Source organism: Allobosea sp. CS1GBMeth4, assembly GCF_900185715.1.
Classification (GTDB): domain Bacteria; phylum Pseudomonadota; class Alphaproteobacteria; order Rhizobiales; family Beijerinckiaceae; genus Allobosea.
Window position 1 is genome coordinate 1 of the sequence record NZ_FYAS01000016.1, and the last position, 57032, is coordinate 57032.

A 57032-nucleotide genomic window follows, 5' to 3' on the forward strand; every position below is an offset into this window, starting at 1 on the left:
CGGGGCGACCGCCGCGACGGTCCCTGCCGCACCCGCGAGATCGACCCCGGCGACGGGCGGAGCGCCCTGCGCCAGCGCCGCCTCGACCGCCGCCGCGAGGGCCTGCGGCCCCGCCGACGGGTGGACGACGCGCGCCAGCCCGGCCCGTTCCAGCGCCGCGGCCCGCAAGCCCTGCTCGGTCTCGTTGCCGGCGTCGAAGGGAGCGAGCAGCGCCGGCCGCCCGGCCTGCAGCAGGTCGAGCACCGTGTTGTAGCCGGCCTGGCTGATCGACAGCGCGCAGCCGGCGAGGAGCGTCGGGAAATCCGGTCGAGCCGGCTCGACCACGGCGTTGCCGGGCGCCGCTCGCCGCAGCCGGGCGAGATCGGCATCCGGGACGCCGCGGCCGACCAGGAGACGGAAGGAGCGCCGCGGCAGCAGCCGCGCCGCCGCGAGCGCCGTCTCGAACAGCGGCAGCGCTGCCGCCGAGCCGCCGCCGGAGACGAGGATGGCGGCAGCCCCGTCATTGCTTCGCTGCGCTCGCGATGACGATTGCGCCAGATAGCCCGTATAGACCAGCTTGCCCGCGATCTCCGGCGTCACCGGCCAGGAGGCTTCGAGCGGCAGCACGTCCGGATCGCCATGGACGAGCACGGCGTCGAACAGGGTCGCGACTCGCTCGGCCGCCTCGGCGAGCCGCTCCGGCCGCTGCGGCGCGACCAGCACATCGCGAATCGAGGCGAGGACGAGGAGGCGGGGATTCGCGGCTCGCGCCGCCGCGATCAAGGCGAGGAACTCGTCGGCGAGCTGGCGCCGGCCGAAGGGGAAGTGCTCGGTGACGACGATGTCCGGAGAAAGCTCGTCCGCCAGCGCTTCCAGCTGCCTGCGGCGCGCGGCGAGCCGCTCCGGCGCCGCCGCCGCGCCGCCCTCGTCGAGCAGGTTGCGGAAATCGGTCCCTTCGGTGCGCACCGGCGGCAGCTGCACGAAGCGATATCCCGACGCTTCCCCGCCATCCGGCATGCCGCCGCTGGCGAGCGTGACCTGATGCCCCGCCCCGGCCAGCGCCCGCGCCAGCTGCCGCGCCCGCACCAGATGGCCGATGCCGAGCAGATGCGTGACCGCGATCAGGATGCGCGCGCTCACGGTGCGCCGCCATCCCCGCCGGCGACCGCCGCCAGCAGTGCCCGGTGGATCCGCTCCAGCCCGGCCTGCGCCGAGAACTCGGCGCGCAGCCGGGCGAAAGCGGCCGCCCCCAGCCTCGCGCGCCATTGCGGATCGCGGCTCAGCCCGTCCAGCGCCTTGGCCAGGGCCGAGACATCGCCCGGGCGCAGCAGCAGCCCCTCGCGCCCGTGCCGCACGAACTCGGGAATACCGGCGAAATCGGTCGCGACGACCGGCAGAGCCTGACTCGCCGCCTCCATCACCACATTGGGCAGGCCGTCCCGGTCGCCATTCTCCGCCTGCTTCGACGGCAGGACGAAGAGATCGGCCTCGCGCAGCGCCGCGACCACCGCGTCCTGCGCCTGGGGGCCGAGCCATGCGATCCGCCCGGCGAGGCCCAGCCTGTCCGCCTGCGCCTTCAGCGGCGCCAGCATCTCGCCGCCGCCGATATGGGTGAGCCGCCAGCTCAGTCCCGGGGAGAGGATCGCGAGCGCCGCCAGCAGGTCGTCGAAGCCCTTCTTCGCCACCGCCCGCCCGATCGTGACGAACCGCACCGGATCGGCCGGATCGGAGCCGTCGCGCGCCGGCCGGGCCGAAGGCGGGGCCGGGAAACGTGCCAGGTCGAGCCCGTGATAAAGCAGCGCCACCTTGTCCGGCCGATCCGCCAGGCGCTGAAGCTCGGCATGGCCGTCGCGGGTACAGGTCACGCCCCAGACGGCGTCCGCGATCTTCTCGCGCTTCTCCCAGTGCGGCGTCGTCCAGATGTCCTTGGCATGGGCGGAGAACGACCAGGAGAGGCCGCGGCTCAACGCCGCATAGCGGATCACCGAGGCGGGGGTGTGCAGGTAATGGACATGGAGATGGCGGGTCCCCGCCGGCAATTCGTCCGCCATCACGCAGGCCTGGCCGAAGCGGCGCAGGCGGTTGCGCGTGCGGTCGCGGGCGAGGTCGCGCAGGAAGATGGCGAGGAGCCCGGCGATGCTCGGCCGGGTGAAGGCGCGCGCCACGGCGCGCAGCACCCGCCGCCAGTCGTCGTGCAGATATTCCGGCAGGTAATGCAGCGGCGCCGTGATCTCGTTGTGCATCATGTGCCGTGCGCCGTCCGTGGGGTGGCGCAGCGACCAGATCGCGAAGGGCAGGCCGAGCCGCTGCAGGCCGAGCAACTCCTGGGCGATGAAGGTCTCCGACAGGCGCGGATAGCCTTTCATCGCGATCGCGACCGGCGGCCCGGTGGGTGCCCCCTTGCTCATCGGCGGCCGATCAGCATGAAGCGGGTGTAGTTCCTCGCCGGCAGCGCCCCCGCGAACCACAGCTCCGACAGCCCCGCCTGAGTCTCGAAGGCCGCGAGCGTCGGCACGCAGCTGCGATGGTCCGGCTCGCGGACGTAATCGTTCGACTGCAGCAGCAGCGGCAGCCCGGCGGGCAGGCCGGCCAGCCAGGCCGGCACGTCGGCCAGATGCTCGCAGCTGGTGTTGATCACCAGCCCGGGCCGTACCCCGTCCGGACCGGCGAAGTCGAGCGCCATCATGTCGGCCGTCACCGCGCGGAAGCGTCCCGAAGCGACATGGCGATGATTGAGCGTCTCGGCCACCGGCGCACAGTCCGGATCGATATCGAGGCTCACCACCTGCGGGATCGAGAGCCGCGTGTCGGCGAGGAGCATGGCCCCGAGCACGCCGTGCCAGGCGCCGAGCACCCAGACCGGCCCGTCCGGCCTCGGCAGGATCTCGGCGAGCGTGTCGACCAGCCAGCGCTTCGAGGCGATCTGCTTGGGATTGAAGGCGACCGAGATGTCGGCGCGGACACCCTTGCCGACCAGCCGGGCGAGATCGGCGACGATCGCGTCGCCCGTCAGCGCCGCGACGCCGCGCAGGATGTCGTGCAGCGCTTCGCGGGAAATCTCGTCTGTCATCGAAGCTCTGGGCGGTGGGGCGGACGCGGCGGGACCATAGGCGGGCAGGCTCACGCTTGTCACCCGGTCCCGGCGATGTTCGCGAGTGCATTCTGTCCGATCGATCCCGCTCGGGCGGACGGCATGCTAGCCGTCACCGTTCCGGTCAGCGGCGGATGGCGCCGCGCCCTGCGATTGAGACGCCTGTCCGGCCTTGACCGCCCTCGCCTTGGCCGCCTGACCGTCGTCCGGACGGGCTTCGCCCTGCGGCGTGCTGCCGAAGCCATAGGCCAGGATCGGCTTGTCGCGCCCCTTGACCGCGATCTTCAGCGGAACCGTGTCGCGATAGCTGCGCCCCGTCGCGCTCACCGTCTCGGCCGAGACCACGATGTCGGACAGGACCCGCCGCGTCGCCGCCTCGAGCTGGCTCGCGATCATCACCGTCTCGCCGACCGTGATCTCGCGCCGCCCCATGCTCTCGTTCTCGACGGCTCCGACGATCGCCTGGCCGCCATGGATGCCGATGCCGATGCGCAGGGGCAAGGGCAGGGCATTGGCGTATTCGCGATTGAGCGCCTCGACGGCGCGCACCATGTCGCCGGCCGCCGCGATCGCCGCCGCGCTCGCCCGCGCCGATGTGGTTTCCAGCCCGAACACCGCCATCAGCCCGTCGCCATAGATCGCCTCGATCCGCCCGTTATGCGCCGCGATCGCCTGGGACATCTCGTCATAGAAGCGGTTGAGCAGGTTCATCAGCTCGTGCGGCAGCTGCCGCTCGGACAGCGCGGTGAAGGCGCGCAGATCCGCGACCATCACCGTCAGCCCCTTCTTGCCGATGCGGTCGTCGGGGTCGAGGCCGGCCGGGCCGGCGCCGCGCTGCTTGGCGGCGAGCAGGATCTGGACCTGGAGATCGCGCTTCGGCCTGATCTGGCAGGCCAGCCGGACATGATCGCCGGCGGAGATCCGGCGCAGGAGCCTGGCCTCGTTCGGCCCCGGCGGCGGCAGATCGTCGCCCCCGTCGAGCACCAGCACCCGGCAGGTGGCGCAGCGCGCGCGCCCGCCGCACAGCGCGGCATGGGGAATGCCGAAGCGGCGGAAGATCTCGAGCAGGGTCGGGCCGGGGACGACGCGGCGCACCCCGTGTCCGACGAAGCGCACCGCGATGGCGCCGAGCGCGCGCGCCCTCAGCTCGCGCAGCACGACGAAGCCGGCGAAGCCGCCGATCAGGCCGAAGAAGGCGCGCTTGGCCCAGGTCACGTGAAGATTGAAGCTGTCGATCTGCAGCGCCGTGTAGAGCTCGGGCGGCAGCGTCATCATCTGCGTCTCCCGCCCGGCCACCGAGAAGCCGATCAGGGCGAGCAGCGGCACGAGGATCGCCGCGAGCAGGAACGGATCGCGCCAGCGTGCATAGGCATCGCGCGCCCGGAAGGTGAAATGCAGGCCGATCACGCCATGGGTCCAGACCAGCAGGAGCAGCAGGCTCTGCGACAATGCGAGATTGGGCCAGAGCCGGCGCAGCACCGCATGGTAGCTCTCGTCCTGCCCGAACAGCACGCCCTGGACCCGGGTGCTGACGATGTGGTCGATCAGCAGGAGCGGGATCGCCACCCCGAGCACGATCTGGATCACCTCGCGGCTCGGCATGCGGAAGGTGCGCCGCTGCGCCACGCGCAGCAGGGCGAAGACGGGATGGACGATGAGCGAGCCGTAGAGCGCGACCGTTCCGATCCAGCTGTGCCAGAACCAGTAGCGCCAGTGCTGCACCGCCTCCATCACCCCGACGCCGAAGATGCCGAGTGCGTGGTTGAGGAAATGCGTGGTGGCGAACAGCATCAGGATGCAGCCCGACGCGAAGCGCACGTCGCGGCTCCAGGACGACATCTGGTCGAAGCCGGAAACGGTGGCCCTGCCGCCGGCCGGGCTGCCCGGAACTGCCGTCATCGGCGCACCTGGCGCTTCAATGGATCTTCTCGCCATGCAGGACGGAATCCGCCAGCCGGTAGAGCCGCCCGGCGAGATCGCGCGACAGCGCGACCGAGAATTCCGGGATGTTGTCGAGCAGCTCGAAGAACAGCGCCCGCGGCAGCCTGAGCGCCACCACGTCGGTCTTCGCGGTAGACCTTGCCGCATAGGTCTGGTTGCACAGCAGCGGCACGTCTCCGATGATGCTGCCGGTGGCGAGCCGGAAGCTCTTCTGCCGCCCGTCGGAGAGATCGTGCGAGAGCTCGACCTCCCCCTCCAGCACGCAATAGACCTCCTCCGGCTTCTCGCCCTCTTCGGTGATCACCGTCCCGGCCGGGAAATAGAGCCGTTCGCCCATCAGGGCGAGCAGCTTCAGCCGCGGGCCCGGCAATCCTCGGAACAGCGGGATCGACTTCAGGCAGGTGATATCGCTTTCGAGCGTCATGTCCTCGCCTCGATCGGGACCGTCCTGTCGGGCCGCGGCGCCTCGTCCTGCAGCTCATCCGCCTCGTCGCCCGGCGCCCCGGCGCCGTTGATCCTGGCCACGGGCCCGTTGAAAACGATCTTCTGTGGGATATCGGCAGCCAGCCCCTGATCGGTCAAGAGCAGGAACAGCGTTCTGTCCCGGCAATAGCCGGCGATGCGGCGGATCAGGCCGCCCGGATCCGGGCAGGTGACGAGGAAGGCGTCGAGATCGAGCACCAGGATGTCCGGCCGCTTGATCAGCGCCTGTGCCAGCGGCACCATCAGGCGCAGGCGCAGCGGCAGGTAGCGGCCGCGCAGCCCGACATCGGTGTTGAGCCCGAGGCGATAGGCGGTCGAGTCGAGCCCGGCCCGCGACAGCGCGACCCGCGCGATCTCGGCCACCTTGCGCCCGGCATCGGCCACGCCGAAACCGATGCGCCCGAACAGCAGGTTGTCGCGCACGCTCGCGCCGTGGATCACGTCGTCGGGATCGTAGAATTCGATCTCGTCCGCCTTCTCGCCCGGCAGATAGGTCCTGAAGCTGTGGCGGGCGCGCAGCACCCGCCGCCGCAGCGCGATGTCGAGCAGGTTGAGCCGGTGCTTGGGCTCGACATAGCCGAGCGCGAGCGCGATCAGCTCGCGCTGCACCAGCGGGTCGAGCGGCCCGCGCCGGTCATGCCGGCGCAGCGTCTCGCTCAGCTCGCCAAGCTTCTCCAGGTCGACCTCGCCGCCGAAGGCGTAGCGCTCGAACAGCGTATGGCCCTGCGGCAGGCCGGCGAAGATCTCGACCAGCGTCGCCGCGATGCGCCCGCCGATCTCGGCCAGCGGTTCCTCCAGCGCCTCCGCCTGCAGCACCGAGCGGGCATAGGGGTCGTTCAGCAGGAAGTCGGCGGGCTGGCGGCCATTGCGCATCGCGCCGAAGACGAGGTTCTCGGCGATCGTCGCATTGGCGTTGTAGCGCTCCAGGTCGAAGGTCTCGATCAGCCCGCCGAGCTTGGTCTTGGCGAGCTCCGCCGCCACCACCCGGCGCGCGGCGATGATGCGGTCGGCCGCCCCTTCCGGGAGCGGCGCGATCACCTTCGCGTCGAGGCCGAGCTCGTAGACCTCGTCGGCACAGCCGAGGGTGTCGAGCACGGCGAGCACGCGCTCTTCGAGCGCCGCCGCGCCGTCGAGCCCGGCGCCCTCGTAGTCGTGCCAGTCGGCCGTGAAGGGCAAGGGCGTGTTGCCGGCCCGCAGCGCCTCGATGAACCGGCGGTGCTCGGCCTGGTCGATGACCTCGTCCGGCTTGACGACCGGGCGCTTGCGCTTCAGCGGCAGCAGGATGTTGTCACGCAGCGATCCGTTGATGATCTCGATCTCCGGCCCGGCATAGCCGATGAGATGGCTCGCCCGCTCGACGCTGATCGCGTCCAGCGGCTCGCCGTCGATCAGGATGCGGCCGGTATGGCTCATCGTCTGTCGGCCGAGGATGCGCCCGAGCGTGTCGCGCCCGCCGCCGGCGGGGCCGATCAGCGCGATCCGGCCCGGCCGCCGCAGGGTCAGCGTCAGCGGCGCCAGCAGCGGCTGGCCGCGATTGTCGACCATCTCCACCTTGTCGAGCCGGATCTCGCCCTCCGGCGGCAAAGCGGCGATCTCGCGCTCCTCCTCCAGCCGCAGCGTCTCGCCGGGATTGAACTGGGCGATCACCTGCTCGTACTTGATGGTCACGTCGTTGCGCTGCTGGTCCCAGTCGATCAGCTCCTTGATCGGCGGCGGCAGGTCGCGATAGGCCGCGATCACCGCGACGAGCTGGCCGATGTCGAGCCGGCCCTGCAGCGCGAAATAGCCGCCGATCGCGTAGAAGAAGAAGGGCGTGATCTGCGCCAGCAGGTTGTTCAGGAACTTGACCGCGAATTTGCGCTTGTAGAGCGCGTAGCGGATGTCGAACAGCGTCCCCAGCCGTCCGGCGATGTCGGACTGGATGTAGGAGGTCGCGCCATGGCCCTGGATGGTGGGCCCGGCGTCGACGATCTCGCCGATGCGGCCGGCGAGCTGGCGCGAGGCGAGCTGGCGCTCGCGGCCGAGCCGAAGCTGCTCCTTGCGCAGGATCGGGATGATCACCGCCTGCATCAGCACGATGATCAGCGCGACCGATCCGAGCCAGACGCTCTGCATCATGATGAAGACGAGCGCCGTCAGCGCCTGGCTGAGCAGGAAGGCCGGCTGGATGAAGGCGTCGCCGACGAAGCCGCCGATCGGCTCGACCTCGTCCTTGATCATGCTCGCGACCTCGGCCGGCTTGACCGAGCGGATCTCCTCCGGCCGGAAGCGCATCAGCTGGGCGAACAGGTCGTAGCGCATGCGCCTGAGCATGCGCTCGCCGAGCACGCCCTTCTGCAGGTTCACGACGTATTTGAAGCCGCCATTGATCAGGACGAGCGCGAGGAAATAGAAGCTCAGCGTCAGTAGCAGGCCGAGCTGGTTGACCCTGAAGCCCTCGAACAGCTGAAAGCTGCCGCCGCCGAGGAATTCCGGCAGGTCCAGCGTCCACGCGAACACCGTCACGCTCGTCTGGCCGTGCTTGAAGGCGCCGCCCTGGATCGCATCGTTGACGATGCGCTTGGGCACCTCCAGCGAGGCCCAGTTGAACGGGATCGAGACGAGGATCACGAGCAGAACGATGATCTGCTCCCGGCGGCTCTTCTGCCAGACGTAACGGAAGAGGCTTCTCTCCAAGGGGCTTTCCCATCCCGCGCCCGGAAAGGCGGAAGCCCCGCCGGCTAGCCCTCATATGTGGGCAGTTCACGACGCGGCGCAACATGCCGCAGGGACTCGACAAGCCCGGCGAATTCAAGTTCGGTCGCGACGGCGGCCGTAGTCGGGAGCGCGGCCGCGTCGCGGGATCGTCATCGGAACGGGGCAAGGGCTGCGGAGAGGAAAGCGGGACGGCGCCGCCGCGGCGGACACGGAAGCTTGGGCGTTATATTGATCCGGATCATGGCGCAGGGCGTGCATCCGGCACCATGGACATGAGGGGACAACGGCGACAGCCGCAGATGAACATTCTCGAGATCAACGACCTGCGGATCGGCTTCACCGTTCACGGCTTCGCTCGCGATGTCGTGAAGGGCGTCGACTTCCGGATTCCGGCGGGCAGGACCGTGGCGCTCGTCGGCGAATCCGGCTCGGGGAAATCCGTGATCTCGCAGGCGATCATGGGCCTGCTGCCGCGCGCCGGCGCGATCACCGGCGGCCGCATCCAGTTCCGCGATCCGCAGAATCCCGCCAGCCCGATCGACATCGCCGCGCTGCCGGCCGAGGGCAAGCAGATCCGCGAGCTGCGCGGCGGGCGGATCGGCATGATCTTCCAGGAGCCGATGTCGTCGCTCTCGCCAGTCCATACGATCGGCAACCAGATCGAGGAGGCGTTGCAGCTGCACCGGCCGATGCCGGGGCCCGAAGCCCGCGCGCTGATCGAGGCGATGCTGAAGCGCGTCGGCTTCAAGGACCCCGTCCGCGCCTACGGTTTCTACCCTTTCGAGCTCTCCGGCGGCCTGCGCCAGCGGGCCATGCTCGCCATGGCGCTGATCTGCCAGCCCGCGCTCCTGATCGCCGACGAGCCGACCACGGCGCTCGACGTCACCATCCAGGCCCAGGTGCTCGACCTGATGCGCGATCTCCAGGCCGAGATGGGCATGGCGATCCTGCTCATCACGCACGATCTCGGCGTCGTCGCCAACATGGCCGACGAGGTCGTGGTGATCTACCATGGCGAGATCATGGAGAGCGGCACGGCCGAGGACATCTTCCGCCGCCCGCAGCACCCCTATCTCAAGGCGCTGCTCAAGGCCTCGCCGCATTTCGACATGCAGCAGGGCGAGCGGCTGGTCGCCCTGCGCGAGGCGAGGCCGCGCCCGCCGGCCGCGCCGAAGCCGGCCGCCCCACGGCAGACCGCCGGGCAGCAGGCGCCGCTGCTGGCGGTGCGCCATGTCAACAAGACCTATACGACCCATTCGGGCCGCTTCTTCGGCAAGGGCACGAGCTCGACCGTCGTCGCGGTCAACGATGTCAGCTTCGACATCGAGCGCGGCGAGTGCCTCGGGCTGGTCGGCGAGAGCGGCTGCGGCAAGACCACGCTCAGCAAGATCATCATGCGGGCGGTGACGCCGGATTCCGGCGAGGTCCGCTTCGACGACGGCAAGGACTGCCTCGACATCCTCGCGCTGCAGGGAGAGGCGCTGCGCCGCTTCCGCCCGAAGCTGCAGATGATCTTCCAGGATCCGGTCTCGTCGCTGTCGCCGCGCATGACGGTGATGAACATCCTGCGCGAGCCGCTGGTGATCCACGAGCGCGGCGACGGCGCCGAGCAGCGGGCGCGGATCAGGGCGCTGATGGACGATGTCGGGCTCGACCCACGCTTCCTCTCGCGCTACCCGCACTCCTTCTCGGGCGGCCAGCGCCAGCGCATCGGCATCGCGCGGGCGCTCGCCCTCGATCCGGAGCTGATCATCTGCGACGAGCCGGTCTCGGCGCTCGACGTCTCGGTCCAGGCGCAGATCCTCAATTTGCTCAAGGACCTCCAGGCCGAGCGCGGGCTGACCTTCCTGTTCATCTCGCACAATCTCGCGGTGGTGAACTACATGGCGGACCGCATCGCGGTGATGGCGAACGGGCGCATCGTCGAGCTCGCGCCGCGTCATGCGCTCTTCACCGCGCCGGTCCATCCCTACACCCGGGCGCTGCTGAAATCGGTGCCCTTCGCCGATATCGACCGCAAGCTCGACTTCAAGCTGGCCGCGCCGGGCGGCGCCTCGGACACGCGCCATTGGCCGGCGAGCTTCAAGCCCGACCCGGCGGGCGAGCCGCTCGCGCATCTCGATCTCGGCGCCGGCCATCTCGTCCTCGCCAGGCCCGGCGCCAATGTCAGGGAGCTCGCCTGATGCGGATCGCGCGCAGGAGCTTCCTCGTCGGGACCGGCGCCGCGCTCATGGCGCCGCGGCTCTGCCTCGCCGGCGTCGGGGCGCCGATCGACAGCCCCATGCTCGCCGCGAAGGTGGCGGCGGGCGAATTGCCGCCGCTCTCCGAGCGCCTGCCGAGATCGCCGCGCCTGATCGAGGTGGCGGCGATGGGCCGCGAGCCCGGACGGCATGGCGGCACCATGCGCATGCTGATGGGTGACCAGCGCGACATCCGGATGATGACGATCTACGGCTACACCCGCCTCGTTGTCTACGACGAGAAGCTCGAGCTCGCGCCCGACCTTCTGGAGAGCTACGAGGTCGAGAAAGGCCGGGTCTTCACCCTGCGCCTGCGCCCCGGGCATCGCTGGTCGGACGGACATCCCTTCACCGCCGAGGACTTCCGCTACTGGTGGGAGGACGTCGCCAACAACAAGCGGCTCTCGCCCGGCGGGCCGCCGCAGGCGATGGTGATCTCCGGCCGGCCCTGCCGCTTCGAGATCCTCGACGAACTGACGCTGCGCTACAGCTGGGACGAGCCGAACCCCGTCTTCCTGCCGGCGCTCGCGGGGACGCAGCCGCTCTATATCGCGATGCCGGCGCATTACCTGAAGCAGTTCCATGAGCGCTATGCCGACAAGGCGGTCCTGGCCGAGAAGGTCCGCACGGTGCGCGTCAGGGACTGGGGCTCGCTGCACGAGCGCTTCTCGCGCCAGTACCGGCCCGAGAATCCGGACCTGCCGACGCTCGACCCCTGGCGCAACACCACGCCGATCCCGGCCGAGCGGTTCAGCTTCGTCCGCAACCCCTACTTCCACCGGGTCGACGAGAACGGCCGGCAGCTGCCCTATGTCGACGAGGTCACGCTGACCATCGGCGGCTCGGCCCTGATCCCGGCCAAGACCGCCGCCGGCGACAGCGACCTGCAGGCGCGCTATCTCGCCTTCGCCGACTACACCTTCCTCAAGGACGCCGCCAAGCGGATGAACTTCCAGGTCCATCTCTGGAAGCGGGCGGAGGGAGCCTCCTTCGCGCTGATGCCCAATCTCAACGCGATCGACCCGGTCTGGCGCGATCTCAACCGCGACGTGCGCTATCGCCGCGCGCTCTCGCTCGCGATCAACCGCCGCGACATCAACCGCGTCATCTTCTTCGGCCTCGCCAAGGAAAGCGGCAACACCGCCCTGCCCGAGAGCCCCCTGCATGACGCGGCGCTTGCGCAGCTCTACATGACGCCGGACCTCGCCGAGGCCAACCGCCTGCTCGACGAGATCGGCCTCGCCAGGCGCGACCGCGAGGGCATCCGCTTGTTTCCGGAGGGGCGGCGTCTCGAATTCACCATCGAGACCGCCGGCGCCTCGACCGACGAGACCGACATCCTCGATCTGATCAAGCAGGACTTCATCGCGATCGGCATCAAGATCCACCCGCGCTCGAGCCAGCTCGACGTCTTCCGCCGCCGCATCCTCTCGGGCCAGACGATCATGTCCGGCTGGACCGGCATGGATAACGCGCTGGTCGCCGCCGAGATGGAGCCCGACGCGCTGGCGCCGACCTCGCCGGCCCAGTTCAACTGGCCGCGCTGGGGGCAGTATTTCGAGAGCGGCGGCCGCGAGGGCGAGGCGCCCGACCTGCCCGAGGTGAAGGAGCTCGTCGCGCTCTACAAGGCCTGGCGGCATTCAGCGACGCATCAGGAGCGCCGCGAGATCTGGCGGAAGATGCTGAAGATCAACGCCGAGCAGCTGTTCACCATCGGCGTGGTCAACGCCACGCTTCAGCCGGTCGTGGTCGCGAAGGCGCTGCGCAACGTGCCCGATCATGGCCTCTACAGCTTCGAGCCGGGCGCCTTCTTCGGCCGCTACATGCCCGATACCTTCTGGTTCGAGGGGGCGTAGCCGTGCTGCTGAGCTACATCTTCAAGCGCATCCTGGTGATGATCCCGACGCTGCTCGTCACCAGTATCCTGATCTTCACGGTGATCAACCTGCCGGAAGGCGACTATTTCGAGACCATGGTCGCCGAGATGCAGGCGCAGGGCGAGAAGGCGGACATGAGCCGCGTCGAGTTCCTGAAGAAGGAGTACGGTTTCGACAAGCCCCCGGTCGAGCGTTATTTCTGGTGGGTCGCCGGCCTCCTGCAGGGCGACATGGGCTATTCCTTCGAATACCAGCTGCCGGTGCGCGACATCGTCGGCGACCGCCTGCTGCTGACCATGGTGGTCTCCTTCTTCACCATCATCTTCACCTGGATCGTCGCCTTTCCGATCGGAATCTATTCGGCGACGCACCAGTACAGCTGGGGCGATTACGGGCTCACCTTCGTCGGCCTGCTCGGCCTGGCCGTACCGCACTTCCTGCTGGCGCTGATCTTCCTCTACTTCGCCAACATCTGGTTCGGCATCTCGATCGGCGGCCTGGTCGATCCGCAATACCTCAACCAGCCGATGAGCTGGGCCAAGTTCAAGTCGGTGCTGGAGCACCTGTGGATCCCGGTGATCATCATCGGCGCCGGCGGCACCGCCGGCATGATCCGCAAGCTGCGCGCCAACCTGCTCGACGAGCTCCAGAAGCAGTACTACGTCACGGCCCGCGCCAAGGGCCTGCCGCCGGGCAGGGCGCTCCGCAAATATCCGCTGCGCATGGCGCTCAACTTCTTCATCTCCGATATCGGCGACATCCTGCCCTCGATCGTCTCCGGCGCCGAGATCGTCGCGATCGTGCTGTCGCTGCAGACCACCGGCCCGCTGCTGATCCGGGCGCTGCAGAGCCAGGACATGTATCTCGCCGGCTCGTTCCTGATGTTCCTCTCCTTCCTGACCGTGATCGGCGTGCTGATCTCCGATATCGCGCTCGCCATCCTCGATCCGCGCATCCGGCTGCAGGGGACGGCGACCAAGTGACGACGCCCCCCGCCCCCCCGGCCCCGGAGCCGCTGCCGCATCGCTGGTCGACCGCGCCGTTCGAGCCCTATGCGGTCGAGGCCATGTCGCCTGAGCAGGAGCGCGTCTACCTCGCGCCGCAATGGAAGCTGATGTGGTGGAAGTTCCGCAAGCACAGGCTCGCGGTGATCTCCGGCATCGTCATCCTGCTGATGTACGCCTCGGCCGCCTTCTGCGAGTTCCTGGCGCCGTACCACTACACCACCCGCAACACCGACTTCATCCGGGCCCCGCGCCAGGAGGTCCACCTCTTCCACGAAGGCAGCTTCGTCGGCCCCTTCGTCTACCCCTACACCCAGCGCCTCAACATGGAGAACCTGAAGCGCGAATACGATGTCGACACCGGCAGGCCGCAGAGGATCCGCTTCTTCTGCCGCGGCGACGGCTACCAATTCTGGGGCCTCATTCCCGGCAATCTCCACCTGGTCTGCCCGCCCGAAGGCGGCACGCTCTACCTGCTCGGCACCGACCGGCTCGGCCGCGACATGCTCTCGCGCATCCTCTATGGCGGGCGGGTCTCGCTGACCATCGGCCTGCTCGGCGTCGGCGTCTCCTTCGTGCTCGGCATCATCATCGGCGGCATCGCCGGCTATTACGGCGGCCGGATCGATCTCGTCGTGCAGCGCGTCATCGAGATCGTGCAGTCGCTGCCGCATATCCCGCTCTGGCTGGCGCTGGGCGCGATCATGCCGCCGTCCTGGAGCCCGCTGCTGGTCTATTTCGGCATCACGGTGATCCTCGGGCTGATGGACTGGACCGGGCTCGCCCGCGCCGTGCGCTCGAAGCTGCTGGCGCTGCGCGAGGAGGACTATGTCGTCGCCGCGCAGTTGATGGGCGCCAGGCCCGCCCGCATCATCGGCCTGCATCTCGTGCCGGGCTTCATGAGCCATCTCATCGCCGCCGCGACGATCACCATCCCCAAGACCATCCTCGGCGAGACCGCGCTCTCCTTCCTCGGCCTCGGCCTGCGCCCGCCCATCACCAGCTGGGGCGTGATGCTGAACGAGGCGCAGAACATCAACGTCGTCGTGCTCTATCCCTGGCTGCTCTATCCCTGCATTCCGGTGATCGTCATCATCCTCGCCTTCAACTTCCTCGGCGACGGCCTGCGCGACGCGGCCGACCCCTATCGCTGACGACCGTCGTGAAGATCGCCTTCCACACGCCGCTGAACCGCTATGGCGACGGCGGCTTTTCCGGCGACCGACTGATGGCGCGCCAGCTGGTGAGCCTGCTGGAGGAGCTCGGCCACGCCGTCGAGATCGTCCCGGCCGAGCGCAGCTTCATGCGCACGCCCGATCCGGCGCAGCTCGCCGCGCACCGGCATGCGGCGCAGGGCGTCGCGGCCCTGCTGACGGAGCGATGGCGGGTGCCGGAGGCACGGCCCGCCCTCGTCTTCACCTATCATTGCCATTACCGCGCGCCCGACCTGATCGGCCCCGTGCTGGCGGAGCGCTTCGACCTGCCCTACCTCGTCGCCGAGGCCAGCGACGCACAGAAGCGCTTCGACGGCCCCTGGGCGGAGGCGGCGGCGCTCGCGCGCGCGGCGATCCTGCGCGCCGACCTGCATCTGTGCATGACGCAGCGCGACCGTACCGGCCTGAGCCGGTTCGTTTCCGAGCCGGAGCGAGTGCTCGACCTGCCGCCCTTCCTGCTCGGCGTCGACGACGTGCCCGCCCGAAAATCCTCTCCGGCAGCCTTATCGCGGGAGCTGCCCGTCCGCCTGATAGCGGTCGCGATGATGCGCTCGGGCACCAAGGCCATCAGCTATCTCGCCCTCGCCCGCACGCTCGCCCGCATCGCCGACCTGCCCTGGACGCTGACGCTGATCGGCGACGGCCCGGAGCGCCCCGCCGTCGAAGCCGCCTTCGCGGATCTTCCGCCCGGCCGCGTCCGTTTCCTCGGGCGCTGCGAGCGTCCGGACATCCTCGCCGAGCTCGCGGCCCACGACCTCTTCGTCTGGCCCGGCCTCAACGAGGCCTATGGCGTGGTCTATCTCGAGGCGCAGGCTGCGGGGCTTCCCGTCGCGGCCTTCGACAGCGGCGGCGTGCCGGCCGTCGTCGCCCGCGGCCGCACCGGCCTGCTCGCACCTCACGGCGACGAGGCCGGCCTCGCCGCCACCATCGCGCGGCTGATCGGCGATCCGGCCCTGCGGGCCCGCCTGGGCGCCGCCGCGAGCCGCTTCGCGCGGCAGGAGCGCAATGGCGGGCAGGCCCGTGCGATCCTCGCCGCCGCCCTTGAGGGCGCGATCGCCCGGCACGGCCGCAAGATCCTGGAGGCGGCGTCATGACGGAGGCGGCCGCCTGGGCCGCCCTGCTCGCCGAGCTCGACCGCTGGGAGGCGGCCGGCAGGCGCCTCGATCTCTGGCTGCGCGACGACGACGCGACGGTGCCCGGCGAGCAGCTCGACCGGCTCGCCGCCCTCTCCGAGCGTTTCGCGCTGCCGGTGCTGCTGGCCGCGATCCCGCTGCTGGCGCAGGAGGCGCTGGCGATGCGGCTCGAAGCCGCGCCGCTGCTGCGCCCCTGCCAGCACGGTGCCTGGCACTGCAATCACGCCCCCGCCGGCGAGAAGAAGAGCGAGTTCGGGCTGCATCGACCGCTGCCGGCGATCCTCGCCGAGATCGCCGCCGGACGGCAGCGGCTGCGGGAGCTTTTCGGCGGCGCCGTCCTCCCGGTCTTCGTGCCGCCCTGGAACCGCATCGACCCGGCGGTCGCGGCCGCGCTGCCGGAGCTCGGTTTCGCCGGCCTGTCCTGCTTCCGCAAATTCGTGCTCGGCCCGGGCGGCGGCCCGCGCCTCGTCAACACCGATCTCGACCTGATCGACTGGCATCGCGGCCGTACCGGCCGGCAACCCGCCGACCTCCTGGCCGAGATGGTCCGATTGCTGACCATTCGCCGCGGGCAGCCCGAACCGCACCAGGCCTTCGGCCTGCTGCTGCACCATCGCGACCATGACGACACCGCCTGGGGCTTTCTCGCGACGCTGCTCGCCCGGCTGTCCGGCCATGCCGCCGTCGCATTCACCGGGCCCGATGCGCTCTTCGGCGCGACAATGGGGCCTGCGGCAGATTTGGCGGCAGACTTGGATTGACGCGCCGCCGGCGCTATGGTTTTGGCCAGTCGGGTGCGTGCTTGCGTCCCCCGGAGGCCATCTGAGCTTCAAGCAGAGGACGCGACGCGCGCATGGGCCTCAGTCTGATCGACGAAAGCGGGGTACGCCGCCCGCCATGCAGCCCGCATGCACCGCGCGTCCTGATCTACAGCCACGACACCTTCGGCCTCGGCCATATCCGCCGCTGCCGGGCGATCGCCAACTCGCTGGTGGCGAGCTATCCTCATATATCAGTCGTCATCGTCTCCGGCTCGTCGATGATCTCGAGCTTCCAGTTCGGCGACGGCGTCGACTATGTCCGCATTCCCGGCATCGAGAAGCAGAGCGACGGCCGCTATCTGCCGCACCACCTCAACCTCGAGCTCGCCGACACGATCCGCCTGCGCACCGACCTGATCAAGCAGACGGTGCTGTCCTTCGACCCCGACATCGTCATCGTCGACAAGGAGCCGGTCGGTCTGCGCGGCGAGCTCGTCCCCGCGCTGGAGATCCTGCGCCGGCGCGGCGCCCGCATCGTGCTCGGCCTGCGCGACGTTCTCGACGAGCCGGCCAAGCTGCATGAGGAATGGCGCCAGAGCGGCGCTCTCGACGTGCTCGCCAGCACCTATCACGACATCTGGGTCTACGGGCTGGAGAGCATCTACCGGCCGCTCGAAGGCTTGCCGAACCAGCATCTCTTCGCCGACAAGATCCGCTACACCGGCTATCTCAAGCGCGCCGTGCCCTCGCCCATGCCGCCCAACCGGCATCCGCGCATCACCAAGGGCCCGTTCATCCTGGTCACGCCCGGCGGCGGCGGCGATGGCGCCGGCGTGATCGACTGGGTGATCTCCGCCTACGAGGCCGACCGGACCATCGACCTGCCGGCGCTGGTCGTCTTCGGCCCCTTCATGTCGCGCGAGAAACGCAAGGAGTTCACCGAGCGCATCGCCCGCCTGCCCAAGCTCGAGAGCATCGGTTTCGAGCCGCGGCTCGAATTGCTGATGAACCGGGCCCATTGCGTCGTCGCGATGGGCGGCTACAACACCTTCTGCGAGATCCTCTCCTTCGACAAGCCGGCGCTGATCGTGCCGCGTGTCAGGCCTCGCCTGGAGCAGGCGATCCGGGCCGAGCGCGCCGACAGCCTGCGCCTGGTCGACGCGCTGTTCGATCCGACCCAGACCGGGGCGAGCACGCGTGACCCGCTGGAGATGGCGAAGGCGCTGCACGCTCTGCCCAAGCGCCTGCCGCCGTCGCAGGCCTTCCTGCCGAACCTGCTCGACGGCCTGCCGGCGATCAACCGCGCCCTCGCTGACGACCTCTCGCTGCCGGTCCGCGGCCGGGCACTGGCCCAGAACGCCGCCGCCGGCTGATCGCGAAAGGCGACCCCGCCGCCGGCTTGCGCGCAGGACGCGATGGACATGGCGCGCGAAGGCCATAATATATCAGGACTTCCCCGGGAGACGCCGCCATGACTCAGGTCCTGTTCCGCAATTTCGCGATGCTGGAGCCCGATCATGGCGAGCTGCGCGACGGTCATGAGCTTCTCGTCGAGGGCGAGCTGATCCGCGAGGTCTCCGACAAGCCGATCAAGGCCGACAAGGCGGCCGTGATCGATTGCGGCGGCCGCACGCTGATGCCCGGGCTGATCGACAGCCATGTCCACGTCATGCTCTCCGAGGTCTATATCCGCCTGCTGGAGAGCGTGCCGCTGACGCTCGCCACCGCCCGCGCGGCAAGGCTGATGAGGGGCATGCTCGACCGCGGCTTCACCTCGGTCCGCGACACCGGCGGCGCCGACTGGGGCATCAAGGAGGCGGTCGACAAGGGCGACATCGCCGGCCCGCGCCTGTTCATCGCCGGCGCCGCCATCGGGCCGACCGGCGGCCATAGCGACCCGCGCCGGCGCACCGATTTCGGGGCGCGCTGCCATTGCTGCAACGCCATGGCGTATACGATGAACATCTCCGACGGCGTTTCCTCGGTCATCAAGTCGACGCGCGAGCAGATGCGGCTCGGCGCCGACCATATCAAGATCATGATGTCCGGCGGCGTCGCCAGCCCCTACGACCCGCTGGACTCGATGCAGTTCACGGTCGAGGAGGTCACCGCCGCGGTCACCGAGGCCAGGGCCTTCGGGCGCTATGTCTGCGCCCACGCCTATACGCCCGAGGCGATCACCCGCGCCGCGCAATGCGGCGTCCGCGCCATCGAGCACGGCAACCTGATCGACGAAGCCTCCGCCAGGCTGATGGCGGAGAACAACATGTTCCTGACCGCCAACCTCGTCGCCTATTATGCGATGAAGGAGCGTGCCGCCGAATTCGGCATGAACGCCGACATGCTCGCCAAGAACGACCTCGTCATCGACGGCGGCCTGAAGTCGCTGGAGATCTGCAAGCGCGCCGGCGTGCCGGTCGCCTATGGTTCGGACCTGCTCGGCCAGCTCCAGGTCGACCAGTCCCGCGAGTTCCTGCTGCGCCGCGAGGTGCTCTCGCCGATCGAGATCATCCGCTCGGCCACCACGGTCGGCGCCCAGCTGCTGCGCATGGAAGGCAAGCTCGGCACGCTGCGTGCAGGGGCCTATGCCGACATCATCCTGGTCGACGGTGATCCGCTGAAGAGCCTGGAGCTGTTCCAGGACCAGGGCGCGAAGCTGCCGCTGATCATGAAGGCTGGTGCCTTCCACAAGAACACGCTGCATTGAGAGCAGGCACGAAGCGATGAAGAGGACAGCGATTTGACTGCCGCGCGCTTGAGCCTGGGCCGCATCGCGCTGAACGGCGCAGCCACCCTCTCGCTCGGCTTCATCCTGCTGCCGCTGATCTTCGTCGTCTGGCTGGCGTTCTTCCGGCAGGAGATCCCGTCCTTCCCGCCGGAAGGCTATTCGCTGAAGTGGTTCCAGGCGGCGGCGAACAACAAGCCCTTCGTCGACGGCTTCCTGCTCAGCCTTCAGGTCGGCGTGCTCGCGACGCTGATCGGCCTCGTCGTGGGCGTGCCGGCGAGCCTGACCCTGGTGCGCCACCGCATAGTGCTCGGGCCGGCGATCAACACCCTGCTGCTGCTGCCGCTGGTGATGCCGGGCATCGTCCTCGGCACCTCGCTCTACGTCTTCCAGATCGAGACCGAGATCGCCACCGGCCTGCCGGTGATGGGCTCGCTCGGCGGCCTCGTCGCCGCCCACAGCCTCGTCGTCATCCCCTGGGTGGTGAAGCTCGTCACCGCGAGCCTCGCCGGCTTCGACCGCACCATCGAGGAAGCCGCGCAGAATCTCGGCGCCGGTCCCTGGACGACCTTTCGCCGCGTCACGCTGCCGAGCATCAGGCCGGGCCTCGTCGCCGCCTCGCTGTTCGGCTTCGTCACCTCCTTCGGCAATCTCGAGATGAGCCTGTTCCTGGTCGGACCGGGCCGCACGACCTTGCCGATCGCGATCCTGCAATATCTCGAATGGAAGATCGACCCGACCGTCGCGGCCGCCTCGGTCATCCAGATCGTCCTGATCGGAGCGGCGATGATCGTCACCGACCGTTACGTCAAGCTGAGCCGGGTGGTCTGATGGCGAGGCTCTCGATCGATCACCTGCGCAAGGTCTATGGCGAGTTCCACGCCGTCGACGATTTCAGCATCGCCATCGCCGAAGGCGAGTTCCTCGTCCTGCTCGGCCCCTCCGGCTGCGGCAAGACCACGACCTTGCGCATGGTGGCGGGCTTCATCCAGCCGACGGCGGGCCGGATCACCATCGGCGAGCGCGACGTCACCGCCCTGCCGCCCTGGAAGCGCAATTGCGGCCTGGTCTTCCAGTCCTATGCGCTGTTTCCGCACATGACGGTCGCGGAGAACGTCGCCTTCGGGCTGGAGATGCGCAAGATCGCGCCGGCCGACCGGGCGCCGCGCGTCGCCGAGGCACTCCGCCTCGTGCAGCTCACCGGCTTCGACGAGCGCTATCCGCGCCAGCTCTCCGGCGGCCAGCAGCAGCGCGTTGCGCTCGCCCGCGCGCTCGCCATGGAGCCGGACGTACTGCTCCTCGACGAGCCGCTCTCCAATCTCGACGCCAAGCTGCGCCAGGAGGTCCGCGTCGAGATCCGCGATCTCCAGCGCAAGCTCGGCCTGACCACGATCATGGTCACGCACGACCAGGAGGAGGCCCTGACCATGGCCGACCGGCTGGTGGTGATGGAGAAGGGCAAGGTCCGTCAGATCGGCAGCCAGCGCGAGCTCTACGAGAAACCGGCCGACCGTTTCGTCGCCGGCTTCATCGGCCGCAGCGCCTTCCTCGACGGCGCCGTGGCCGAGGCCGGTCGCTTCCGTACCGGCGGAGGTCTCGACATCCGCTGCACGGCGACGGCGAGCGGCCCCGCCACGCTGGCGCTGCGGCCCGAGCGGCTCGCCATCGGCGCGGAGGCCGAGGCTTGCGCCAACCGCTTCCCGGCCAGGGTCGAGCACGTCTCCTATCTCGGCGCGCTGCTCGACATCGATGTCCGGCTGACAGAGCAGGACCGCATCCTGCTGCAGATGCCCAACCGTCCCGGCGCAGCCGAACCGAAACCGGGCGACATGATCACGATAGGCTGGGCCGAAGACGCCGGGCTCGTCTATCCGCGCGAGGCCTGAGGCATGACGCCGAAAAGTGGAAACCGGTTTTCGGACCACGTCATGCCCCGGAACCTCGACCAGGCGTCCACGAGGGGAACCACCATGAAGACGATCGACAGACGTGATGTCCTGAAAGGCCTGGCCGCCGGCGCCGCGGCCGTGATGCCGGCTCTCGGCGGCGGCGCGCAGGCGCAATCCGCCGGCAAGGTCGTGGTCGGCACCTGGGGCGGCGACTATGCCCGCCTGCTGACCAAGAACATCGAGGACCCGCTGCTGAAGTCCAAAGGCATCGAGGTCGTGCAGGACCAGGCCGGCGACGCGCCGCGCCGCGCCAAGATGGTGGCCGAGCGCCGCCTGCCGCGCGGAACGGTCGACATTCAGGGCTTCTCCGCCGCCAACATGTTCGAGATGAACGAGGCCGGCGTCGCCGAGCAGCTCGACTACTCCAAAATCCCGAATGCCAAGAACCTGCTGCCGACGATGAAGTACCCGTATGGCATCGGGCACATCTATTCGGGCAACGTCGTCATCTACAATCCCAAGCTGATCAGCCCGGCTCCGACCGGCTTCAAGGACTGGCTCGACCCGAAATGGGGCAGCAAGATCGGCTTCATCGACATCCAGTACCAGTCGATCATCATCGCCGCCTCGCTCGCCGCCACCAACGGCGCCAGCATGAACGATCTCGACAAGGCCAAGGAGGTCCTGCTCGCGGTCAAGAAGGCGGGCGCCCGCGTCTATCCGACCAACGAAGCCTTCGCCCAGGCGATGAAGAACGAGGAGGTCGGCATCAGCGCGATCTGGAAGGCGCGCGTGGTGCAGTGGCAGAATGCCGGCATCCCCTGCGAGGCCGTCTCTCCGGTCGAGGGCATCCCGGCCTATGTCTCGGGCTTCGTCATCGCCAAGAACGCGCCCAACAAGGAAAACGCCTACGCCTACATGAACGCTATGCTGGCCAAGGAGCCGCAGGAAGCCTTCGCGGTCGACATGGGCTATAACGGGACGGTCTCCGGCCTCTCCGTCGCGCCCGATCTGCAGAAGCGCATCGGCTTCACGCCGGAGGAGGAGAAGCGCCTCAAGGACCTGGACTATGCCTTCCTCGCCAAGAACGATTCGGCGATGAAGGAATGGTGGGACAAGGTCTTCAAGGGGTGAGCGCCGTCCCCGAGCCCGTCGCGGGTGCCCGCACCAGCCTCGCCGGGATGCTCGTCATTCCGGCGACGCTCTTCGTCGCGATCGGGCTGATCGGCCCGATCGCGATCCTGTTCCGCTATTCGCTGAATCAGTTCATCCCCGGCCAGTTCATGGTCGACGGTCTGACGATCGAGAACTACGTCAAGTTCTTCACCGATTCGTTCTATCTCAACGTGCTCTGGCGCACGGTCCGGGTCGCGGTGATCTGCACCGTCATCTGCCTGATCATGGGCTTCCCGCTGGCCTATGTGCTGGCGCGCACCGAAAGCCGCTTCAAGAACCTGCTGATCATGCTGGTGGTGCTGCCGCTCTTCGTCGGCAACGCCGTGCGCGCCGCCGGCTGGATGACCGCTTTCGGCAGCAAGGGCGCGCTCAACGCCTCGCTGATGGGCCTCGGCCTGATCGACCAGCCGCTCGAGATCATGTTCACCGAGACCGCCGTGATCATCGGCATCATCGCAGTCAACCTGCCCTTCATGGTGCTGACGCTGCAGAGCGTGATCGAGGGCATCAACCGCAATGTCGAGGAGGCCGCCTTCAGCCTGGGCGCCGGCCCGGCGGCGATGTTCGCCCGCGTGCTCTGGCCGCTCGCCATGCCCGGCATCCTCGCCGGCACGATCCTGACCTTCATTCTGGCGATGAACGCCTACGCCACCCCGGTGCTGCTCGGCGGCCCGAAATTCCAGACCATGGGCCCGCTGGTCTACGGCCAGTTCGCCCAGCAGAACAACTGGCCCTTCGGCGGGGCGATCTCCTTCATCCTGATGACGGCGACGCTGCTGCTCACCGTCGCCGCCAACCTGATCGTGCAGCGGCGCTATCGCTGAGGCAGCGGTCGGAAAAACCGCCATCATCCTGCGGACCTCCTCAGGATGAGGGCTGAAAAAGGTCTCTCGGGCCGAGGTCCCCAGGCTGTGGCGCTTCGCCGCCGCCACCATGCTGGTCAACCGTCCTCCCGGGGACTAAACCACCGCGATGAACGTCTCCTCCGCTCTCGTCCCGATCGCCGTCGGCGCCGTCGCCGTCGTGCTGCTGCTCGGCCTGATCAACATGCTGCGCGGCGGCAGCGCCGATACGTCGCAGAAGCTGATGCGGCTGCGCGTCGTGCTGCAGTTCATCGCCATTCTCGTGATCCTCGGCGTGCTCTGGTGGCGCGCCGGTTGACCAATCCGCGGTCCGCAGGGGCGGTGTCGTCACATTGCGGCCACCACTCTCTGCGCTTGTCCAATCGTCAGAAACTCCGCCGAAAGCCCAACTCTCCTGCCATGGTTCGCGTCGCGTCGCTGTTCGTTGCCCTCTCGGTCCTGTCCGCGCCAGCACTGGCGCAGGGCGACCGCGGCGGCAGCCGCGCGCTCGGCTATGCGCCCGCGACGGAAGCGCCCGCGCCGGCCTGGGAGGCGCGGTTCGGCCTCGGCGCCGCCAATCCCGGCGGGCGCGAGAGCGGCCTGCTCAATCTCGGCGGCGAGATCCTGACGCCGCGCATCGCCACGCTGAGCGACCGCTTCGCCAACGCTTTCGTACCGCGCTTCCATCTCGGCTCGAGCCTGAACGTCAACGGAACGCAATACGCCTATGCCGGCGCGACCTGGACCTTCGACGTCTCGCAATCGGTCTTCGTCGAGGCCAGCCTCGGCGCCGCCGTCAACAACGGCAAGGCCGGCGCCGTCATCCCCGAGAACCGCCTGAATGTCGGCTGCAACACCGGCGCACGCGGCGCCGCCGCCCTCGGCTTCCGCCTCAACGACCGCTGGAGCCTGATCGCGACGCTGGAGCATTTCAGCACCACCGGCTGCTCGGACAACCCGGTCGCGAATGCCGGCAGCCCGCGCGGCCCCTCGAATTTCGGCGCCCGCCTCGGCTATACTTTCTAAGTCGACCGCACGGGGTCGGCCTCGCCGGGAGGCGGCACCATGAAGCTGCACGGCTATTTCCGTAGCTCCGCGGCGTGGCGCGTGCGCATCGCGTTCAACCTCAAGGCCATCGCGGTGGAGCACGTCCCGCATCACCTGCGCCATGGCGCGCAGCGCGACCCCGCCTACCTCGCGCTCAACCCGCAGGGGCTGGTGCCGGCGCTGGAGCTCGACGACGGCACGGTCCTGACCCAGTCGCTCGCCATTATCGAATGGCTCGACGAGACGCATCCGCGGCCGGCGCTGCTGCCCAAGGCGCCGCTGGAGCGAGCCAAGGTCCGCGCCTTCGCGCAGGCGATCGCCTGCGACACCCACCCGGTCCAGAACCTCAAGGTGCTGAACCGGCTGCGCGAGCTAGGCCATGACGGCGAGGCCGTGCTGGCCTGGGCCGCCGGCGTCAATGCCGATGGGCTCTCCGCCTGCGAGCAGCTCGCCGCGAACAATCCCGGCCCGTTCTGCTTCGGCCCGGAACCGGGCCTCGCCGACATCTGCCTGGTGCCGCAGCTCGGCAATGCCAGGCGCTTCAAGGTCGATGTCGCACGCTTCCCGCGCCTGTTGCGGGCGGAGGCGGCCGCGATGGAGCGCCCCGCCTTCCGCGACGCGGCGCCCGATCGTCAGGCCGACGCCGAATAGGCGTTCACCAGCGGCGATACGGCCACGGCCCCCAATAGGGACCATAGAAGCCGGACGCCTCCAGCCGCGCCCGCCGGGAGGCCGAGCGGTCGAGATCGACCTCCATCAGACAGTTGGCGAAACCCTCGGCTCCGGGCCGGAAGCCATAGGACCGGCAGCGCTCCTCGTCGATGGCGCGCTGCTCGGCCGCGGTGACGCAGCCGCCGAGCGCGGCTGCCAGCCCCAATGCGATCAACCATCTCGCGCGCATCATCGGATCCTCCGGCCGTGCAGGCATTTCGCGGATCATGCCATGAAAGCGGCGCCTTGACGTCGCCGTTTCAGATCGCCCTCGCCAATGCCGTCCGTGTCGGGAGGTCTTCTCCGATTTACAGCGAGGTCGCCAGCTTGCCGACCTCGGCCAGCACCGCCTCGCGCTCGGCGAGGGAGGCCCGGGCCTCGGCGTAATAGGCGGTCACGACCAACGCCGCCCGGCCCGGAGGTGACGAGATCGGCCCTGCCATAGCTCACGCCGATGAGTGGAGGCTGTGGAGCGAGGCGGCGGGCATCGAGCCCTTGCAAGCACGCGGCCCCGTCTTCGACACATCGATCGCCCTCGCCGAGGTCGCCGCCGCGGGCGAAGGTGCCGCCCTTGTGCCGGCCCTGGTGTTCACGCGCTACTTCGACGACGGCAGGCTGGTTCGCCCGTTCCCCGTCGAGGTTCCGCTCGGCGGCTACTGGCTGACCTGGCTGCAGTCACGCTCGCTGTCGCCGGCCATGCTGGCTTTTCGCGACTGGCTCGTCGACGAAGCCGCGCCGACATCGCATCGCGAACGCGCTGAGCCCAAAGCAAGACGGCCGCCGGTGGGGCGGCCGTCCGTCCTTGGATCCAAGGAGGAAAATGGTGGGCGCGACAGGGATCGAACCTGTGACCCCTACGATGTCAACGTAGTGCTCTCCCGCTGAGCTACGCGCCCGTTCCGCCCGAAGGCGTCCGGAACGATACCGGCCCGGGGGCGGCATCGCTGCGAGGTGGAGGGGCTATAGCGGACACCTGCGCGGCTTGCAAGGCGCTTCGTCGGCTTCCGTGCAAGAAGCCGCGCGGGCGCCGTCACGCCGCCAACAGCTTCTCGACTTCGTTGACCAGCTCGCGCAGATGGAACGGCTTCGACAGCACCTTGGCGTCCTTCGGCGTCTGCGAATCGGGATTGAGCGCCACCGCCGCGAAGCCGGTGATGAACATCACCTTGATGTCCGGGTCGAGCTCGGTCGCGCGCCGCGCCAATTCGATGCCGTCCATCTCCGGCATGACGATATCCGTCAGCAGGAGCTCGAACGGCTCCTCGCGCAACCGGTTGTAGGCGGAGAGCCCGTTGTCGAACGAGGCGACGTCGTAACCCGCATTCTGCAGCGCCTTCACCAGGAAGCGGCGCATGTCGTTGTCGTCTTCGGCCAGGAGGATCTTCGTCATGGCGCCTTGCTTCGTCCGTGATGTTGCGCCGAGCCCACGCCACCCCGCCCGTCCGGCCGGAAGTCGATTCGCTCGCCTCGTCGTCCCCGCACCCGGGCAGCCGTCCCTGCCATTCCGGGCTTCGCCGGTCCAGCCCGGCGCGGGCGAACTCAGCGCTCGCACACAGCCGGATGGATCAGCCAGCTCAATCTGGCGACATTACGGTAAACATCCCGTGAAGGCGCGGCCCGCCGTTGACGATGGGGCATCCCCTTCAACCCGCTCCGGCTTTGTGCTTGAGTCCGACGGCATGACGCTGCCAGCCGCATTCCCTCACCCGGACCACGTGATCGCCGAGATCGAACGGCCGTTCACGCTCTATCAGCCCGCGCTGCAGGTGGTGCCCGTCATCGTCGACGTGCCGCATGCCGGGCGGCGCTATCCACAGGCCTTCGCCGAGGCCTCACGCCTGCCGCTCAGGGCCCTGCGCCGGTCGGAGGACGCCTATGTCGACCTGCTCTTCTCCCAGGCCGTCGCGCTCGGGGCGCCGCTGCTGGTCGCCGAATTCCCGCGCGCCTATCTCGATGCCAATCGCGAGCCCTACGAGCTCGATCCGCGCATGTTCGAAGGCCGCCTGCCCGGCTTCGCCAACACCCGTTCGCTGCGCGTCGCCGGCGGCCTCGGCACGATCCCCCGCATCGTCGGCGAAGCCTACGAGATCTATGCCGGCCGCATCCCGGTCGAGGCGGCGCTGGCCCGGATCGAGGAGCTCTACCGCCCCTATCACGCCGGCCTGCGCCATCTGGTGAACCGGACGCAGGCCAGCTTCGGGACCTGCATTCTCGTCGACGCCCATTCGATGCCATCGACCGGGCTCGACCGCGACGGCGTCGCCAAGGCCGACATCATCCTCGGCGACCGTTTCGGCACCAGCGCCTCGAGCTTCATCGTCGACGCGGCGGAAGCCGCCTTCGCACGCGCCGGGCTCACGGTGACGCGCAACCGCCCCTATGCCGGCGGCTTCATCACCGAGCATTACGGCGCCCCCGGCTCCGGCGTGCACGCGCTCCAGATCGAGGTCAGCCGGGCGCTCTACATGAACGAGGCGACGCTCGAGCCCCATAGCGGCTTCGCCGCGCTCCAGCAGGTGATCAGCGCCGCCATGGCCGAATGCTTCGCACGCTGGAGCGGCTGGAGCGACGACTGGCGCCAGGCGGCGGAGTGAGCCCTTCGCCGAGGCGCCGACACCCTGCCCCGGAAAGCCTGCCCCGGAAAGAAAGAGGGCCGCTCACTTGCGTGGCGGCCCAAGTCTAGGGAGGAAACGCCCAAGGAGGGCAACGAAGGTTTGAGGTCATCGCCCCTTCGCAGTGCACAATAGCGCATTGCAGCGCAAAAAAGCAAGTGCTGAGGCGGTGCCAGCCATGCGCAAATTGCATATCTCGGCAGCATTTCCGCACGAGACCTTGCGATTTCGCCGAGCGCGCTGCGTTGGGCCGATCCGCAAATCCGCGTCGGTGAAGCAGCCACGGCATCAAGCGTCCCACGTTCCGGCACGGCGTCGTGGACCATCGGCGCTTGTCATCCGTACCGCCGCGCCGCAAGAAGACGGCGCCCCTGAGGAGCCGAAGGAACCCTGGATGAGCGCGGTCGATTTCGCAGAGTTCGTCGCCCGTCTGGCGACTTTGTCGGGCCAGGCGATCCTGCCCTTCTTCCGCGCCCGGCATACGGCCGAGGACAAGTCCGGCGGCGGCGTCTTCGATCCCGTGACGGAAGGCGATCGCGCCGGCGAGGACGTGATGCGCAACCTGATCAAGCGCACATTTCCGGCCCATGGCATCCTCGGCGAGGAGTTCGGCGCCGAGAATGCCGGGGCGGAATATGTCTGGGTGCTCGACCCGATCGACGGCACCCGCGCCTTCATTTCCGGCATCCCGGTCTGGGGCACCCTGATCGGGCTCACGCGCAAGGGCATTCCGGTCTACGGCATGATGAACCAGCCCTTCACCGGCGAGCGTTTCTCCGGCGACGGCCTCGATGCGCGCTACGAAGGACCGAACGGGCCGCGCCGGCTGCAGACCCGGCAGGTCGCGAGCCTCGCCGAGGCGACGCTGATGACGACGAGCCCCCACCTCTTCGCCGATACGGAGAAGGCGGCCTATCAGCGTGTCGAGAGCGCCGTGCGCCTCGCCCGCTATGGCTGCGACTGCTACGCCTATTGCATGCTCGCCGCCGGGCATGTCGATCTCGTCATCGAGAGCGGCCTGAAGCCCTATGACATCGTCGCGCTCATCCCGATCATCGAGGGCGCCGGCGGCATCGTCACCTCATGGGACGGCGGCAGCGCCGCCCAGGGCGGCACCATCCTCGCCGCCGGCAACAGAAGGCTGCACCAGGCCGCTCTCGCCCTGCTGAACGGCTGAGGCCGGAGCGGCCAAGCTCCCGGCCGACAGATCCTCGCCCGGCACGAAAGCGTCGAACGCGGCCCAGAACTGTGCCCTGATCGCGTCCGTCTCCATCAGGATCTCATGCCGGGCCGTCGGCAGCACCAGGGCCGGGCCGGTCTTGAGCCGCGCCGCGAAGCGCTCGATCGCCGGGGTCGACACCACGGGATCGCGCCCGGCCGCGATGACCAGCGTCGGGACCCTGACGGCGAGCGGCGCGCGCGGCTGGGCCAGCCGGTCCATCAGCTGGAAGGCGGCATGGACCCAGCCGACGCTGGGATCGCCGATCGCGAGTTCGCGCGCCGCCGCCGAGAGCGCGGCGTTGCGGGCATAGCGGACCGGATCCGAGCTCAGCCGATTGCCGTCGAACGGCTTGGTGCCGATCGCCGTATCGCCGCCGCCCGGGACGAACGCCTTGCCGAGGCCGAGCCAGTACAGCGTCCGCGCCAGCCAGCGCGCCGCCCGCGGATTCTCGATCATGCTGATGCCGAGCATCGGCGCGAGCGCGACCAGGCGCGCCACCGGAAACGCCTCGCGCCTGATCGCGTCGAGGCAGAGCGCCGCGCCCATCGAATGGGCCAGGGCGAAATAAGGCGGTGGAAACCGCTCCTGCATCTGCGCCACCGCGAGAGCCAGATCGCGCTCGTAGTGCACGAGCCGGCCGACATGGCCTCGGCGCTGCCGATTGGTGAAGCGCTGCGAGCCGCCCTGCCCGCGCCAGTCGAAGGTCAGGACATGGAAGCCGCGCCTCCGCAGTTCGGCGATCGTTTCGCTGTAGCGCTCGATGAATTCCGCCCGCCCCTGCGCGACCAGGATCGTGCCCTTCTCCCGTCGCACGCTCGGGCGCCAGCTCGCCAGGCGCAGGCGCGCACCGTCGCCGGTCACGGCGAACCAGACCCTGCCATGGCCGGGCACGGGATAATCCGGGTGATGGAAGAACTCGGCCTCGGTCATCGGCGCTCCGGCGCGGTCGCCCTCTGGTTATGCCCAGCCGGAGATGGTCTTGAAAAGCCGAAAACACCACCCAGATCAGGTTTGCGCAGGCCGCGGAGCGGCTGCGCGAATCCGAACCTGGCCCGCGCTCACGACGAGGCGGGCCGCCACGAATGTCGCTTCCTCTGGAGGACAATCATGCGTTCCTACGATCTTTCCCCGCTTTATCGCTCGACCGTCGGTTTCGACCGCCTGTTCTCGCTGCTCGACCAGGCCACCAGCGTCGACAACGCGCCGAGCTATCCGCCCTACAACATCGAGCGGACCGCCGAAAACGCCTATCGCATTTCGATCGCGGTCGCCGGCTTCTCCGAGGCCGACCTCTCGATCGAGAGCAAGGAGAACGCGCTGACCGTGCGCGGCGAGAAGAAGACCGCCGAGGATGAGCGCAAGCGCGAGGTCCTGCATCAGGGCATCGCCGCCCGCGCCTTCGAGCGCCGCTTCCAGCTCGCCGACTACGTCCAGGTCACCGGCGCCAGCCTCGAGAACGGGCTGCTCCATATCGACCTGGTGCGCGAGATTCCCGAGGCCAAGAAGCCGCGCCTGATCCCGATCGGCGGCGGCTCCGCCAAGGTGATCGAGGCCAGGAAGGCCGCCTGATCGGCGCGCCCTCTCCGTCAGCGCAGGCCTGACAGCAGAGAGCCTCCCCGGGAGACCGGGGAGGCTCTCTTGTTTGGGCGTCCGTCGAACTCGACCGTTCCGGACGACTGGGTGGCTGGCCGGGATGGAGGCCGGCGCTTCGGCCCGGATCAGCCGAGAGCGCTCAGTTCAGCGGATTGACCGGCGCGATCGGCGTCTCCGGCTTCGGCTGCGCCGTCTTCATCTCCTCGATCTGCACCGGCGGCAGCGTCGTGTCGGGCGTCGGAATGCCGCCCGGCCGCGCGCGGGCCAGCGGCGGCAGCCGGTCGGGCTCGTCGGTGCCGCGCACGTCCTGCGGATCCACCAGCTTCGGCTTGCCGATATCCCTGGGCGCGATGGCCGGCATCGCGGCGGGCTTCCCCGGCACGGTCTCGGATTTCGGCGCCGCCGGGGAAGGCGGAACGGCGGTCGCCGGCGCACTCGCCTGTGTCGGCGGCGCGGCGGGCGTCAGCCCGGCGGGGCGCTCCGGCGGACGCGGCGTCAGCTTCTTCGGCGCCGGACGCTCCTCGTCGCGCGGATCGAGCCCGACGGTCCGCGGCGGCGGTTGCAGCACGATGCGGTCAATCAATTCGCCGGTGAAGCGGTCGATCACGAGGCGCACGCGCGCCCCGTTCGCCGCCACGCCATCGACGACCACGGCCGAGCGGGTGCGAACGGTCCGCTGCACCTCGCGCAGGCCGAACTCCCGAGCCGCGCTGCGCTCCAGCGCCCGCGGCGGCATCGGCGCCGGCCGGATCGGCGCATAGTCGTAGCGCCGGCGATAGCCGTCCTCGTAGTCGTAGCCATAGCCATAGCGGGCATAGCCGCCGTAATCGTCGAGCTGCGCCAAAGCAGGGCCGCTCGCGCCGGCCATCACGGCCAGCACAGTGAAACCTGCCAGCCGGCGGCGCGCGGGGCGCGGCGCGGTGCCAGGCGGAACCAGGACTGCCATGGTCTTCCTCTGTCAGACGTAAAGTCGCCGTCTTCAGTTCTCGATAAGGATTGCGGCGCGCTTGCGGCATGATTCCGCTGGGAAACAGGCTGTTTCCGGCGCTCAGGCGGCGTTCAGAACGGCCGCGAGCCGGTCCACCTCCTCCGGCTGCGTCGCGAAGGAGCAGACGAAGCGCCCGACCACCTCGCCATGCTGCAGGCCCTGCCCCGGCGGCAAGGCCGCATCCGACCAGACGATGTAACGCACGCCCTGCGCCGCCAGCCCGGCCTGCGCGGACGGCGGCAGCACCAGGAAGACCTCGTTCGCCTCACATGGCCAGGCGAGACGGAGCCTGCCGGCCGCCGCGACCGCGTCCGCCAGGCGGCCCGCCATCGCATTGGCATGGCGTGCGAGGTCGAGCCAGTGGCCGCTTGTCAGCAGCCCCTCGAACTGCGCGCCGATCAGCCGTCCCTTCGACAGCGTGTGCCCGCCCCGCTTGCGTCGCCAGGGCATCTCGGCCGCATCGGCCGGATCGAAGACGATCACCGCCTCGGCGGCGAAGGCGCCGTTCTTGGTGCCGCCGAAGGACAGCACGTCGACGCCGGCCTTCCAGCTGATCTCGGCCGGCGTGCAGCCGAGCGCGACGAGCGCATTGGCGAAGCGGGCGCCGTCCATGTGCAGCTTCAGCCCGCGCGGCCGGATCGCCGCCTTCAGCGCGGCGACCTCGGCCGGCCTGTAGACCAGCCCGCATTCGCTCGCCTGCGTGATCGACAGCATCTGCGGCTGCACCTGATGCAGGGAGCCGGCAGCCATGCGCGCGAGCTGATCCGCGACGACCTCGGGGACGAGCTTGCAGCCATCGCCGGGCAGGCCGACGATCTTGGCACCGCCAGTGAAGAATTCGGGCGCGCCGCATTCGTCGGCGGCGACATGCGCCTCGTGATGGCAGAGCACGGCGCCCCAGGGATCGACCAGGCTCGCCAGGGCCAGCGCATTGGCCGCCGTGCCGGTGGCGACCAGGAAGACGGCGACCTCGCGCTCGAACAAGTCGGCAAACAGGCCCTCGACCCGCTTCGTCCAGGCGTCGTTGCCATAGGCGGCGGAGACGCCGTCATTGGCCGCCGCCATCGCCTGCATCACCGGCGCACTCGCCCCGGCCAGATTGTCGCTGACGAAGTTCATGAGGATCGGATCCGGAGGCCGCTGGGAGGACTGCGAGGGATAAGCGCCGGCCTCGGGCAAGGCAATCGGCGCCGATGCAGAACGGCCCCTCGATCCGGGCAGTCGACAACTTCCGGCTTGGCCCGACGACCGGGCCAATGCGAAAATGTCCGCACATCGGCACAGATAGCAACAAAATGTCGCCACGTGGCAAAATCGGCGCTTGTGCCCAGATTGGAATTCTGGCAAGGTCGAGACATTAGGACAGTGTTGCTGTCCCATTTTCGAAGCGGGCCTCGCTGAGGCCCCGGCGCGGACGGATGGAGCGGAGCGATGACGGGAGGTACGGCAAACAAAGCCAAAGCCAACCGTACGACGCGCGCCGCCCGCAAAACGGCGGCGTGACCAGGCGCGGCAGGGCTTGAAAGCCCAGGGCGCCTGCGGAGGACGCGGGCGCAAGACCAGACCAGCGCAAGCGACCTTCGCAGACTGACGACAAGGCCGATCCGGCCCGATCCTTGCGCGGCAGGGAGACACCGGAACGGCGGCGGCACGGCGATCCACCGTGTGGACTTTGACCGGCCTCCCGGCGGATGCTGCGGGGCCTAGGGCGGGCGGAGGTAACGATGAGCCAGGGCAGGAAGGCGGGCGCGATGGCGAAGACCACCAGGGCGGCGGCTGTCGAGCGCTTTCCCGAGGTGCGCGACCCGGCCATGCCGGAGCGCCAGGGCCTCTACGACCCTTCCTTCGAGAAGGATTCCTGCGGTGTCGGCTTCATCGCCGACATGAAGAACCGCAAGAGCCACGCCATCGTCGCGCAGGGCCTGCAGATCCTGCACAATCTCGATCACCGCGGCGCCGTCGGCGCCGATCCCAAGCTCGGCGACGGCTGCGGCATCCTCACCCAGATCCCGCACCGCTTCTTCAAGGAGGAATGCGCCAGGCTCGGCATCGACCTGCCCGAGCCCGGTCATTACGCCATCGGCCAGTTCTTCATGCCGCAGGAGGCCGACAACCGCGCGGTCTGCGAGGAGATCGTCGCCCAGACCGTCGAGGAAGAAGGCCTGACCTTCCTCGGCTGGCGCGACGTGCCGGTCGACAACAGCGATCTCGGCGAGGCGGTCAAGGAGACCGAGCCCTGCCACCGCCAGATCTTCGTCGGCCGCCCGGACGGGTTCGACAGCGAGGACGAGTTCGAGCGCCGGGTCTATGTCCTCAGGAAGTCTGTCTCGAACAAGGTCTACAAGCGCCAGGACCGGGCGACGGCGACCTATTATCCGGTCTCCTTCTCCTGCCGGACCATCGTCTACAAGGGCATGGTGCTGGTCACCCAGCTCGGCGCCTATTTCAAGGACCTGACCGACGAGCGCTTCGAGAGCGCGCTCGCTCTCGTCCACCAGCGCTTCGCCACCAACACCTTCCCGTCCTGGCGCCTCGCCCATCCCTACCGGATGGTCGCCCATAACGGCGAGATCAACACGCTGCGCGGCAACGTCAACTGGATGGCGGCCCGCCAGGCCTCGGTCGACTCCGAGCTCTTCGGCGCCGACATCTCCAAGCTCTGGCCGATCTCCTATGAGGGCCAGTCCGACACCGCCTGCTTCGACAACGCCCTCGAATTCCTGGTTCAGGGCGGCTATTCGCTCGCCCACGCCATGATGATGCTGGTGCCCGAGGCCTGGGCCGGCAACCCGCTCATGGACGAGAGCCGGCGCGCCTTCTACGAGTACCACGCCGCTCTGATGGAGCCATGGGACGGCCCCGCCGCGATCGCCTTCACCGACGGGCGCCAGATCGGCGCGACGCTCGATCGCAACGGCCTGCGTCCCGCCCGCTATCTCGTCACCGACGACGGCCTCGTCGTGCTCGCTTCCGAATTCGGCGTGCTGCCGATCCCGGAGGAGAAGATCGTCCGGAAGTGGCGGCTCCAGCCCGGCAAGATGCTGCTCATCGACCTCGACCAGGGCCGCATCATCGGCGACGACGAGATCAAGCAGACGCTCTGCCAGGCCAACCCCTACAAGGACTGGCTGAAGCGCACCCAGATCGTGCTCGAGGAGTTGCCGCCGGTCGAGGCGCGCGCCGCGCGCACCGATGTCGCGCTGCTCGATCGCCAGCAGGCCTTCGGCTACACCCAGGAGGACACCAAGCTCCTGATGGCGCCGATGGCGGTGACCGGGCAGGAAGCCGTCGGCTCGATGGGTACGGATACCCCGATCTCGGCGCTCTCCTCCAGGTCGAAGCTGCTCTACACCTATTTCAAGCAGAACTTCGCCCAGGTCACCAACCCGGCGATCGACCCGATCCGCGAGGAGCTCGTGATGAGCCTCCTCTCCTTCATCGGGCCGCGGCCGAACATCCTCGACCTGGAGGGCACCTCGCGCCGCAAGCGCCTCGAGGTGCGCCAGCCGATCCTGACCAATGACGATCTCGAGAAGATCCGCTGCATCGGTCACTACGAGGACCGCTTCGACACCAAGACGCTCGACATCACCTATCCGACGCGCGAGGGCGCGGCCGGCATGGAAGGCGCGCTCGAGCGCCTGTGCGAGCGCGCGGAAGCGGCCGTCCATGGCGGCTACAACATCATCATCCTGTCCGACCGCCAGGTCGGCGCCGATCGCATCCCGATCCCGGCGCTGCTGGCGACCGCCGCCGTCCACCATCACCTTATCCGCAAGGGCCTGCGCACCTCGGTCGGCCTCGTGCTCGAATCGGGCGAGCCGCGCGAGATCCATCATTTCGCCTTGCTCGCCGGCTTCGGCGCCGAGGCGATCAACCCCTATCTCGCCTTCGAGACCATGGAGGCGCTGCTGGAGGCCGGCGAGTTTCCGCCCGAGGTCGACCGCTACGAGGTGGTCAAGCGCTTCATCAAGTCGATCGGCAAGGGCCTGCTCAAGGTCATGTCCAAGATGGGCATCTCGACCTACCAGTCCTATTGCGGCGCCCAGATCTTCGACGCCGTCGGCCTGCGCACCGAATTCATCGAGAAGTACTTCAAGGGCACCATCTCCTCGATCGAGGGCGTCGGCCTGCCCGAGATCGCCGAGGAGAGCGTGCGCCGCCATCGCGACGCCTTCGGCGACTCGCCGATCTATCGCGAGGCGCTCGACATCGGTGGCGAATACGCCTTCCGCCTGCGCGGCGAGGCGCATGCCTGGACGCCGGAGAACATCGCCCTGCTCCAGCACGCGGTGCGCGGCAACGCCCGCGACAAGTTCAAGGCCTATTCCGAGCTGGTCAACGACCAGAGCCAGAAGCTCTCGACCATCCGCGGCCTCTTCCACGTCAAGATGGCGGAGGAGCTCGGCCGCAAGCCCGTGCCGCTCGACGAGGTCGAGAGCGCGGCTTCGATCGTCAAGCGCTTCTCCACCGGCGCCATGTCGTTCGGCTCGATCAGCCATGAGGCGCATTCGACGCTGGCGCTGGCGATGAACGCGATCGGCGGCAAGTCGAATACCGGCGAGGGCGGCGAGGAGCCGGAGCGCTTCAGGCCGCTGCCCGACGGGCGCTCGATGCGCTCGGCGATCAAGCAGGTCGCCTCGGGCCGCTTCGGCGTCACCACCGAATACCTCGTCAATTCGCAGGTGATGCAGATCAAGATCTCGCAGGGCGCCAAGCCCGGCGAGGGCGGCCAGCTTCCCGGCCACAAGGTCGATGCCCGCATCGCCAAGGTCCGGCATTCGACCCCGGGCGTCGGCCTGATCTCGCCGCCGCCGCATCACGACATCTACTCGATCGAGGATCTCGCCCAGCTGATCTTCGACCTGAAGAACGTCAACCCGGCGGCCGACGTCTCGGTCAAGCTCGTCTCCGAGCTCGGCGTCGGCACCGTCGCCGCCGGCGTCGCCAAGGCGCGCGCCGACCACATCACCATCGCCGGTTTCGAGGGCGGCACCGGCGCTTCGCCGCTGACCTCGATCAAGCATGCCGGTTCGCCCTGGGAGATCGGCCTCGCCGAGACCCACCAGATCTTGGTGATGAACAAGCTGCGCGGCCGCGTCGCGCTCCAGGTCGACGGCGGCCTGCGCACCGGCCGCGACATCGTCGTCGGCGCGCTGCTCGGGGCCGACGAATTCGGCTTCGCCACCGCGCCATTGATCGCGGCCGGCTGCATCATGATGCGCAAGTGCCATCTCAACACCTGCCCGGTCGGCGTCGCGACCCAGGACCCCGTCCTGCGCAAGCGCTTCAAGGGCACGCCCGAGCACGTCATCAACTTCTTCTTCTTCCTCGCCGAGGACGTGCGCGAAATCATGGCGGAGATGGGCGTCAGGAGCTTCGACGAGCTCGTCGGCCGCTCCGACTGGCTCGACAAGAGAGGGGCGATCGACCACTGGAAGGCCAAGGGGCTCGACTTCGCCCGCATCTTCCACAAGCCCGAGGCCGGCGCGGGCGTCGCCATCCGCAATGTCGAGCGCCAGAACCATCCGATCGAATCGGTGCTCGACCGCACGCTGATCGCCAAGGCGGGCGCCTCGCTCGACACCGGCGCCCCGGTGGTGATCGAGAGCACGATCCGCAATGTCGACCGCTCGACCGGCGCGATGATCTCGGGCGAGATCGCCAGGCGCCATGGCTCGGCCGGGCTGCCGGAGGACACGATCACCGTGAAGCTCACCGGCACCGCCGGCCAGAGCTTCGGCGCCTGGGTCGCCGCCGGCCTGACGCTCGACCTGACCGGCCAGGCCAACGACTATGTCGGCAAGGGCCTGTCGGGCGGCAAGCTGATCGTGCGGCCCGATCCGAAGTCGCGCGCCGTCGCCGAGGAGGCGATCATCGTCGGCAACACCGTGCTCTACGGCGCGATCTCCGGCGAGTGCTATTTCCGCGGCGTCGCCGGCGAGCGTTTCGCCGTGCGCAATTCCGGCGCCATCGCGGTGGTCGAGGGCACCGGCGATCATGGCTGCGAGTACATGACCGGCGGCGTCGTCGTCGTGCTCGGCCAGACCGGGCGCAACTTCGCGGCCGGCATGTCGGGCGGCATCGCCTATGTCCTCGACGAGGACAGGAGCTTCGCCAAGCGCTGCAACCTCTCCATGGTCGATCTCGAGCCGGTGCCGGAGGAGGAGGAGCTGACCCAGCGCCTCTACCACCATGGCGGCGACCTCGAGTTCAAGGGCCGCATCGACGTCATGGCCAACATGTCGGGCTACGACGCCGAGCGCCTGCACCAGCTCATCGCCAACCACCTGAAATACACCGGTTCGGCGCGGGCGCAGGCGATCCTCGAAAACTGGGCCGAGTATCTGCCCAAATTCGTCAAGGTCATGCCGGTCGAGTACCGGCGCGCACTCATGGAAATCGAGCGGGCGCAGGCCGGCGTCTCGGTCGCGGCGGAGTAAGGGCGATGGGCAAGGTAACCGGTTTCCTCGAGATCGACCGCCGCGACCGGAAGTATCTTCCGGCCTCGGACCGCATCCGCAACTACAAGGAATTCGTGATCCCGCTCGGCGCCGAGGCGACGCGCGACCAGGCTGCGCGCTGCATGAACTGCGGCATCCCGTATTGTCACAATGGCTGCCCGGTCAACAACCAGATCCCGGACTGGAACGACCTCGTCTACAACGACAAGTGGCAGGAAGCGCTCGGCAACCTGCACACCACCAACAACTTCCCCGAGTTCACCGGCCGCGTCTGTCCCGCGCCCTGCGAGGCGTCCTGCACGCTGAACCTCGAGGATACACCCGTCACCATCAAGACGATCGAGTGCGCGATCGTCGACAGGGGCTGGCAGGAGGGCTGGATCAGGCCCGAGCCGGCCGAGGTCAGGACCGGCAAGAAGATCGCCATCATCGGCTCGGGCCCGGCGGGCCTCGCCGCGGCGCAGCAGCTCGCCCGCGTCGGCCACGAGGTCCATGTCTACGAGAAGCAGGCCCGCGCCGGCGGCCTGCTGCGCTATGGCATCCCCGACTTCAAGATGGAGAAGTCGCATGTCGACCGGCGCGTGAAGCAGATGGAGGCAGAAGGCGTCGTCTTCCATTACGGCGTCAATGTCGGCGTCGACATCGACCCGCAGGAGCTGCTCGCGCAATACGACGCGATCGGCCTGACCGGCGGCGCCGAGAAGCCGCGCGACCTGCCGATCGAGGGCCGCGACCTCGACGGCATCCAGTTCGCCATGGACTTCCTGCCGCAGCAGAACCGGCGCAATGGCGGCGAGCCGGAGACGGCGGGCAACGCCCGCCCGATCCTCGCCGGCGGCAAGCATGTCGTCGTCATCGGCGGCGGCGACACCGGCTCGGACTGCATCGGCACCTCGGTGCGCCAGGGCGCGCTCTCGGTCACCCAGCTCGAGATCATGCCGCAGCCTCCGGAAAAGGAGAACAAGCTGCTGACCTGGCCGGACTGGCCGCTGAAGCTGCGCACCTCCTCCAGCCATGAGGAAGGCGCCGAGCGCGACTTCGCCGTCGGCACGCTGAAATTCTCCGGCGAGAACGGCAAGGTGAAGACCCTGCACTGCGCCAGGGTCGATGCCGGCTTCAAGCCGATCGCCGGCACCGAGTTCGACCTGAAGGCCGACCTCGTCCTGCTCGCCATGGGCTTCGTCTCGCCGGTGCATGACGGCCTGCTGCACAAGCTCGGCGTCAAGCTCGACGGGCGGGGCAATGTCGAGGCCAACATGCTGGCCTACAAGACCTCGGTCGAGAAGGTCTTCGCCGCCGGCGACATGCGCCGCGGCCAGTCGCTGGTGGTCTGGGCGATCCGCGAGGGCCGCCAGATGGCGCACGCCATCGACAAGCACCTGATGGGCGAGACCATCCTGCCGCGCTGAGCGGCGGGAGCAATGGGTAAGCACAGAGCGGAATGACGAGCGCGGGGAACCCTTCTCCCGTGTGGAGAAGGGCAGGGATGAGGGCCTGCCTTATCCGTAGAAGGCGCAACGGCGCCGCCTCGCCCCAACGATCAGCGGCGGTTCCTCACCCCTGCCCCTCTCCCATCCGGAAGAGGGGTTTTGCGTTGCGGTTCCTCGCGATCGCAAATTGAGCCTCACGCTCCCAGCAGATCGACCAGCGGCGGGATCAGCGGCTCGTCGGCCGGCGGCATGGCGAGCTCGCGCAGCTTGCCGGGGCGGACCCATTTCAGCGCCTGCCCCTCGCGCGAGCTGACCGTCCCCTCCCAGCGCCGGCAGATATAGAGCGGCATCAGCAGGTGGAACTCGGGATAGGCGTGGCTGGCGAAGGTCAGCGGCGCCAGGCAGGCCTCCTTCACCGCGATGCCGAGCTCCTCGGCCAGCTCTCGGATCAGCGCCGGCTCCGGCCGCTCGCCGGCCTCCAGCTTGCCGCCGGGGAACTCCCACAGGCCCGCCAGGGCCTTGCCTTCGGGACGTTGGGTGACGAGCACGCGATTGTCCGGATCGACCAGCGCGCAGGCGACGACGAGCAGCAGTTTCACGAAGAGCTAATGTCCCGAGAGGATGACCTCGACCGGCTCGGTTTCCTTGCCGGTCAGCGTGACCTCGTCATAGACCGTGCCGCCCTCGCGGAAAACCGCATCCTCCTCGCCCCAGATCACCTGCGTCGAGACGAAATAGCTGCCGGGCGCGACCTTGTCGAAGGTGAACCGGCCATTTGCCGTCGTCTTGGTCGTGCGCGTCAGCTCGGCATAGGCCGGATCGACCTGATCGTTCGGATAGCGCCAGTGCGGCAGGAACTTGGCCTTGCCGAAGACGCGAGTGAAGCGCTCGCGCGCAAACTCCGTCGCCGGGATGAGCTTCACGATCTCGCCGGCCGCGTTGACGACCTGCCCCTTCGAGCGCGTCCGGAAGGCATGGCCGACGATCACGCCGGTGCCGGGCTTGCGGATGAAGGCCGCCTCCTCCGCCGAAAAGGACGACGTCGTCGGCCCCTGCGCGACGCAGGATCCCAGCAAGGCCGCAAGGCCGAGCACGCACGCGAACGCTCTCATCTGGCTCGTCCCCCCGTCGGCGCCGTTGATACCAGAAAGACGCCGGCGAGGATGATGCAACCTCCGGTAATCTGCCGCAACTCCAGCGTTTCGCCGAGGACGAGCACACCCAGGACGGCAGCCACTGCCGGCACCAGATAGCCGGTCATCGCCGCGCGCGTCGGCCCGGCGGCGCGGATCAGCCGCATGAAGATCGTCACCGGCAGCGCCGTCGCGAGCACGCCCAGCGCCAGCACGGCCTGCCAATGCGGCGTGAGAGCCGCGAGCGCCCCCCAGCCGGAGACGATCAGCGTCAGCAGCAGCGCCGCCGAGCCGGACACCATCTGCTGGCCGAGCGCGAGCCTGATCGGGTCGCCGGCCTTCGGCGGCACCGCGCGCGTATAGAGGTTGGCGCAGGCATAGGAGAGCATCACCCCGACCATGGCGAGGAGGCTGAGCGCTGTGCCCCCGCCCTCGATCAGGCGTGGGCCGATCAGGATGGCGACCCCGACCATGCCGACGAGGATGCCGCCGAGACGGCGCCGGCTCAGGCGCTCCTCCGCGAACAGGAGATGCGCGAACAGGGCGGTGACCAGCGGCCCCGCCGCCTGGATCATCGCCGCCGGGCCGCTGGCGAGCTGGATCAGCGCATAGGCGACGAGCACGTTGGGCAGCCAGCCATTGGTCGTGCCCAGCACGAGCCAGTGGCGGACCTCGTGGCGGCGCGGCAGCGGGTTCTGGCCGCGCGCCGCGACATAGAGCGCGAGCGTCGCGGCGCCGAGCAGGCCGCGGCCCGCGGCGATCGCCCAGGGGGTGACCTCGCCGGCCAGCAGTTTGATGAACAGATAGCTCGAGCCCCAGAGCAGCGAGCAGGCGGCGAGATTGCCGATGACGAAGGCCCTGCTCGGCCCGGTCGGGCCGGCTGGCTCAGGACCGGTAGTCGCCGTTGATCTCGACATAGGCCTTGGTCAGGTCGCAGGTCCAGACGGTGGCCTTGCCGCGGCCGAGGCCGAGATCGGCGGTGACGACGATGTGCTCGCCCTTCATGTAGTCGGAGACGGCCTGCTCGTCATAGGAACCGGCGCGCGCGCCGGCCTCCGCGACCTTGATCGCGCCGAAGGAAATGTCGAGCCTGTCGCGATCGGCCGGTTCGCCCGCCTTGCCGACAGCCATGACGATGCGGCCCCAATTGGCGTCCTCGCCGGCGATCGCGGTCTTGACCAGCGGCGAATTCGCGATCGAGAGCGCGACCTTCTTGGCCGAGCGGGCCGACTGCGCCCCGACGACGCGGACCTCGACGAATTTGCGGGCGCCTTCGCCGTCCTTGCAGACCAGATGCGACAGCTCCAGCAGCAGCGCGTTCAGCGCCCGCTTGAAGCCGGAGAGCCGGGCGTCTGCCGGGTCGCTGATCTCGGGCACGCCGCGCGCCCTCGCCTGTCCGGTCGAGAACAGCATCAGCGTGTCGGAGGTCGAGGTGTCGCTGTCGACCGTAATGGCGTTGAACGAGCCCTTGACGCCCTTGCTGAGCAGGGCCTGCAGCACCGGGGCCGCGATCGGCGCGTCGGTGAAGACGAAGGACAGCATCGTCGCCATGTCGGGCGCGATCATGCCGGCGCCCTTGGCGATGCCGGCGATCACCACCTCGTGCCCGTCGATCCTGGCCTTGCGCGAGACCGCCTTCGGGAAGGTGTCGGTGGTCATGATCGCCCTGGCGGCGTCGAGCCAGGGCCCGTCGGCGGCGCGCCTGGCGCAATCGGCCAGCACGCCCTCGAACTTGCCCGCGTCGAGCGGCTCGCCGATCACGCCGGTGGAGGCGATGAAGACCTCCTCGTCCTTGCAGCCCGCGGCCTTGGCCGCGATCCTCGCCGTCAGCGCCACCGAGTCGCGGCCCTTCACGCCGGTGAAGGCGTTGGCGTTGCCGGAATTGACGACGATGGCGCGCGCCCTGCCCTGCGCGAGATTGGCCCGGCACCAGTCGACCGGGGCCGACGGGCATTTCGAGCGGGTGAAGACGCCGGCCGCCTGCGAGCCCTCGTCGAGCAGGACGAGCAGCACATCGGTGCGGCCCTGATAGCGGATGCCGGCCTCTGCGGTGGCGAAGCGCACGCCGGGCACGGCCGGAACCTTGGGCTGGCGCTTGGGCGCGAGCGGGGAAACGGGAACATCCTTGCCGGCCATCGGGCGCCTCCTGCGAATTCAGGCCCGATGTGCCGCAGCGGCGGAGCGAAGACAAGAGTCAGTGGCCCCGCAAAACGAAACGCCCGGGCATTGCCCGGGCGCATCGCGGTGATCGTGTGAAGGCGCGGCGGCTCAGGGCTTCTTCGGCTCGGCCGGAGCGGCCGGGCTCGCCGGCTTGTCGAGGCGCTCGACCTTGGCCTTCTCGCGCAGCGCGACGATGATGTCCTGCTGCGCCTTGCGGACCAGGTACTGGTCGATCTGCGGCCTGACCTCGTCGAAGCTCGGCAGCGGCTTCACGCGCTTGTCCTCGAGCTTGATGACGTGCCAGCCGAACTGGCTCTTCACCGGCTCGGAGAGCTGGCCCTTCTCCAGCTTGAAGGCGGCTTCGGCGAACTCCGGCACCATCCGGTCCTTGGCGAACCAGCCGAGATCGCCGCCCTCCTTGCCCGAGCCCGGATCCTTGGAGAGCTCGGCCGCGACCTTGGCGAAGTCCTCGCCCTTCTTCACCCGCTCCAGCGCCGCCTTTGCCTGCGCCTCCTCGGGCACCAGGATATGGCGGGCGTGAACCTCCTCCTCAGGTTTCATCGCCTTGACGGTGTCGTCGAAGAGCTTCTTCGCCGCCTCCGGCGTCGCCGCCTTCTTGGCCTCGACGGTCAGGTATTCGTCGAGCAGCAGCTTGTCGCGGTTGTAGGCGAGGCGCTTGGCGAAGTCCGGCCCGTCGCCGATCTTGGCGGCCGCGGCGGTCTTGGCGCCGAGCTTGAGGTCGACCAGATAATTGATCAGCTCCTCGCGCTTGCGCTCTTCCGGCATCTGCGCCGTGCGCTCGCCCAGATCCTCCTCGGCGAGCTTGAGGTCGCCTTCGGTGATGGTGATGCCGTCGACCCTGGCAACAGGCTTGTCCTGCTGCGCGAAAGCCGGCCCGGCGGCCAGCGCGAAGCCAAGCGACAGCATGGCGAGACGGGAGGACAACATCGGTGCGGCCTTTCGACTGGACGGCGCGGAGATCGATCTCGCCGGCTGAGTGCCAGCAGAACGCGGCCTTGGCAAGGCGGCGCCATGCACATCAACGCGAGCCGGCCGGCCTGGTTCGGCCCGTCGCGGCAGGGGCGGGGCCGCGTGCGACCTCTTGGAAGCGGCCCCGCCGGACCCCACATGCGCGCGGACAAGCGCGTGCTGGACCACGCGCCCGCGCACGTCTAAACACGCGCGAGAAATTCTCAGGGTACCGCTTCGGCCGCGCCTTCCGGCGCCGGCCGGATTCGCCATTGAAAGGCCGGACATGCTTGGCGCGCTTGCAAAGAAACTCTTCGGCTCGTCCAACGACCGGCGGGTGAAGGGCTACCAACCCCGCGTCGCCGCGATCAACGCGCTCGAAGCCGAGGTGTCGCAGCTCTCCGACGAGGCCCTGCGCGGGCGCACCGAGACCTTCAGGCAGCAGCTCGCCAACGGCGCCAGGCTCGACGACCTGCTCGTGCCGGCCTTCGCGACCGTGCGCGAGGCGGCCAAGCGCGTGCTCGGCCAGCGGCCCTACGATGTCCAGCTCATCGGCGGCATGGTGCTGCACGAAGGCTCGATCGCAGAAATGAAGACCGGCGAAGGCAAGACCCTGGTCGCGACGCTGCCGGTCTATCTCAACGCGCTCGCCGGCAAGGGCGTGCACGTCGTCACCGTCAACGACTATCTCGCCCGCCGCGACGCCGAGTGGATGGGCAGGATCTACAATTTCCTCGGCCTCTCCGTCGGCACCATCGTGCACGGACTCGACGACGAGGAGCGCCAGCGCGCCTATGCCTGCGACATCACCTACGGCACCAACAACGAGTTCGGCTTCGACTATCTGCGCGACAACATGAAGTACGAGGTCGCGCAGATGAGCCAGCGCGGCCACCATTTCGCGATCGTCGACGAGGTCGACTCGATCCTGATCGACGAAGCGCGCACGCCGCTGATCATCTCCGGCCCGCTCGACGACAAGTCCGACCTCTATGTCGCGATCGACAAGGTCCTGCCCCGGCTGGTCAGGGGCGATTACGAGGTCGACGAGAAGCAGCGCACCGTCGCGCTGACCGAGGCCGGCAACGAGCATATCGAGCAGCTGCTGCGCGAGGCCGACCTGCTCAAGGAGGGCGACCTCTACGACGCCGCCAACGTCACGCTCGTCCACCACGTCAACCAGGCGCTGCGTGCCCATTCGCTGTTCACGCGCGACAAGGACTACATCGTCCGCAACGACGAGGTGGTCATCATCGACGAGTTCACCGGCCGCATGATGCCGGGCCGGCGCTATTCGGAAGGCCTGCACCAGGCGCTCGAGGCGAAGGAGCACGTTACCGTCCAGCCCGAGAACGCGACGCTCGCATCGATCACCTTCCAGAACTATTTCCGCCTCTACTCCAAGCTCGCCGGCATGACCGGCACCGCCGGCACCGAGGCCGACGAGTTCGAGCAGATCTACAAGCTCGAGGTGGTCGAGATTCCGACCAACGTCCCGGTCGCCCGCATCGACGAGGATGACGAGGTCTACCGCACCTTCGAGGAGAAGGTGCGCGCCATCATCAGGGAGCTGGAACGCGCCAGCGAGCGGCTGCAGCCCGTGCTGGTCGGCACTGCCTCGATCGAGAAGTCGGAGCTGATCGCCGAGATGCTGGTCGCGGCCGGCTTCAAGCAGATCGACTTCAGCCAGCCCAACGCGCTCGACAGCCTCTACGCCGCCGCGCGCTCCGGCAAGAGCAACAAGCAGTTCGCCGTGCTCAACGCCCGCTTCCACGAGCAGGAGGCCTTCATCGTCGCCGAGGCCGGCGTTCCCGGCGCGATCACCATCGCCACCAACATGGCCGGCCGCGGCACCGACATCAAACTCGGCGGCAATGTCGAGATGCGGGTCGCGATCGAAACCGCGGGCATGGAGGACGGGCCGGAGAAGCAGGCCAAGGTCAAGGAGATCGAGGCCGAGGTCGCCCGCTTCAGGGAGATCGTCCTCAACGCCGCCGAGACGATCGAGCTCGAGCCGGCCAAGGGCTCGCGCCCGGCCAAGACCATGACCCGCCCCGGCGGCCTCTACATCATCGGCACCGAGCGGCATGAGAGCCGGCGCATCGACAACCAGCTGCGCGGCCGCTCCGGCCGCCAGGGCGATCCCGGCCGCTCCAAGTTCTTCCTGTCGCTGCAGGACGACCTGATGCGCATCTTCGGCTCCGACCGGATGGACGGGATGCTGCAGAAGCTCGGCCTGCAGGAGGACGAGGCCATCGTCCATCCCTGGATCAACAAGGCGGTCGAGAAGGCGCAGGGCAAGGTCGAGGCGCGCAACTTCGACATCCGCAAGAACATCCTGAAATACGACGACGTCATGAACGACCAGCGCAAGGTCGTGTTCGAGCAGCGCCGCGAGTTCATGCGCGAGGCGAGCGTGCGCGAGACCATCGACGACATGCGCCAGGGCGTCGTCGAGGATACCGTCTCCCGCCGCATCCCCGAGGACGCCTATCCCGAGCAATGGGATGCCGCCGGCCTGCGCCAGGATGTCGTCACCTACCTCAACCTCGACCTGCCGATCGAGGACTGGGCCAAGGAGGAGGGCATCGCCGACGCCGAGCTGCGCGAGCGCATCCGCAAGATCGCCGACGAGGATTATGCGGCACGCATCGAGCGCAACACCGACGAGGTGATGACCTATATCGAGAAGCAGGTGCTGCTGCAGACGCTCGACCATCTCTGGCGCGAGCACCTCGTCACGCTCGACCATCTGCGTCAGGTGATCGGCTGGCGCGGCTATGCCCAGCGCGACCCGCTGAACGAGTACAAGCAGGAGGCCTTCGAGCTCTTCGACGGGCTGATCGGCCGCCTGCGCGAGCAGGTCACCGGCAATCTGATGCGCGTCGAGGTCCGTTTCGAGCAGCCGCCGGAAGACGGCCAGGGCTTCGATCAGGGCGGCAACGACGCTCTGCCCCCGCCCCCCGCCGGCTTCTTCGCCGGCCAGCCGCAATTCGCCGCGACCGATGGCGATCTCGCCGTCGCCGAGCGCGATCCGGCCGACCCGTCCACCTGGGGCAAGGTCGGCCGCAACGAGCTCTGCCCCTGCGGCTCCGGCAAGAAGTACAAGCACTGCCACGGCCAGTTCATCTGAGGCCGGGCCCACGACCATCGCCATGAAGAAAGGGCTCCGGCCGTCGGCGGAGCCCTTTTTCCGATCCGCGACCGCGCCGCCTATGCGGCCTGCGTCGGCGCGGGCACCGAGCGCAGCCTCAAGCGTTCTCCGGCTCGGCAGGTCCGCCCGCGTCGGCGCTGAAGCCGAAGGGGCCGCCCTCGCGGGCGGCCCCATGCGGATCGGCCTGTCGGGCCGCAGCACTCACTTCGGCGCGAAGATGCCGACGCTGCTCGCGGTGATATCGAAGGACAGCGTCGCCACCACGGTCGGGTTGCACCATTTCGAGCGGCCCGAGCCCGAGACGATACCGCGCGGATCGGCCGTCAGCGCGAAGCACTCGGTCTTCGACAGGTTGGTGTCGTGATAGCGCACGTCCGCCGTCAGATTCTTCCAGGTGTAGGAGATGCCGGCGTTCCAGTAGGTATAGTTCGGCAGGTCGGTCGGCGGCAGGGTCGACCAGATCGCGATATTGGTGGTGCCCAGCCAATAGTGACCGAGCTCGCCGGAGACCGACAGGCCTTCCAGGAAGGGCAGATTGTACTTCGCCGTCACCGAGGCGTAGGTGCCGGAGGCGCCGGTGCCGAGCCAGTCCCATGCATAGAAGAGATTGGCCCCGAGGATGAGCTTGTCCTCGAAATTATAGCTCACCTTGCCGTAGACTTCGGTGTAGTCTGTGTTCTTCGGCGTCCAATAGGTGCCGGCCGGATCGATGTACTGCTTCTCGCCGGGATAATAGTACTGCATCACGCCGAGATCGAGCGTCACCGGGCCGAACTTCGGACGGATGCCGCCATAGAAGTCGACTTCCGCCGGCGGGCTGGTCGCCAGGTCGACATTCGAGGCATAGACGCCGACATAGAACAGGTTGTCGTATATCTGCAGCTCGGCGCCGCCCTGGATCGCCGGCTTGCGGTCGGTCTGCGAGATGCCGCGGAAATTATAGTCCGTCATGCCCTTCACGCTGACGGCGATATCGAACCAGGTGATGCTCGGCGCCACCGGCACGGGCGGCGCGCCCTTGCGGCTCGGCAGATCGGAGGCGAGAACCGCGCCCGAAGCCGCGAGCCCGGTCGAAAGCGCAAGCCCCGCCAGCAAACCTGAAATCTTGAAGGCCATCGCGACTACCCCCGAGGTTCATGCATGGATGCGTCATGCATTCGCCATGATTAGGGGGCTGCGGGCGTAAAATCGGCAAGCCGAGGTTTTTTGCAACCTGCCCGCGTATTGTGCAACCGCGGCCGATTTCGACCTTTAGACGCCTACAAAAGCGCCCGCGGCCTTCGCTGGCCGCGGGCGTGACTTTTCTGCATCAGCGTCGCCCGGCTGTTCAGCGCAGCGCGGGCTGGCTCGCATAGGCGGCGTCGGGCTGCCGCAGCTGCGATGTCCGCAGGGTCGAGGCCCGGCGTGGCGGCAGCGGCGCGGTCACGGTCTGGGGCGTCTCCGGCACCACCGATGCGACCGGGGCCTGCTCCTTCGCCTCGGACGACGCGCCGAGCAGTGGCACGAAGCTCAGCGCCCGCTGATAGAAGGAAGGCTGTGCCGGTTCGGCCGAGGCCGTCTGGATCGGCGCGGCAGCGGCGGCGCCCGGCGTCGCCTTGGCGACCTGCGTCGCCGCATCGGTGCTCGGCTTGGCGGCAGGCTGGGCGGCGGGCTTCGCCGGCACCGCGGCCGCCTTGGTCTCGGCTTCGGCCTGCTGCGCGCTGCCGCTGACGGCCGCGATCACCGCCTCGTGCTCGGCCGATTCGGCCCTGACCGTCGCCTTGGCGCGCCCCTTGTCGTCGAGCACCACGACGCGCGGGCCGATCAGCGAATCGACGCGGCTGATGCCGACATCGCGCGAGGCCCAGGCGACCGACCTGTTCATCGAATCGGCGCCGGACTGGGCCAGAAGGCGCTTGAACGAGGAATGCTGGTCGCCGTCGTCATAGATCAGCTTGATCGCCGGCGTGCCCTTCGAGACCAGCGCCGCGACCTGGATCTCGTCGCGCTGGCGCTTCTCGGCGAGAGCCTGCGTCAGCGAAGGGTCGACCTGGCTGCCGTCGCGGTTGAAGGCGTAGCGCCCGCCGGCCACCGACACGGACGGCTCGTCCTTGGCCACCTCGAAGAAGTCCGAACCTTCCTTGAGGTTCTTCCAGAAGCCGATGTTCGGATCGAGCCGATGCTTGGCGAGGTTCTCCGGCGTCATCCGGAACGGGAGGGCCTGCATCTGCACGGCCCGCTGCCCGCCATTATGGGCCTCGCGCACCAGCGCGTAGATCTCGCCGATCTGGTCGTCGGTCATCGAGTAGCAGCCGGCCGAGGAACAGGCGCCGTGCACCATCAGATGTGCGCCGGTGCGGCCATGCGCCCGGTCATAGGCGTTCGGATAGCCCATGTTGAACGAGACGTAGTAGGACGAGTTCGGGTTCATCTGCGCCGGGGTGATGGCGTAGAAGCCCTCCGGCGCCATACGGTCGCCCTCGCGCACCTTCGGCCCGAGCTGGCCCGACCAGCGGCACATCGGGAAGGTCTTGAGCAGCGCATATTTGCCGTCGGCGCGCTTCTTCCAGATCTCGAGCTCCGACTCCTTCTTGTAGGAGCGAATCAGGATCGGCTGGCTCTTGCTCATGCCCTTCTCGGCCATGAGCGTGTAGGTCGCGGACGGAATCGGGATGTTGTGGCGCGCCGAGCCGCGATAGCGGTCCTCTTCGCAGGCCGCCAGGGTGAGGCCAAGGAGCGCCGCCAGCGCGAAATGTCTCACAGCCACGTCGTCAATCCCATCTCGCGCAGACGCGTCAAGCCAGACCATGCACCACGCAACGCGGCCAAATTATGCCCGTTGCCCGGTTGTAGAACCGTTAGCCTTGACCGTTCCTTACCACAGGGCCCGCGCAGAAGGCCATATGGTGAAACCGCGGTAAAGCGCTGCCGCCCGGCTCCGTCCGTTACAGCGCCCTTCCGATCGCCAGATATTTCTCCGCCCGCCGGTCGACGATCTCGTCGGCGCTCAGCCCGCCGAGATCCGACAGCGCCGCCTCGATCGCGGCGCCGGCGCGCTCGATCGCGAGCGCAGGGTCGCGATGGGCGCCTCCCGTCGGCTCCGCGACGATCCGGTCGATCACGCCGAAACGCAGCAGGTCCTGGGCCGTGATCTTCATGCCCGTCGCCGCATCCTGGGCGCGGGCCGTGTCGCGCCAGAGGATCGAGGCCGCGCCCTCCGGCGAGATCACCGAATAGATCGCGTGCTCCAGCATCAGCACCTTGCTGGCGGCGGCGATGGCGATCGCCCCGCCCGAGCCGCCCTCGCCGATCACCAGCGCGACGCTCGGCGTGCGCAGCGAAAGGCAGGTCTCGGTCGAGCGCGCGATCGCCTCGGCCTGGCCGCGCTCCTCGGCCTCGATGCCGGGATAGGCGCCGGCGGTGTCGATGAAGCTCAGAACCGGCAGGCCGAAACGATCGGCCAGTTCCATCAGCCGCACCGCCTTGCGATAGCCCTCCGGCTTCGGCATGCCGAAATTGTGCCGGATGCGGGTCTCGGTCGAATTGCCCTTCTCCTGGCCGATGATGCAGACCGGCTCGCCGCGGAAGCGGCCGAAGCCGCCGACGACGGCCTCGTCCTCGCCGAAGGCGCGGTCGCCGGCGAGCGGCGTGAACTCGTCGATCAGAGCCGAGCAATAGTCGAGGAAATGCGGGCGCTGGGGATGGCGCGCCACCAGTGTCTTCTGCCAGGGCGTGAGGGCGCCGTAGAGATCCTTCAGCGCCTGCGAAGCCTTGGCCTCGAGCTTGCCGATCTCCTCGGCGAGCGAATAGCCGTCGCCCTTGCCGTCGAGCGCGCGCAGTTCATCCGCCTTCGCCTCCAGTTCGGCGACCGGCTTTTCGAAATCGAGATAGCTTCGCATCGACATCCAGATCTGGTCCCGCTTCCTCGAGGACAAGGCGGCAGCGGGGGCCGCGAGACGGAACGGTCAAAAAAGGCGGCGGACCTTGGCCGCGCCCCACGGAGATTGTCAACCCGCCGGCAGCTTCGCCTCCTCCTGCCGCGGCAGCCGGCCGGAGGGATGGGGCTGCGGCAGCAGCACCGGGCGAAACGCGAAGCTGCGCCGCGTCGCGCGCAGGGGCGCGCGCCGGTAGAACTGCTTGGTCGCGTCGATGACGTAGACGCCGGCGAAGGGCAGCGACAGCCCGGCGCCGAGGCATTCCCAGGCCGTGGCCGAGCGCATGAACAGGCGCCGGCGCAGTGGCGGCACATAGAGCGCCTCGCCCCAATGCTCGGGCGAGAACATGGCGCGGCGCATCAGCGCCTCGATCTGGGAGCGGCTGAAGGGCCGGCCATGGCCGAAAGGCGTCGTATCCATCCGCGCCCACAGGCCGCGCCGGTTCGGGACGACGACGATCAGCCGCCCGCCCGGGCTCAGCACGCGCGAGATCTCCTCGAGCAGGTCCTCCGGGCTCTCGGTCTCCTCGAGCGCATGCACCATCAGCACGCGGTCGATCGAGGCGGTGGGGAGCGGCAGCAGCGTCGGCTCGACCAGAGCGGAGGCGGAGAGCCCGGGCGAGGGCCAGTTCACCACGCCCTGCGCCGCCGGCATGAAGGCGAGCACGCGCTCGGCGCCGCCGCCGAGCAACGGCAGATAGGGTGTCGCGAAGCCGAGGCCGAGCAGGCGCTGGCGCCGGCAATCCGCCCAGAGCTTCAGCATCACCTTGCCGACGGCCCGCCGCGCCACATGCCCGAGCGGGCTGGCGTAGAAGGCACGCAGGTCGACGACGTCCAAGGCCATGCCGACGGAGATGGCGCAGCCCGGGCGGGAGCGCAAGGGTGGACGGCAGTCGGCAATCGGCAGTAGGCAGTCGTCATCCAGGCTTGATAGGTTGCCGCCTCGATCCGCGCCGGCTCGGATTCTCCGACTGCCGACTGCCATTGCCGATTGCCGGAGTTTGCCATGCCGCTCGACATCCATGTCTTCCGCACCCTCAGCGACAATGCCGGCGCCCTGCTGCACGACCCGGCGACCGGCGCCTGCGCCGCGGTCGACGTGCCCGATGCCAGCGACGTGCTCGCCGCCGCCAGGGCGAAGGGCTGGACGATTCGCCAGGTGCTGGTGACGCATGAGCATGCCGATCACGTCCAGGGCATCGCCGCCCTGAAGCAGGCAACCGGCGCCAGGGTCTATGGCCCGGACGCCGCCCGCGCCGGCGCGCCGGTCGACGTCGTCGTCGGTGAAGGCGACCGCGTCTCCGTTGGCGGCCATGCCTTCGAGACCTGGGCGACGCCCGGCCATGCCGAGGGCCATGTCAGCTTCATCGGCCGCGAGGCGGGCCTCGCCCTGGTCGGCGACGTGGTCTTCGTGATGGGCTGCGGACGCGTCATGCCCGGCCGGATGGAGGCGATGTGGACCTCGCTGTCGCGGATCATGGCGTTGCCCGACGCGACCAGGCTGATCACCGGCCATGACTACACCTTGTCGAACGCCCGCTTCGCCGCCGCCATGGACCCGAGCAACGCGGCCGTCGCGGCCCGTCTCGCCGAGGCCGAGGCGGCGAAGGCGGAGGGCCGCTTCTGGGCGGTGACCACGATCGGCGAGGAGAAGGCGACGAACCCGTTCTTCCGCGCCGGCGAGCAGGCGCTCGCCGCGACGCTCGGCATCGTCGGCAAGCCGGCCGGCGAGGTCTTCGCCGCGCTGCGCGAGGCCAAGAACAAGTTCTGAACCGCCATGAACACGCTGAGCGGCCTCAGCGCCGCCGAGGTCATCCGTCTGCTCGCGCTCGAGCCCCATCCCGAAGGCGGGCACTATCGCGAGACCTTCCGCGACCCTGCCGGGCCGGAGGGGCGCGGCTTCTCGACCGCGATCTATTATTTGCTCGATGTCGGAGAGACCTCGGAATGGCACCGCGTCGACGCGGCCGAGATCTGGCATCACTATGCCGGCGCGCCATTGGTGATCACGCTCTCCCCGAACGGGCACGACACCTCCGCCCATCATCTCGGCAAGGACCTCGCCGCCGGTCAGCGGCCGCAGATCGTGGTGCCGGCCGGGCACTGGCAGAGCGCGACCTCGCTGGGCGCCTGGACGCTGGTCGGCTGCACCGTCGCGCCGGGCTTCGCCTTCACCGGTTTCGAGATGGCGCCGTCCGGCTGGCGGCCGACGCCGCGCCCGGCCGGAGGCTGACCATGGACAGACCCGTCACCGATATGGCGCTCGTCGCCGCCTGCGAGACCCGCATCGTCAACGCCTGGCCGGCGCCGACCACGCTCGTCGTCGATGAATGGGTGGTGCGCTTCGCCAACGGCTATTCCGGCCGCGCCAACTCGGCCTCCTCGCTGCGCGAGGGCGGCGACATGGACGAGGCGACGCTGACCTTCGTCGAGGGACTCTATCGCCAGGCCGGACTGCCGCCGCGCATCCGCTTCACGCCGCTGGTCGCCGAGGGCGCGCGCGAGCGCTTCGCCGCGCGCGGCTACCGGATCGAGACCGCCTCCTTCGGCATGGTCGCGGAGCTCGATGGGGGAATCCATCCGCCCGTTGACGGCCTCGTCACGACGGCGCGCGCGCAGGATGACTGGATCGACGGCGTCTGCAGCCACCAGACCGGCCCGAAGCGCAATCGCGACCATCTCTCCGCGATCGTCTCGGGCGTGCGCCTGCCCGCCGCCTTCGCGACGCTGCTGCATGAGGGCCGCCCGGCCGCCTATGCGATGAGCGTCGCCGAACGCGGCATGGCCGAGATCGGCGCGGTGATCGTCGACGAGAGCCTGCGCGGCAAGGGGCTCGGCAAGCGGCTCGTGCTGGGGCTGATGGGCTGGGCGGCGGCGCAGGGCTGCCGACAAGCCTATCTCCAGGTCGACCAGAGCAACGGCCTCGCCTTCGAGATGTACAAGCGGCTCGGCTTCCGCACGGTCTACGCCTACGAGACGCGGGCGCTCGATATCTGACGACAGCTTTACCCTCCGGCCGCCTTCGGCGCCGCGCCTCGCGCTCCCGGGCCGAAGCTCGCGACCAGTGCGCCGACCACGATCAGCACGCAGGAGACGGCCAGCAGCCAGCTCGCCGGCGCGTAGCCGGCGCTGACCAGGGTCACGGTCGAGAGCACCGGCGCGGCATAGGAGGCGACGCCGAGGAAGGCGACGTCGCCCTGCTTCATGCCGATGTCCCAGCAGATGAAGGCGAGGCCGATCGAGCCCAGCCCGAGCCCGAGCACGCCGCCCCATTCGACCGGGCTCGGCGTCCACAGGGTCGTCTCGAAAGCGAGATGGCAGGCGAAGGCGGGAACGGCGCAACCGAGCATGGTGATGGCGAGGCTCTCCGACGGCACCCCGGCGAAACGCCGCGACAGCACCGAATAGCTCGCCCAGACGAAGGCGCCGAGCGCCGCCAGCCCATGGCCGAGCTGGATTCCGGCACCGCCCGAGCCGATACCGCCGGAGATCAGCATCGCGGTCGCGAGAAGCCCGATCAGCGCCCCGATCAGATGCCGCGCCTTGAGCCCCCCGCCCGGCAGCAGCGCCGCGAACAGCACGATCAGCAACGGCCAGAGATAGTGGATCAGGTTGGCCTCCGCCGCCGGCGCCGTCTTCACCGCGGCATAGTACAGCGCCGTATCGCCGAACGGACCGTAGAGCCCGAGCAGGAAGGAGGCCGGCGTCGGCCGCGCCAGATGCAGGCGGCCCCGCGCCGCCGCGATCGCCAGCACGAACACGCCGCCGATCACGAAGGTCATGCCGACGAGCTGGAAGGGCGGAACCCGCCCCGACATGGCGGTGAACAGCGCCAGCGTCGACCAGAGCAGGATGGCGACGGAGCCGGTTGCGGTGGCGGTGCGGGAGGTCATGACGGGCGCGGCTCGAACGTTCGCGCCGGGTTAGCAGAGCGGCGCCGTCGTGCCTATCGCGAAACCCGCCTCAGCCGGGAAGCGCCAGCCGCAGATAGTTCTCCCCGAGAATGCCCCGGATCTCCTGCGCTCCGAAGCCTTCCGCCTCCAGCGCGGCGAGCAGATCGCCGAACTGCTCCGGCTGGAAGAAGTGCCAAGGCGGCTCGGGGTAGCCGCGCGGCCAGCGTCCTCTCGCGGTGTGATAGAACCCGTAATCGCTGTCCTCGAGAAACATGAAGTCGAGCCCGAGGCCGACCCTGCCCGGCCCGGCGAGTCCGGCGATATGCGAAAGGTGCCGCGCCATCGCCTGCGGAATCTGTGGCCCGGCGGCGCCGAGGAACATGCCGACGCCGTTGACACCGATATAGCCGCCGCGCGCGGCGCAGGCCCTGATCTGCTCGTCACTGATGTTGCGCTCGTGCTCGTGGAGCGCCCGCGCATTGGAATGGGAGAAGATCGGCAGCGCGGCCAGCTCGGCCTCCAGCGCATCGAGGCTCGTCCGCGCGCCGCAATGGCTGAGATCGATGCGCATGCCGCAGGCGTCCATGCGCGCGAGCAGCCGCCGGCCCAGCGCCGAAAGCCCGCCATTGCGCGGCTCATGGCAGCCATCGGCGAAGGGATTGGCCTCGTTATAGGCCAGGATGGCGCGGTCGATTCCCGCTGCGCGGAAGGCCTCGACCAGATCGAGATCGGGCGCGAACGGCGTGGCCGACTGGAAATGGAAGGAGACCGACAGCTTCCCGTCCGTCTTCGCCTGCCAGATCGAGGCCGCGTCCGCGGCGATCGTCAGCCAGTCGCCCGCGGCCGCGATCTCGCGGCGTAGGAAGCCGAGCCGGGCCATCGCCTCGACCGGTCCGTCGGCTCCGGCTGCGACGGTGAGCGAGATGTGATCGCAGCCCTGCGCCCGAAAGCGCGCCAGTTGCGCGCCGAGCCTTGCCCCCGGCGGCAGGAAGGCCTTCGCCCAGGGCAGCAGCCCGTCGCAGACGATCGCATCCGCGAGCGCCGGCCTCGCCTCGCGCCATTCCGTCATTGCCGCTCCTCTCACAGGCCGAGCGCGGCGCGGACGCGCGTACCCAGGCCGCGCAGGCGCTCGACCGGCTCGTTGGCGTAGACGAAGCGGACGTACTGCGCGCCATGGCTCTCGCCCCAGCCGGTCATCGCGGTGGCGCAGACGCCCTGCTCGAGCAGGCGCTCCGACATCGCCGCGCCGTCGAGGCCGAAATCACTGACCCGCAGCAGCAGCGACCAGCCACCGCCGGGAATGCCGACGGGCAGGCCCCGCAATTCCGCCAGGATGCAATCCCGCCTTGCCTGCAGTTCGTCGACATAAGGCGTCAGCGTCGCCGCGGAGTTCTCGAGCGCGGTCGCGACCGCGTCCTGCCCGATGCCGACCGGCACCACGACATTGGCGAGCGAGACGGCGACGAGGTCGGGCATGAACGCTTCGGGCGCGACGATCCAGCCGACGCGCCAGCCGATCATCCGCAGCTCCTTGGCCGAGGAGCCGACCGTGATCGTCCGCTCCGCCATGCCGGGCAGCCCGGCCGGATGCAGCACCGGCCGCCCGTCGAAGAGCAGCCGCTCCATCGCCGTGTCGACGATCAGCAGCAGGTCGTGCGCCACGCAGAGCTCGGCGACGAGCGCCCAGTCGCCGGCGTCGAGGCAGCCGCCCGACGGCATCGACGGCGACATCAGCAGCATGGCCGTGGTCTTCGGCCCGATGCTCGCCCGCAGCGCCTGCCGGTCGAGCCGCCATTCGCCGCCCGGCTCGAAGACGAAGGGCACGAAGCGCGGCACGCCGCCGGCGAGCCGCACCCGGTTGATCAGCCCGGCATAGGTCGGGTCGGTGACGACAACCTCGTCGCCGACCTCGATCGTCGCCAGCAGCACATTGAGGATGCCGGAGAGACCGCCGGCCGAGATCACGCAATTGCGCTCGCCGCTGTAGCTCACGCCGGATACCGCCGAGACGTGGCGGGCGGCGACCTCGCGCAGGCGCGGCTGGCCGATGAAGGGCAGATAGCTGTTGTCGGCATCCTCGCCGGCGGCGCGGACCGTGCGCGCAATCGCCGCCGGATCCGGCGGGATGTCGGTGTCGAGATTCTCCAACCGCAGGAAATCCTTGCCCGAGGCGTCGGCGATTGATCCCATGCGGTCGACGCCGATTCCGGCGATATGGCGCAGGCGGGCTGGACGAGAGCGCGACATCGTGACACCTCATTTCATATATTATCTATGAAATCATACGAACCATGAGCTTTCAAGACGAGAGCGAGGCCGGCGCCTCGCTGACCGGCCGCATCGCCAGGAGCCTGGCGCAGCGCATTCTCACCGGAGCGCTGGCGCCGGGGGCAGCCGTGCGTCAGGACCATGTCGCGGCCGAGTTCGGCGCCAGCCATGTCCCGGTTCGGGAGGCCTTCCGCACGCTGGAGGCCCAGGGGCTTCTGATCAGCGAGCCGCGGCGCGGCGTGCGGGTCGCCCCCCTGGACCCCGGCCTGGTCCTGGAGGTGACGGCGATGCGCGCCGCACTGGAGGTTCTCGCCCTGCGCCGCGGCTTCGCCAGGCTCGGCCCGGCCGAGCTCGAAACCGCCGCGGCGGCGCTGGCCGAGGCCGAGGCGAGCGACGACGTGCAGCTCTGGGAGGCGGCCAATC

The 57032-nt window shown here is 68.9% G+C and carries 48 protein-coding genes and 1 tRNA gene (1 of these 49 running past the window's edge); 25 read left to right on the forward strand and 24 right to left on the reverse strand.

The features are described from left to right. The 6 genes from CS1GBM4_RS08900 to CS1GBM4_RS08925 all read right to left on the reverse strand — a co-directional run. The coding region (locus CS1GBM4_RS08900) for a glycosyltransferase (RefSeq protein WP_280177696.1) at positions 1-1119 on the reverse strand (1119 nt) is incomplete at its 3' end. Beyond that, positions 1116-2387 carry a glycosyltransferase gene (locus tag CS1GBM4_RS08905; RefSeq protein WP_186418358.1) on the reverse strand — a complete coding sequence of 424 codons (1272 nt, stop codon included), beginning with the start codon at positions 2385-2387 and terminating at the stop codon, positions 1116-1118. The genes CS1GBM4_RS08900 and CS1GBM4_RS08905, both read right to left, overlap by 4 nt. Continuing rightward, positions 2384-3049 (reverse strand): class I SAM-dependent methyltransferase, encoded by a 666-nt coding sequence (locus CS1GBM4_RS08910; protein WP_186418359.1) that lies wholly within the window; start codon positions 3047-3049, stop codon positions 2384-2386. Before CS1GBM4_RS08910 ends, CS1GBM4_RS08905 begins: the two co-directional genes overlap by 4 nt. Before the next feature lie 126 nt (positions 3050-3175). Continuing rightward, entirely contained in the window at positions 3176-4969 is a 1794-nt protein-coding gene (locus CS1GBM4_RS08915; protein ID WP_186418360.1) for an adenylate/guanylate cyclase domain-containing protein, read from the reverse strand. A 16-nt stretch (positions 4970-4985) separates the two neighbouring features. Beyond that, positions 4986-5435 carry a cyclic nucleotide-binding domain-containing protein gene (locus CS1GBM4_RS08920; protein WP_186418361.1) on the reverse strand — a complete coding sequence of 150 codons (450 nt, stop codon included), beginning with the start codon at positions 5433-5435 and terminating at the stop codon, positions 4986-4988. After that, positions 5432-8170, reverse strand: coding sequence for an ABC transporter ATP-binding protein/permease (locus tag CS1GBM4_RS08925; RefSeq protein WP_186418362.1), 2739 nt, complete (start codon positions 8168-8170; stop codon positions 5432-5434). Before CS1GBM4_RS08925 ends, CS1GBM4_RS08920 begins: the two co-directional genes overlap by 4 nt. A gap of 320 nt (positions 8171-8490) precedes the next feature. Here CS1GBM4_RS08925 and CS1GBM4_RS08930 point away from each other — a divergent pair, with 320 nt between their 5' ends. The 15 genes from CS1GBM4_RS08930 (at position 8491) to maiA (ending at position 24750) form a co-directional block, all read left to right on the forward strand. After that, positions 8491-10374, forward strand: coding sequence for an ABC transporter ATP-binding protein (locus CS1GBM4_RS08930; protein ID WP_186418363.1), 1884 nt, complete (start codon positions 8491-8493; stop codon positions 10372-10374). Next, positions 10374-12287, forward strand: coding sequence for an ABC transporter substrate-binding protein (locus tag CS1GBM4_RS08935; protein WP_186418364.1), 1914 nt, complete (start codon positions 10374-10376; stop codon positions 12285-12287). The genes CS1GBM4_RS08930 and CS1GBM4_RS08935 overlap by 1 nt, the downstream gene beginning before the upstream one ends. A 5-nt stretch (positions 12288-12292) precedes the next feature. Further along, on the forward strand, positions 12293-13291 hold the full coding sequence (locus CS1GBM4_RS08940; RefSeq protein WP_186418637.1) for an ABC transporter permease: 999 nt from the start codon (positions 12293-12295) through the stop codon (positions 13289-13291). Next, positions 13288-14466, forward strand: a complete 1179-nt coding sequence (locus tag CS1GBM4_RS08945) for an ABC transporter permease (protein WP_244607140.1) — start codon at positions 13288-13290, stop codon at positions 14464-14466. The genes CS1GBM4_RS08940 and CS1GBM4_RS08945 overlap by 4 nt, the downstream gene beginning before the upstream one ends. An 8-nt stretch (positions 14467-14474) precedes the next feature. Next, the gene (locus CS1GBM4_RS08950) at positions 14475-15620 is read left to right on the forward strand and encodes a glycosyltransferase family 4 protein (protein WP_186418365.1); all 1146 of its coding nucleotides are present in this window, start codon (positions 14475-14477) and stop codon (positions 15618-15620) included. After that, positions 15617-16420, forward strand: a complete 804-nt coding sequence (locus CS1GBM4_RS08955) for a polysaccharide deacetylase family protein (RefSeq protein WP_186418366.1) — start codon at positions 15617-15619, stop codon at positions 16418-16420. The genes CS1GBM4_RS08950 and CS1GBM4_RS08955 overlap by 4 nt, the downstream gene beginning before the upstream one ends. 92 nt (positions 16421-16512) lie before the next feature. Beyond that, positions 16513-17793 carry a glycosyltransferase gene (locus CS1GBM4_RS08960; protein WP_186418367.1) on the forward strand — a complete coding sequence of 427 codons (1281 nt, stop codon included), beginning with the start codon at positions 16513-16515 and terminating at the stop codon, positions 17791-17793. A gap of 98 nt (positions 17794-17891) precedes the next feature. Then, entirely contained in the window at positions 17892-19127 is a 1236-nt protein-coding gene (locus CS1GBM4_RS08965) for an amidohydrolase family protein (protein WP_186418368.1), read from the forward strand. Between the two features lie 33 nt (positions 19128-19160). Further along, complete coding sequence (locus tag CS1GBM4_RS08970; RefSeq protein WP_244607141.1) at positions 19161-19976, forward strand: ABC transporter permease; 816 nt, start codon at positions 19161-19163, stop codon at positions 19974-19976. After that, positions 19976-21031, forward strand: coding sequence for an ABC transporter ATP-binding protein (locus CS1GBM4_RS08975; RefSeq protein WP_186418369.1), 1056 nt, complete (start codon positions 19976-19978; stop codon positions 21029-21031). The genes CS1GBM4_RS08970 and CS1GBM4_RS08975 overlap by 1 nt, the downstream gene beginning before the upstream one ends. 84 nt (positions 21032-21115) lie before the next feature. Beyond that, a complete protein-coding gene (locus tag CS1GBM4_RS08980; protein ID WP_186418370.1) occupies positions 21116-22168 on the forward strand; it encodes an extracellular solute-binding protein in 1053 nt (350 codons plus the stop codon). Next, positions 22165-23034 (forward strand): ABC transporter permease, encoded by an 870-nt coding sequence (locus CS1GBM4_RS08985; protein ID WP_244607142.1) that lies wholly within the window; start codon positions 22165-22167, stop codon positions 23032-23034. The genes CS1GBM4_RS08980 and CS1GBM4_RS08985 overlap by 4 nt, the downstream gene beginning before the upstream one ends. Before the next feature lie 148 nt (positions 23035-23182). Continuing rightward, a complete protein-coding gene (locus CS1GBM4_RS08990) occupies positions 23183-23371 on the forward strand; it encodes a twin transmembrane helix small protein (protein WP_186418372.1) in 189 nt (62 codons plus the stop codon). A gap of 101 nt (positions 23372-23472) precedes the next feature. Then, positions 23473-24078, forward strand: coding sequence for an acyloxyacyl hydrolase (locus CS1GBM4_RS08995; protein ID WP_186418373.1), 606 nt, complete (start codon positions 23473-23475; stop codon positions 24076-24078). A 39-nt stretch (positions 24079-24117) separates the two neighbouring features. Continuing rightward, complete coding sequence (maiA, locus tag CS1GBM4_RS09000) at positions 24118-24750, forward strand: maleylacetoacetate isomerase (RefSeq protein WP_186418374.1); 633 nt, start codon at positions 24118-24120, stop codon at positions 24748-24750. A 4-nt stretch (positions 24751-24754) separates the two neighbouring features. On the opposite strand, the gene CS1GBM4_RS09005 is transcribed toward maiA, so the two are convergent. The 3 genes from CS1GBM4_RS09005 to CS1GBM4_RS09020 form a co-directional block, all read right to left on the reverse strand. Continuing rightward, positions 24755-25000 carry a hypothetical protein gene (locus CS1GBM4_RS09005; RefSeq protein WP_186418640.1) on the reverse strand — a complete coding sequence of 82 codons (246 nt, stop codon included), beginning with the start codon at positions 24998-25000 and terminating at the stop codon, positions 24755-24757. A 631-nt stretch (positions 25001-25631) separates the two neighbouring features. After that, a tRNA-Val gene (locus CS1GBM4_RS09015) sits at positions 25632-25706 on the reverse strand. A 134-nt stretch (positions 25707-25840) separates the two neighbouring features. Then, on the reverse strand, positions 25841-26200 hold the full coding sequence (locus CS1GBM4_RS09020; RefSeq protein WP_038363805.1) for a response regulator: 360 nt from the start codon (positions 26198-26200) through the stop codon (positions 25841-25843). Positions 26201-26489: 289 nt separating this feature from the next. On the opposite strand from CS1GBM4_RS09020, the gene CS1GBM4_RS09025 reads away from it, so the two are divergent. Together CS1GBM4_RS09025 and hisN are read left to right on the forward strand one after the other, a co-directional pair. Continuing rightward, complete coding sequence (locus tag CS1GBM4_RS09025; protein ID WP_186418375.1) at positions 26490-27404, forward strand: N-formylglutamate amidohydrolase; 915 nt, start codon at positions 26490-26492, stop codon at positions 27402-27404. Between the two features lie 412 nt (positions 27405-27816). After that, entirely contained in the window at positions 27817-28599 is a 783-nt protein-coding gene (gene hisN, locus CS1GBM4_RS09030) for a histidinol-phosphatase (RefSeq protein ID WP_186418376.1), read from the forward strand. On the opposite strand, the gene CS1GBM4_RS09035 is transcribed toward hisN, so the two are convergent. Continuing rightward, a complete protein-coding gene (locus tag CS1GBM4_RS09035; protein ID WP_186418377.1) occupies positions 28504-29574 on the reverse strand; it encodes an alpha/beta hydrolase in 1071 nt (356 codons plus the stop codon). The genes hisN and CS1GBM4_RS09035 overlap by 96 nt on opposite strands. A gap of 177 nt (positions 29575-29751) precedes the next feature. Here CS1GBM4_RS09035 and CS1GBM4_RS09040 point away from each other — a divergent pair, with 177 nt between their 5' ends. Next, positions 29752-30213, forward strand: a complete 462-nt coding sequence (locus tag CS1GBM4_RS09040; protein ID WP_186418378.1) for an Hsp20 family protein — start codon at positions 29752-29754, stop codon at positions 30211-30213. Positions 30214-30376: 163 nt separating this feature from the next. On the opposite strand, the gene CS1GBM4_RS09045 is transcribed toward CS1GBM4_RS09040, so the two are convergent. Both CS1GBM4_RS09045 and CS1GBM4_RS09050 read right to left on the reverse strand, forming a co-directional pair. After that, a complete protein-coding gene (locus CS1GBM4_RS09045) occupies positions 30377-31183 on the reverse strand; it encodes a hypothetical protein (protein WP_186418379.1) in 807 nt (268 codons plus the stop codon). A gap of 102 nt (positions 31184-31285) precedes the next feature. After that, a complete protein-coding gene (locus CS1GBM4_RS09050; protein ID WP_186418380.1) occupies positions 31286-32344 on the reverse strand; it encodes a beta-eliminating lyase-related protein in 1059 nt (352 codons plus the stop codon). Positions 32345-32976: 632 nt separating this feature from the next. On the opposite strand from CS1GBM4_RS09050, the gene gltB reads away from it, so the two are divergent. Then, complete coding sequence (gene gltB, locus CS1GBM4_RS09055) at positions 32977-37668, forward strand: glutamate synthase large subunit (protein WP_186418641.1); 4692 nt, start codon at positions 32977-32979, stop codon at positions 37666-37668. A 5-nt stretch (positions 37669-37673) separates the two neighbouring features. Then, positions 37674-39098: a glutamate synthase subunit beta gene (locus CS1GBM4_RS09060; protein ID WP_186418381.1), complete on the forward strand. Its 1425-nt coding sequence runs from the start codon at positions 37674-37676 to the stop codon at positions 39096-39098. Positions 39099-39313: 215 nt separating this feature from the next. Here the strand turns inward: CS1GBM4_RS09060 and mutT are convergent, their stop codons facing one another. From mutT to CS1GBM4_RS09085, 5 genes are all read right to left on the reverse strand, one after another. Further along, positions 39314-39718 carry an 8-oxo-dGTP diphosphatase MutT gene (gene mutT / locus CS1GBM4_RS09065; RefSeq protein WP_186418382.1) on the reverse strand — a complete coding sequence of 135 codons (405 nt, stop codon included), beginning with the start codon at positions 39716-39718 and terminating at the stop codon, positions 39314-39316. A gap of 6 nt (positions 39719-39724) precedes the next feature. Beyond that, positions 39725-40231 (reverse strand): carboxypeptidase regulatory-like domain-containing protein, encoded by a 507-nt coding sequence (locus tag CS1GBM4_RS09070; RefSeq protein WP_186418383.1) that lies wholly within the window; start codon positions 40229-40231, stop codon positions 39725-39727. Beyond that, positions 40228-41169: a DMT family transporter gene (locus CS1GBM4_RS09075; RefSeq protein ID WP_186418384.1), complete on the reverse strand. Its 942-nt coding sequence runs from the start codon at positions 41167-41169 to the stop codon at positions 40228-40230. Before CS1GBM4_RS09075 ends, CS1GBM4_RS09070 begins: the two co-directional genes overlap by 4 nt. Continuing rightward, positions 41138-42388 (reverse strand): bifunctional glutamate N-acetyltransferase/amino-acid acetyltransferase ArgJ, encoded by a 1251-nt coding sequence (gene argJ, locus CS1GBM4_RS09080; protein WP_186418385.1) that lies wholly within the window; start codon positions 42386-42388, stop codon positions 41138-41140. The genes CS1GBM4_RS09075 and argJ overlap by 32 nt, the downstream gene beginning before the upstream one ends. Before the next feature lie 132 nt (positions 42389-42520). Beyond that, the gene (locus CS1GBM4_RS09085; protein WP_244607156.1) at positions 42521-43339 is read right to left on the reverse strand and encodes a peptidylprolyl isomerase; all 819 of its coding nucleotides are present in this window, start codon (positions 43337-43339) and stop codon (positions 42521-42523) included. A 328-nt stretch (positions 43340-43667) separates the two neighbouring features. Here CS1GBM4_RS09085 and secA point away from each other — a divergent pair, with 328 nt between their 5' ends. Further along, positions 43668-46514: a preprotein translocase subunit SecA gene (gene secA, locus CS1GBM4_RS09090; protein ID WP_186418386.1), complete on the forward strand. Its 2847-nt coding sequence runs from the start codon at positions 43668-43670 to the stop codon at positions 46512-46514. Positions 46515-46736: 222 nt separating this feature from the next. Here the strand turns inward: secA and CS1GBM4_RS09095 are convergent, their stop codons facing one another. The 4 genes from CS1GBM4_RS09095 to CS1GBM4_RS09110 all read right to left on the reverse strand — a co-directional run bounded on the left by CS1GBM4_RS09095 (position 46737) and on the right by CS1GBM4_RS09110 (position 51292). Further along, complete coding sequence (locus CS1GBM4_RS09095; protein WP_186418387.1) at positions 46737-47651, reverse strand: TorF family putative porin; 915 nt, start codon at positions 47649-47651, stop codon at positions 46737-46739. 211 nt (positions 47652-47862) lie between these two features. Then, on the reverse strand, positions 47863-49281 hold the full coding sequence (locus CS1GBM4_RS09100) for a murein L,D-transpeptidase family protein (RefSeq protein ID WP_186418388.1): 1419 nt from the start codon (positions 49279-49281) through the stop codon (positions 47863-47865). Positions 49282-49459: 178 nt separating this feature from the next. Next, positions 49460-50413, reverse strand: coding sequence for an acetyl-CoA carboxylase carboxyltransferase subunit alpha (locus tag CS1GBM4_RS09105; RefSeq protein WP_186418643.1), 954 nt, complete (start codon positions 50411-50413; stop codon positions 49460-49462). A gap of 108 nt (positions 50414-50521) precedes the next feature. Beyond that, complete coding sequence (locus CS1GBM4_RS09110; RefSeq protein ID WP_186418389.1) at positions 50522-51292, reverse strand: class I SAM-dependent methyltransferase; 771 nt, start codon at positions 51290-51292, stop codon at positions 50522-50524. A 162-nt stretch (positions 51293-51454) separates the two neighbouring features. Here CS1GBM4_RS09110 and gloB point away from each other — a divergent pair, with 162 nt between their 5' ends. The 3 genes from gloB to CS1GBM4_RS09125 are packed head-to-tail and all read left to right on the forward strand — an operon-like array spanning position 51455 to position 53445. Then, positions 51455-52219: a hydroxyacylglutathione hydrolase gene (gene gloB, locus CS1GBM4_RS09115; RefSeq protein ID WP_186418390.1), complete on the forward strand. Its 765-nt coding sequence runs from the start codon at positions 51455-51457 to the stop codon at positions 52217-52219. A gap of 6 nt (positions 52220-52225) precedes the next feature. Further along, the gene (locus CS1GBM4_RS09120; protein WP_186418391.1) at positions 52226-52681 is read left to right on the forward strand and encodes a cupin domain-containing protein; all 456 of its coding nucleotides are present in this window, start codon (positions 52226-52228) and stop codon (positions 52679-52681) included. 2 nt (positions 52682-52683) lie between these two features. Next, on the forward strand, positions 52684-53445 hold the full coding sequence (locus CS1GBM4_RS09125; protein ID WP_186418392.1) for a GNAT family N-acetyltransferase: 762 nt from the start codon (positions 52684-52686) through the stop codon (positions 53443-53445). Between the two features lie 8 nt (positions 53446-53453). Here the strand turns inward: CS1GBM4_RS09125 and CS1GBM4_RS09130 are convergent, their stop codons facing one another. The 3 genes from CS1GBM4_RS09130 to CS1GBM4_RS09140 form a co-directional block, all read right to left on the reverse strand. Then, positions 53454-54341: an EamA family transporter gene (locus CS1GBM4_RS09130; protein ID WP_186418393.1), complete on the reverse strand. Its 888-nt coding sequence runs from the start codon at positions 54339-54341 to the stop codon at positions 53454-53456. Positions 54342-54411: 70 nt separating this feature from the next. Continuing rightward, a complete protein-coding gene (locus CS1GBM4_RS09135) occupies positions 54412-55410 on the reverse strand; it encodes a membrane dipeptidase (RefSeq protein WP_186418394.1) in 999 nt (332 codons plus the stop codon). 11 nt (positions 55411-55421) lie between these two features. Further along, positions 55422-56588, reverse strand: a complete 1167-nt coding sequence (locus CS1GBM4_RS09140; RefSeq protein ID WP_186418395.1) for a pyridoxal phosphate-dependent aminotransferase — start codon at positions 56586-56588, stop codon at positions 55422-55424. A gap of 44 nt (positions 56589-56632) precedes the next feature. On the opposite strand from CS1GBM4_RS09140, the gene CS1GBM4_RS09145 reads away from it, so the two are divergent. Then, positions 56633-57032, forward strand: partial view of a GntR family transcriptional regulator gene (locus tag CS1GBM4_RS09145; RefSeq protein ID WP_186418396.1) — the 5' portion only. The gene runs 257 nt beyond the window's last position; 400 of the gene's 657 nt are visible here — the first part of the coding sequence; the start codon lies at positions 56633-56635; the stop codon falls past the right edge of the window.

What these genes read in the sequence shown, in the direction of transcription:
- gloB (WP_186418390.1), top strand. Translation starts at nt 51,455, where the DNA reads ATGCCGCTCGACATCCATGTCTTCCGCACCCTCAGCGACAATGCCGGC.
- CS1GBM4_RS09140 (WP_186418395.1), bottom strand. Translation starts at nt 56,588, where the DNA reads ATGTCGCGCTCTCGTCCAGCCCGCCTGCGCCATATCGCCGGAATCGGC.
- CS1GBM4_RS08935 (WP_186418364.1), top strand. Translation starts at nt 10,374, where the DNA reads ATGCGGATCGCGCGCAGGAGCTTCCTCGTCGGGACCGGCGCCGCGCTC.
- CS1GBM4_RS09035 (WP_186418377.1), bottom strand. Translation starts at nt 29,574, where the DNA reads ATGACCGAGGCCGAGTTCTTCCATCACCCGGATTATCCCGTGCCCGGC.
- CS1GBM4_RS08990 (WP_186418372.1), top strand. Translation starts at nt 23,183, where the DNA reads ATGAACGTCTCCTCCGCTCTCGTCCCGATCGCCGTCGGCGCCGTCGCC.
- CS1GBM4_RS09105 (WP_186418643.1), bottom strand. Translation starts at nt 50,413, where the DNA reads ATGCGAAGCTATCTCGATTTCGAAAAGCCGGTCGCCGAACTGGAGGCG.
- secA (WP_186418386.1), top strand. Translation starts at nt 43,668, where the DNA reads ATGCTTGGCGCGCTTGCAAAGAAACTCTTCGGCTCGTCCAACGACCGG.
- hisN (WP_186418376.1), top strand. Translation starts at nt 27,817, where the DNA reads ATGAGCGCGGTCGATTTCGCAGAGTTCGTCGCCCGTCTGGCGACTTTG.
- CS1GBM4_RS09025 (WP_186418375.1), top strand. Translation starts at nt 26,490, where the DNA reads ATGACGCTGCCAGCCGCATTCCCTCACCCGGACCACGTGATCGCCGAG.
- CS1GBM4_RS09050 (WP_186418380.1), bottom strand. Translation starts at nt 32,344, where the DNA reads ATGAACTTCGTCAGCGACAATCTGGCCGGGGCGAGTGCGCCGGTGATG.
- CS1GBM4_RS08955 (WP_186418366.1), top strand. Translation starts at nt 15,617, where the DNA reads ATGACGGAGGCGGCCGCCTGGGCCGCCCTGCTCGCCGAGCTCGACCGC.
- CS1GBM4_RS09130 (WP_186418393.1), bottom strand. Translation starts at nt 54,341, where the DNA reads ATGACCTCCCGCACCGCCACCGCAACCGGCTCCGTCGCCATCCTGCTC.
- CS1GBM4_RS09005 (WP_186418640.1), bottom strand. Translation starts at nt 25,000, where the DNA reads ATGCGCGCGAGATGGTTGATCGCATTGGGGCTGGCAGCCGCGCTCGGC.
- maiA (WP_186418374.1), top strand. Translation starts at nt 24,118, where the DNA reads ATGAAGCTGCACGGCTATTTCCGTAGCTCCGCGGCGTGGCGCGTGCGC.
- CS1GBM4_RS08980 (WP_186418370.1), top strand. Translation starts at nt 21,116, where the DNA reads ATGAAGACGATCGACAGACGTGATGTCCTGAAAGGCCTGGCCGCCGGC.
- CS1GBM4_RS09095 (WP_186418387.1), bottom strand. Translation starts at nt 47,651, where the DNA reads ATGGCCTTCAAGATTTCAGGTTTGCTGGCGGGGCTTGCGCTTTCGACC.
- CS1GBM4_RS08915 (WP_186418360.1), bottom strand. Translation starts at nt 4,969, where the DNA reads ATGACGGCAGTTCCGGGCAGCCCGGCCGGCGGCAGGGCCACCGTTTCC.
- CS1GBM4_RS09120 (WP_186418391.1), top strand. Translation starts at nt 52,226, where the DNA reads ATGAACACGCTGAGCGGCCTCAGCGCCGCCGAGGTCATCCGTCTGCTC.
- CS1GBM4_RS09045 (WP_186418379.1), bottom strand. Translation starts at nt 31,183, where the DNA reads ATGGCAGTCCTGGTTCCGCCTGGCACCGCGCCGCGCCCCGCGCGCCGC.
- CS1GBM4_RS09110 (WP_186418389.1), bottom strand. Translation starts at nt 51,292, where the DNA reads ATGGCCTTGGACGTCGTCGACCTGCGTGCCTTCTACGCCAGCCCGCTC.
- CS1GBM4_RS09070 (WP_186418383.1), bottom strand. Translation starts at nt 40,231, where the DNA reads ATGAGAGCGTTCGCGTGCGTGCTCGGCCTTGCGGCCTTGCTGGGATCC.
- CS1GBM4_RS09085 (WP_244607156.1), bottom strand. Translation starts at nt 43,339, where the DNA reads ATGCTGTCGCTTGGCTTCGCGCTGGCCGCCGGGCCGGCTTTCGCGCAG.
- CS1GBM4_RS08975 (WP_186418369.1), top strand. Translation starts at nt 19,976, where the DNA reads ATGGCGAGGCTCTCGATCGATCACCTGCGCAAGGTCTATGGCGAGTTC.
- CS1GBM4_RS09125 (WP_186418392.1), top strand. Translation starts at nt 52,684, where the DNA reads ATGGACAGACCCGTCACCGATATGGCGCTCGTCGCCGCCTGCGAGACC.
- argJ (WP_186418385.1), bottom strand. Translation starts at nt 42,388, where the DNA reads ATGGCCGGCAAGGATGTTCCCGTTTCCCCGCTCGCGCCCAAGCGCCAG.
- gltB (WP_186418641.1), top strand. Translation starts at nt 32,977, where the DNA reads ATGGCGAAGACCACCAGGGCGGCGGCTGTCGAGCGCTTTCCCGAGGTG.
- CS1GBM4_RS08995 (WP_186418373.1), top strand. Translation starts at nt 23,473, where the DNA reads ATGGTTCGCGTCGCGTCGCTGTTCGTTGCCCTCTCGGTCCTGTCCGCG.
- CS1GBM4_RS08960 (WP_186418367.1), top strand. Translation starts at nt 16,513, where the DNA reads ATGGGCCTCAGTCTGATCGACGAAAGCGGGGTACGCCGCCCGCCATGC.
- CS1GBM4_RS08965 (WP_186418368.1), top strand. Translation starts at nt 17,892, where the DNA reads ATGACTCAGGTCCTGTTCCGCAATTTCGCGATGCTGGAGCCCGATCAT.
- CS1GBM4_RS08930 (WP_186418363.1), top strand. Translation starts at nt 8,491, where the DNA reads ATGAACATTCTCGAGATCAACGACCTGCGGATCGGCTTCACCGTTCAC.
- CS1GBM4_RS09040 (WP_186418378.1), top strand. Translation starts at nt 29,752, where the DNA reads ATGCGTTCCTACGATCTTTCCCCGCTTTATCGCTCGACCGTCGGTTTC.
- CS1GBM4_RS08905 (WP_186418358.1), bottom strand. Translation starts at nt 2,387, where the DNA reads ATGAGCAAGGGGGCACCCACCGGGCCGCCGGTCGCGATCGCGATGAAA.
- CS1GBM4_RS09075 (WP_186418384.1), bottom strand. Translation starts at nt 41,169, where the DNA reads ATGTCGAGATCAACGGCGACTACCGGTCCTGAGCCAGCCGGCCCGACC.
- CS1GBM4_RS09135 (WP_186418394.1), bottom strand. Translation starts at nt 55,410, where the DNA reads ATGACGGAATGGCGCGAGGCGAGGCCGGCGCTCGCGGATGCGATCGTC.
- CS1GBM4_RS09020 (WP_038363805.1), bottom strand. Translation starts at nt 26,200, where the DNA reads ATGACGAAGATCCTCCTGGCCGAAGACGACAACGACATGCGCCGCTTC.
- CS1GBM4_RS09060 (WP_186418381.1), top strand. Translation starts at nt 37,674, where the DNA reads ATGGGCAAGGTAACCGGTTTCCTCGAGATCGACCGCCGCGACCGGAAG.
- CS1GBM4_RS08910 (WP_186418359.1), bottom strand. Translation starts at nt 3,049, where the DNA reads ATGACAGACGAGATTTCCCGCGAAGCGCTGCACGACATCCTGCGCGGC.
- CS1GBM4_RS08920 (WP_186418361.1), bottom strand. Translation starts at nt 5,435, where the DNA reads ATGACGCTCGAAAGCGATATCACCTGCCTGAAGTCGATCCCGCTGTTC.